Genomic DNA, 57,671 nt, shown 5'->3' with positions numbered 1-57,671 from the left:
AGGGGACCTGGCTGCCGACATCCGCGGGGGTCAGCACGGTCGCTTCGTCGTCAGCCACGTCGCGGAACAACCCCTGGCGCGAGCGGTACACGAGGCCGAGCACGGTCGCGACCGCAACGAGGGCGACCAGGACGAGTGCGGCGCCGAAGGGGTTCATGGGGTCGACGTTACGCGGCGCGTCAGCGACGAATCTTCGTGTGACGAGAGATTACGGACGGTACCCCCCGTTAGGGTGGTACTCGTGCCTCACAATCCCCGGGCGCGTCCCTCCCGCGCCCTCCGCCATCCCGCCGCACTCGGCGCGGTCATCAGCGTCGCAGCGCTCCTCGCCGGCTGCACAGCGGCGCCCGGTCCGGCGTCTCCGACGGTTTCGTGCGCGGTCACAGGGACGACCGACCGGGTTCCGCGCACGGGTGTCCTGTTCGGGGTCAACCTGGACTGGGGCGCCGAGACCCTCGCCGAATTCAGCGGCAGCGGCCTCCGTCCCGCGGTCGCCGTCTCCTTCTCCAGCCTGCCGATGAGCGCGGACGACCGCGCCAACGTCGGGGCGGCCGCGAACCAGGTGCTCGCCAACGGCGGCGAACTCCTGCTCACCCTCGAACCCCGTGCGGGTCTTGCGGCCGTCACCCCTGCCGTGGCCGACGATCTCGGTGCCCTGCTCGGCGGGCTCAACACCCGCGGCGTGCCCGTCGTCGTGCGGTTCGCCCACGAGATGAACGGCTCCTGGTACGAGTGGGGCCAGCAGCCGACGGAATACATCGCGGCGTTCCGCAAGGTCGCGGACGCCGTGAAACGGGATGCCCCGGGTTCGGCGATGATGTGGGCGCCGAACTACGGCGGCGGCTATCCCTTCGCCGGGGGAGCGTACGCGGCGTAGCCGGGCACGCCCGATTTCACCGCTCTGGACACCGATGGCGACGGCACGCTCACCACGAGGGACGACCCCTACCTGCCGTACTACCCCGGAGACGATGTGGTGGACTGGGTCGGCATGTCCCTCTACCACTGGGGATCCGCCTACCCCTGGGGCGAGGACGAAGTGCCGGAGCCAGGCAAGTTCGCCGCCCAGCTCACCGGAACCTACGCCGGACTCGCCGGGGACGAAACCGCAACGCCCGACTTCTACGGCGTCTACGGCGACGGGCACGGCAAACCCGTCGCGATCCCGGAAACCGCGGCACTCGTGGTGTCCGGGGGAGATCCGGCCCAGGAACTGGCGATCAAGCAGGCCTGGTGGCGCCAGGTGTTCTCGGCCGACACGGCGACGAGATTCCCCAGACTGCACATGATCAACTGGTTCGAGTGGGAGAAATACGAGACCGAGATCGGGGCGCGTGTCGACTGGACCCTCGCCCGCAGTGCCGCGGTACGTTCCGCCTTTCTCAGCGATCTTCCGAGCTGGCTGATCTTCGGGCATCCGGACGAGTCCTGTGCCCAGAAGGCCGGTTAACGCCGCCGGGGCTGCCGCCGGACGTCGGCAAGGCGATAGCCTGTCCACGTGTCTATGTCTGAGAATCCGTTCGGCCAGGTCCTCGTCGCCCTGGTAACTCCCTTCACCGCCGACGGCGAGGTCGACTGGGCGGGTGTGGCGAAGCACATCGACGACGTGATCACGGCGGGCGCCGACGGCATCGTCGTCACGGGCACCACGGGGGAGACCTCGACCCTCACCGACGCGGAGAAACTGCGCCTCGTCGAGGTCGGCAAGGACGTCGCCGGCGGCCGCGCGAAGATCATCATGGGCGGTGGCTCGAACGAGACCGCGCACGCCATGCAGCTCGCCCGGCAGAGCGAGAAGGCCGGCGCCGACGGCAACATGATCGTCACCCCGTACTACAACAAGCCCACCCAGGCGGGCATCCTCACTCACTTCCGGATGATCGCCGACGCGACCGACCTGCCCGTGATCCTCTACGACATCCCCGGCCGCACCGGCGTCGCGATCGCGTACGAGACCCTCCTGCGTGCTGCGAAGCACCCCAACATCCTCGCCGTCAAGGACGCCAAGGGCGATCTCGCCCAGGTGAGCCGCGTGCTCAACCAGACCGACCTGCTGTACTTCTCCGGCGACGACCCCAACGTGCTTCCGCACCTCTCCATCGGCGCGACCGGACTGATCGGCGTGACAGCGAACATCGCGGCAACGCCATACCGGCAGATGGTCGACGCCGTCAACGCGGGCGACCTGAAGACCGCGACCGCCGCACACCAGCAGCTCGAGCCGCTCGTGCGCGCCGTGATGACCCACGTGCCCGGAACCGTCGCCGCCAAGTACATCCTGCACGGTCTCGGGCGCATCAAGAGCCCCCGCGTGCGGCTGCCCCTCGTCGGCCCCGAAGAATGGGAAGCTGCCGAGATCGAGGACGAAATCGACCTCGTCAAGAACATCCCCGGTGTGGACTTCTCCAACTTCCGCCCGGACCGCAATGCCGCCGCCGGCGGGGCCCTGCCCAAGATCGCCGGAACCACCCGCTAGCCAGCACACCGATCCACGAGGAGGGCTCATGCCCATCGACGTCTACGAACCGGCCACACTCGAACCGGGAACGCTCCGGATCATTCCGATCGGCGGCCTCGGCGAGATCGGCCGGAACATGACGTCGTTCGAGATCGACGGCAAGATCCTGATCGTCGACTGCGGTGTGCTCTTCCCCGAGGAGCACCAGCCCGGCGTCGACCTGATCCTGCCGGACTTCAGCCCGATCAGGGACCGGCTCGACGACATCCTCGGCGTGGTGCTGACGCACGGGCACGAGGACCACATCGGCGCCGTGCCGTACCTGCTCAAGCTGCGGGCGGACATCCCCCTGATCGGTTCGGGGCTCACCCTCGCGTTCATCGAGGCCAAGCTCAAGGAACACCGGATCGTGCCGTACACGCTCCAGGTCGCCGAGGGGCAGACCGAGCGGCTCGGCCCGTTCAATCTCGAGTTCGTCGCGGTCAACCACTCCATCCCGGATGCCCTCGCCGTCGCGATCAAGACCGCGGGCGGCACCGTGCTGCACACCGGCGACTTCAAGATGGACCAGCTCCCGCTCGACCACCGCCTGACCGACCTGCGCGAGTTCGCCAGGCTCGGCACCGAGGGCGTCGACCTGTTCCTCGTCGACTCCACCAACGCGGATGTCCCTGGCTTCACCGCCTCGGAGCGGTTGATCGGTCCCGTCCTCGACGACGTCATCGCCCGGGCTCCGCGCCGGGTTATCGTCGCGAGCTTCTCGAGCCACGTGCACCGGGTGCAGCAGGTGCTCGACGCCGCGCACGCCAACGGGCGCCGCGTCGCCCTGCTCGGCCGCTCCATGGTGCGCAACATGACCATCGCGGCGGACCTCGGCTACCTGACCGTGCCGGAGGGAGTGCTCGTCGACTTCAAGAAGGCCGGAAGCATCCCCGACGACAAGATCGTCTACATGTCGACCGGCTCCCAGGGCGAACCGATGGCCGTGCTCGCGCGGATGGTCAACCAGGACCACCAGGTCGAGGTCGGTCCAGGCGACACCGTCATCCTCGCGAGCTCACTCATCCCCGGCAACGAGAATGCGGTGTACCGCATCATCGACGGTCTGACCAAGCTCGGCGCCACCGTCGTGCACAAGGGCAACGCGAAGGTGCACGTCTCCGGCCACGCGGCCGCGGGGGAGCTCACCTACTGCTACAACATCCTCAAGCCGAAGAACGTGCTCCCGGTGCACGGCGAATACCGGCACCTCGTGGCCAACGCCAAGCTCGCCGCCGAGACCGGGGTACCGCCGGAGAACGTGATCCTCGCCGAAGACGGCACCGTGCTCGACCTCAGGGACGGCGTCGTGCGGAAGGTCGGACAGCTCGACCTCGGCTACGTCTACGTGGACGGCTCGACGGTCGGCGAGATCACCGAAGCCGACCTCAAGGACCGGCGCACCCTCGCAGAGGAGGGCTTCATCTCGATCATCATCGTCGTCGACGCCAAGACCGGCAATGTCATCGTCGGACCGGAGATCCACGCGAAGGGCTTCGCGGAGGACGACGCGGTCTTCGATGCGGTACTGCCCAAGATCCGGGCGGCGCTCGCCGAGGCCGCCGAGAACGGGGTGCGCGACCCGCACGCACTGCAGCAGATCGTGCGCCGCACGGTCGGTCGCTGGGTCAACGTCACGTTCCGCCGCCGCCCGATGATCGTGCCGCTCGTCATCGAGGCCTAGCCCCCGAACCCGTACCGGCAGCGGCCGCCGTGCGCCGTAGAGTCGGAGAATTCTCTGACACGCCGTGAGCCCGGCCACGGATGCCGGCGTGTCGCGAAAATCTCCGACTTTACGTTCGCGCGTGCCGGCGAAACGGATGCCGGGCGCGAGAACCCGGGGAAGCCGCGCCGCGATCACGACCGCGTGGGCTCACGCGGAATCGGCGGCTCGGCGGTACCGTGGAGTCCATGGCCACGAGCACTAAGTCGACCGGGCGCGCCCGCAACACGCCGGCACGCGGTACGCCCGCGCGCAAGCCGGCTGCCCGCACCACAGCCCAGAAGACGGTCAAGTTCGCCGCGGTCGAGACCGAACCCGGCCTCTTCGTGCGCTCCTGGCTCGCCCTCGCCCACGTCGCCGGCGCAACAGCGCGCGCTCTCGGCCCGGAAAAGCTCTCCAAAGAGGAACGCCGCGACGGCCTGCCGTTCTTCCTCGTTCTGCTCGCCGTGGCCGGCGCTGTCGTCGAATGGTTCCTGATCGACAACGCGATCGCACGCAACTTCGACGCCTGGACCTTCGGCGGGCTGTTCGGCCGGGTCGCGTTCGCCCTGCCGGTGATCCTGTTCGTCTTCGCGATCTGGTTGTTCCGCAAGCCCAGCTCCGTGCACGACAACGGGCGCATCGGCATCGGCCTGAGCCTGCTGCTCGTCTCCGTCTCCGGGCTCTGCCACGTCTACGGCGGCCAGCCGACGCCCACCCAGGGCATGAACGTGCTCGCCCTGTCCGGCGGCGTGATCGGCTGGATGATCGCAGCCCCGCTCATCGCCCTTACGACCGCGATCGGCGCCACCGTCGTCATCATCCTGCTGCTCACCCTGAGCCTGCTGATCATCACCAAGACCCCGCCGAACCGGATCGGCCAGCGTTCGCGCGAGCTCTACGCGTGGCTGTTCGGTGCAGAGCTCTCCACGGAGGACGAGCGCGCGGCGGCGAAGACCGCGAAACTCGAGCGCGCCGAGAAGACCGCGCAGGTCGAACTCGACGGTATCGACGGCGAGCCGGACGGCAACAGCGCCCTGCCCTGGTGGCGACGCAACAACAGTAAGCGCGAGGAAGACCCCGACTTCGGCGGCGCCCTCGTGTCGGATGCCGGTGCTCACGGTCCGAAGGCGGGCGACGGTGGATCAGGGGCCGGCGACGATCCGCTCAGCACCCTGCTCGGCGGCGACGGCCGCGGCGGCTTCGACAGCGCCATCGCCCCCGCGGACGGGTCCCCGGTACCGACACCGGCCACGCCGTTCTCGGTCGGGCTGTCCGGCGGCGGCGCCGGTGGCGACCACTACGGCACCGAGGTGCTCGAGGACCTCCTCCGTGCTGAGGACGCCATCAAACGCTTCACCGGTGAGATCGACGTGCCGCGCGGCTCCGACTTCGGCCTGCACGACGACGAAGCCACCGGCGACCCGGGCTCAGCGTCGGCCGCGGGGCTGACCGAGGTGCTTCCGGGACTCGAGGGCCTTGGCTCGGCGGGGGCGACCGGTGCGGTTCCCGGCGAGGACGGGCATCCGCTGCACCCGGACACCGGCGACCACCCTGCCGTGCCGTACGAACTGCCGTCGAACACGACCCTGACCGCCGGGCCTCCCGCGAAGGCGCGCTCTGCGGCCAACGACGTGATCGTCACCTCGATCACCGAGGTGCTCACCCAGTTCCAGGTCGACGCCCGGGTGACCGGGTTCTCCCGCGGCCCGACGGTGACCCAGTACGAGATCGAACTCGGCCCCGGCGTCAAGGTCGAGCGGGTCACCGCCCTCAGCAAGAACCTGTCGTATGCGGTCGCGTCCAACGAGGTGCGCATCCTCTCGCCGATCCCCGGCAAGAGCGCGATCGGCATCGAGATCCCGAACACCGACCGCGAGATCGTCACCCTCGGTGACGTGCTCCGCTCCGCGGCGGCCACGAACAGCACCCACCCGATGACCATCGGCGTCGGCAAGGACGTCGGCGGCGGCTTCGTCGTGGCCAACCTCGCCAAGATGCCCCACCTCCTCGTCGCCGGTTCGACCGGCTCCGGCAAGTCGAGCTTCGTCAACTCGATGATCACGAGCCTGCTGATGCGCGCCCAGCCGAGTGACGTGCGCATGGTGCTGATCGACCCGAAGCGGGTCGAGCTCGCCGCGTACGCCGGCGTTCCGCACCTGATCACCCCCATCATCACGAGCCCGAAGAAGGCCGCCGAAGCGCTGCAGTGGGTCGTCAAAGAGATGGACATGCGCTACGACGACCTGGCGAGCTTCGGCTTCCGCCACATCGACGACTTCAACAAGGCCGTCGTCGGCAACGAGATCGTGCTCCCGGCGGGGAGCGCCCGCACCCTCAAGCCGTACCCGTACCTGCTCGTCGTCGTCGACGAGCTCGCCGACCTGATGATGGTCGCCCCGCGCGACGTCGAAGATTCGATTGTGCGGATCACTCAGCTGGCCCGCGCCTCCGGCATCCACCTCGTGCTTGCCACCCAGCGTCCGAGCGTCGACGTCGTGACGGGCCTGATCAAGGCCAACGTGCCGTCCCGGCTCGCGTTCGCGGTGACGAGCGTCACCGACTCCCGGGTCATCCTCGACCAGCCGGGCGCAGACAAGCTCATCGGCCAGGGCGACGCTCTCTTCCTGCCGATGGGCGCGTCCAAGGCCATCCGGGTGCAGGGCGCCTGGGTCAGCGAGGCGGAGATCGAACGGGTCGTCAAGCACGTCACCCGGCAGGCCCGCCCCGACTACCGGCCCGACGTCTCGATGGAGGCGCCGCGCAAGGAGATCGACTCCGACATCGGCGACGACCTCGAGGTGCTCCTCGCCGCGGCCGAGCTCGTCGTCTCCACCCAGTTCGGTTCGACCTCGATGCTGCAGCGGAAGCTGCGCGTCGGTTTCGCCAAGGCCGGCCGCCTGATGGACCTGCTCGAATCCCGCGAGATCGTCGGCCCCTCCGAGGGGTCGAAGGCCCGCGACGTGCTCGTCTCGGTCGAACAGCTGCCGAGCGTGCTCGCCCTGCTCCGCGGCTCCGACGACGAGCACCACGCCGCAACGGCCGCCCGCCAGGCCAACGCCGCCCACGAAGCGGATGCCCGCCGCGATTCCGCGCCGGACCCCCGCTACGCAGGCGACCCCGTCGCGAAGATGAGCGAGGGCTACCCTGAGGAGGAAGCGTCGTCAGCGGACGAGGACGCCTGGAACCTCACCGGCAGGGACTGATCATGGCCACAGCATCCGAACCCGTCGCACACTCCAGCAACTGGAACCTGCCCAACCTGATCACGGTCGTGCGGATCCTGCTCGCCCCGCTGTTCATCTGGATGCTCCTCGCCGACGCCGGCCATAACGGCGCCCTGCGCTGGGCCGCCGCCGTGCTCTTCATCCTCGCGATCGCCACCGACGGGATCGACGGCGCGATCGCCCGCAAGTACAACCTCGTCACCGACCTCGGCAAGCTGCTCGACCCGATCGCCGACAAGGTGCTCACCGGGGGAGCGCTCGTCGCCCTCTCGATTCTCGGCGAACTGTGGTGGTGGGTCACGATCGTGATCCTGGTCCGTGAGCTCGGCATCACCGCGTTCCGCTTCGTCATGCTCCGCGATCGGGTCATCCCGGCCTCCCGCGGCGGCAAGCTCAAGACCATCATGCAGTCCGTCGCGATCTCGTTCTTCCTCGTGCCGCTCTGGCTCGTACTCGGCGACTGGATCCACTGGGTCAACTACGCGGCCATGGCCGTCGCCCTCGTGCTGACCGTGTCGACCGGCATCGACTACCTCGTCGCCGCCCGGCGCGTGTCGCGACAGTCCCGGAACGACAACTGATATCTGTGACGACTGCGCCCGATCCGACCGATGTACCCGATGTCCCCGCCGTGCCCGACGAGCCGGGTGTGACCGAAGCGGATGACCCCACGACGGCCCTGATCTCCGAGCTCACCCGCCGGGGGCTCACCATCGCCGTGGCCGAGTCCCTGACCGGGGGAGCCCTCGCGGCCGAACTCATCAGGATTCCCGGGGCATCCGTCGTCGTCGCCGGCGGCATCGTCGCCTACCAGACCGAGCTCAAGCACACCCTTCTCGGCGTGGATCCTGCCCTGCTGGCCGCCCAGGGCCCCGTCGACCCGGAGGTCGCTCGCCAGATGGCCGCGGGCGCCCGCAGACGGCTCACCCTCGGCGGTCTCGGCGCGGATATCGGCGTCGCGACGACCGGGGTCGCCGGCCCGGACTCCCAGGGCGGCCGGCAACCGGGCACGGTCTACCTCGGTCTGTCGATCGGAACGGAAACCTCGGCGGTACCCCTCCAGCTCACCGGTGACCGTGCCGCGATCCGGGCGAAAACGGTCCGGGCGGCCGTCGAAGCTGTGCGTGCGCTGATAGCCACGTTACCGACGGAATAGTTCGCGTAAACGCTGGGTTACACCGTACAGATTCACAAGCAAACCCCAGTCGTTCTGGGTAGTCTGCAGGAGTCAGATGGATGTAGTACTGTTGTCCATCCGCCACCGGCATGACCCAAGTAGCTGTACTTGATAAGTACGAGAAGGAGGTTCCGATGATTCTTGTACGACAGGAAATCGGCGATGTGCTCAGGGACTTCCGACTGCAGAAAGGGCGCACACTGCGTCAGGTTGCCAGCAAGGCCAGCGTGGCCCTAGGTTACCTGAGCGAAGTGGAGCGCGGCCAGAAGGAAGCGTCATCCGAGATTCTGGCGTCCGTCGCTGACGCGCTGGACACCCCGATCTCGGTCATCATGCGTGAGGTCGGAGACCGCCTCGCCGTCATCGAGGGAATCGATCGTTTTCCCGACACCGTTCCCGACGAACTCGTCGCGACGTACGACACCGGCATGATGGTTCGTTGACCCCGGGCTTCCCCATCCCCTCCTTCCCCTCCGACCAGGTGGCTTCGTGAGACTCAGTGAATTCCGTCAGGCGTTGAAAGACGAATTCGGTGAGTCATACGGCCACGTGCTGACACGCGACCTCGTGCTCACCTCGCTCGGGAACACCGCCGACCAGGCCCTGGCCGGCGGTGTCCCTGCGCGCGACGTGTGGCTTGCCCTCTGCGCCGAAACCGACGTGCCCAAGAGCCGCTGGTTCGGCGCAGGAGTGCCCGCACCGCGCCCCTAGGCCTCCCGGCCCAGACTTCGACGACTCGTCCGTTCCGGCGCGTCGGTGATCGAATACGTGTTCGACCTTTGGTAGGCTCCTCACCAGCAGGAGTCAGTGCAGAAGTGTCCACCGTCGTCGCGCTTCCCGATCAATGTCGGGGGTGCGGCGTACAGTCGCCTTTGTCAGTGACAGACAGCGAATGCCTTGTCCCAGAGCACGCATCGGGGTCCTCCCGGTGAGTGTGTCGCGACAGCCTATAGGCGCCGAAACGCACGACCGAAGGAGACCCACCATGGCATCAGCAGCAGACCGCGAGAAGGCGCTCGACACCGCGCTCGCCCAGATCGACCGCCAGTTCGGCAAGGGCTCGATCATGCGCCTCGGCAGTGACGACCGCGCCCCCGTCGAGACCATCTCCACCGGCTCCATCGCACTGGACGTGGCCCTCGGAATCGGCGGGCTCCCGCGCGGGCGCATCGTGGAGATCTACGGACCGGAGTCCTCCGGCAAGACCACGCTCACCTTGCACGCCATCGCCAACGCCCAGAAGGGCGGCGGCATCGCCGCGTTCATCGACGCCGAGCACGCCCTCGACCCCGACTACGCCAAGAAGCTCGGCGTTGACATCGACGCGCTCCTCGTCTCCCAGCCCGACACGGGGGAGCAGGCGCTCGAGATCGCCGACATGCTCGTGCGCAGCGGCTCGATCGACCTCATCGTCATCGACTCCGTCGCCGCCCTCGTGCCCCGCGCCGAGATCGAGGGTGAGATGGGCGACTCGCACGTCGGCCTCCAGGCCCGGCTGATGTCCCAGGCGCTGCGCAAGCTCACCGGCGGGCTCAGCCAAACCAACACCACGATGATCTTCATCAACCAGCTCCGCGAGAAGATCGGTGTCTTCTTCGGCAGCCCCGAAACCACCGCGGGCGGCAAGGCGCTCAAGTTCTACGCCTCGGTTCGCCTCGACATCCGCCGCATCGAGACCCTGAAGGACGGCACTGAGGCCGTCGGTAACCGCACGAGGGTCAAGGTGGTCAAGAACAAGATGGCGCCGCCCTTCAAGCAGGCGGAGTTCGACATCATCTACGGCATCGGAATCTCCCGCGAGGGCAGCCTCATCGACTTCGGTGTCGAACAGGGCATCGTGAAGAAGTCCGGCGCCTGGTACACCTACGACGGCGACCAGCTCGGGCAGGGCAAGGAGAACTCCCGTAACTTCCTGCTGAAGAACCCGGACATGGCCAACGAGATCGAGAGCAAGATCCTCTTCAAGCTCGGCATCTCGCCGGAAGGCGCAGCCGCCAAGAAGGCCGCCGCTGCCGCGGACGCCGCGACAGAGCTCGCCGCAAAGGAAGCCGCGACCGCAGCCCGTGCGGCGGCCGGGGAAGACGTGACCCAGCCGAAGACCACCCAGGCCAGGCTCGCCGCACGGAAGGGCGCGTAAGCATGGTGCACTTCGAACCCAAGGCAGAGCCGGACATCAAGCCGGCCGCCGCGGCGGGTACCAGGGCCACGACCAAGCGCAGGGGCGCACTCGCGACGGTGAGCTACCTGCCGGGCGCCCAGGCGCCCGATGGCTCCGCCGATGATGCCGGCACGGACGACGCCATCGACCTGCCCGAGGCCGGCTCCGACAACGAGCACGCCGAGCAGGTCCTCCTGCAGCGGCTGCGCGGCCGCTCGCTATCCATCTCCGAAGCCCGTGGCGTGCTCGTCGGACTCGACCTTCCGGAGAACGAGATCGAAGAGATCATCGAACGGTTCATCCGCCTCGACTATCTCGACGAAGCGAAGCTCGCCGAGCAGATCGTCTACAGCCAGCACGAGCGCAAGGGCCTCGGGCGCTCCGGCGTCCAGGCCGAGATGCGCCGCCGCGGCCTCGACAAGGAGCTCATCGCGGACACGCTCGACGCCATGCCCGACGACGAGACCGAACGGGCCATCGAGGTTGCGATCAAGCGCGTGCAGCAGCTCGGCCGACTCGACGATCGCACCATCGATCGCCGGCTCAACGCCTTCCTGATGCGCAAGGGCTACCCCTCGTCCGTCGTGCGCGAAGCGGTCCAGGCGGCGCTCGACTCGCGCAACGGCGGCCCCTCCTCCGGTGTTCGGTTCCAATAGGCCCGCAGCGGGTACATCCGGCGCGGTCGCGTAAACTGGAGTCACTATGACCTTGAGCACGCAGACCCTGATCGCCCCGTCGCCGGCGGCCCGCGACGCCGACGGCCGGGCGCGCACCTACGAGGTGCGCACCTTTGGCTGCCAGATGAACGTGCACGACTCCGAACGGTTGAGCGGTTCCCTCGAAGCCGCCGGGTACGTTCCCGCCGACGGGGCGGAGGCCGACATCGTCGTGCTGAACACGTGCGCGGTGCGGGAGAACGCGGACAACAAGCTCTACGGCAACCTCGGCCAGCTCGCGTCGATCAAACGGCGCCATGCCGGCATGCAGATCGCCGTCGGCGGCTGCCTCGCGCAGAAAGACAAGGACGTCATCCTCGGGAAGGCGCCCTGGGTCGACGTCGTCTTCGGAACCCACAACATGGGCGCCCTGCCGAGCCTGCTCGAACGCGCCCGGCACAACGGCGAGGCCCAGCTCGAGATCCTCGATGCCCTCGAGACCTTCCCCTCGACACTCCCGACCAAGCGCGACTCGAGCTACAGCGGGTGGGTCTCCATCTCGGTCGGCTGCAACAACACCTGCACCTTCTGCATCGTCCCCGCCCTGCGCGGCAAGGAAAAGGACCGCCGGCCCGGTGAGATCCTCGCCGAGATCCAGGCGCTCGTCGACGACGGCGCCATCGAGGTCACGCTGCTCGGCCAGAACGTCAACTCCTACGGCGTCGAATTCGGCGACCGGCTCGCCTTCGGCAAACTCCTCCGCGCCGCCGGGAAGATCGAGGGACTCGAACGCATCCGCTTCACGAGCCCGCACCCCGCCGCCTTCACGGACGACGTCATCGAGGCCATGGCCGACACTCCCGCCGTGATGCCGCAGCTGCACATGCCGCTGCAGTCCGGTTCCGACCGGGTACTCAAGGCCATGCGCCGGTCCTACCGCTCCGAGCGTTTCCTCGGCATCCTCGACCGGGTTCGGGCGCGGATGCCCGACGCCGCGATCAGCACCGACATCATCGTCGGCTTCCCCGGCGAGACCGAGGAAGACTTCCAGGACACCCTCCGGGTCGTCGAGCGTGCACGATTCGCGACGGCCTTCACCTTCCAGTACTCGATCCGCCCGGGCACACCGGCGGCCGAGATGGCCGACCAGGTGCCCAAGGAGATCGTCCAGGATCGTTACGAGCGCCTCGCTGCGCTGCAGGAGCGCATCTCGTGGGAAGAGAACCAGGCCGTGATCGGCCGGGAGCTCGAACTGCTCGTCGCCAACGGTGAGGGCCGCAAGGACTCGGACACCCACCGGATGAGCGGGCGCGCGCCAGACAGCCGCCTCGTGCACTTCGACGTTCCCGAGGGTTCAGAGCGTCCCCGCCCCGGGGACCTCGTCACGGTGACCGTGACCCAGGCCGCGCCGTTCCACCTGATCGCAGACTCCCGGGACGGAGCTCCCCTGCGCATCCGCCGGACCACGGCCGGGGACGCCTGGGACCGCGCAGAAGCGGATGCCTGTGGCGTGCCGAGCCACTCGGGTGCCGCAGCGGGCGGCGCCGTCTCGCTCGGGATGCCCACCCTCGGACTCCGTCCCACCGCACCGCACACCGCGTCGCACGGTGCCGCGCCGGACTCTGCCCCGAGCTCCACAGCCCACTCGGCCGCGCAGGGAGTTCCGGAGTCCGCGCATGTCGCGGCGCCCACCCTCGCGGCACCCACCGCCGCGGCACCCTCCGTCGCGGCTCAGGCTCCGGCTCCGGCGCCCGCCGTTCCGACCGCCGCTCGCCGGATCCCGGCGATCAATGCGAGCTCAACCGTGCCGATCTACGCCGCCGACGACGGTGAGCGCTAACCGGGTGCTTGTCGTCATCGTCGGACCGACCGGCACCGGCAAGAGCGAGCTGTCCCTCGACATCGCCGAGAGCCTCAGGGCGGAAGGGAGACCGGCCGAAATTGTCAATGCCGATGCCATGCAGCTCTATCGCGGAATGGACATCGGCACCGCCAAGCTCGGCGCGGACGAGCAGCGGGGGATCCCGCACCACCTGCTCGACGTGCTCGCCGTGACCGACGAGGCCGCGGTCGCCCGCTACCAGACCGAGGCCCGCATCGCGATCGAGGACATCACCGCCCGCGGCGCCGTTCCTATCCTCGTCGGCGGCTCCGGGCTGTACGTGTCCTCCGTGGTCTATGACTTCCAGTTCCCGGCTACGGACCCGGTGCTGCGCGCCCGGCTCGAGGCAGACCTGGTCGAGCAGGGCCCCGGCGGGCTCTATGCGCGCCTGAAGGCCGTCGACCCCGGCGCCGCCTCGCGGATCGGCCCGAGCAACGGCCGCCGCCTCGTACGCGCGCTCGAGGTCGTCGAACTCACCGGGGCGCCGCACCTCGCCGCCCTGCCGGGGGAGCCCGTGTACTGGCGCCCGGCCGTGACCGTCGGCCTGCGGGCGCCGCGCGAGGAACTCACCGCACGCCTCGACGCCCGCGTCGACCGGATGTGGGCAGGCGGCCTCCTGGACGAGGTCCGCGGCCTCATCCCGGCCGGCCTCGAAACCGGCGTCACCGCGAGCCGGGCCATCGGCTACGCGCAGGCGCTCGGCCAGCTCAGCGGCCGGCTCAGCCAGGCGGAGGCGATCGAGCAGACCCAGCAGCTCACCCGTCGCTACGCCCGCCGTCAGGTGAGCTGGTTCAAGCGCTCACCGGACACGCACTGGATCGACTACGACTCGCCCGACCGCCTCGCGTCCGCCCGCTCCCACCTCTGACCCCTAACGAATTCGACGGAGATTTTGGGATTTTTGCACCTGGGGCGGCTTTTGAAGCTCTTTCCGGGCAAGATCTCCGTCGAATCGGTTCGGGCAGCGGATGCCGGGTGCGGGTCCCCGAGGGCGGTCATCGTCGTTCGGGAGGCACTGCCCGGGTCGGGACGCACCGGTCTGCTCCCTACACTGGTCTGATGGGCATCGATCTCAACTTCACCAAAGGCCAGGGCACGGGCAACGACTTCGTGTTGTTCGCCGATCCCGACGGGCAGATCGAGCTGACCCCGGCGCAGATCCGCGCGATCTGCGACCGCCGCTTCGGCATCGGCGCCGACGGCATCATCCGCGCGGTGCGTTCGCGCAGCCTCTCGGCCGGAGCGGCCGCCCTCGCGGAGGACGACCAGGCCGAGTGGTTCATGGACTACTGGAATGCCGACGGAACGCTCTCCGAGATGTGCGGCAACGGCATCCGTGTCTACGCCAGGTTCCTCGCCGAACAGGGCCTTGCCGACCTGCCCGGCGGAGACACCCTCGTCGTCGGCACCCGTGCGGGCGTCCGTGACGTGCAACGGAACGCTGCCGGCTACCAGGTCGACCTGGGCCGCTGGCGGCTCGACGGCGGCGAACCACTCGTGCGCGCCCGCAACCTCGCCGTCGCCCGGCCCGGTCTCGGCATCAACGTCGGCAACCCGCACGTCGTGGTCGCCCTCGCAGACCTCGCCGAACTCGAGAGCGCCGACCTCGGCTATATACCGCAGCTCGACCCCGAACCCGCCGACGGCGCCAACGTCGAATTCGTCGTGCCCGGCGACCCCCTGATCGTCGACGGGGTCGGGCACATCCGGATGCGCGTCCACGAACGCGGCAGCGGCGAGACGCTCTCCTGCGGCACGGGAGCAGCAGCGGCCGCCCTCGCGACCCGGCACTGGGCGGGCGCGGGAGCCCCGAACCAGTGGCGCGTCGAGGTGACCGGCGGCACGCTCGGCGTGCGGATGTTCCCGGTCGAGGACGGCGAGCACGTCGCGCTCTCCGGGCCGGCCGAGCTCGTGTACGACGGCGTCTTCCGCCTGAACTGACCCCCGGCGCCTGCACCATCACCGAACGGTGCACCCGCCGTTGCTGCCTGCCGCGAGAGTACGAAAATGGCCCCTTCGCGGCCCGCGAAAGGGCCATTTCTCCGCTCTCGCGGAACCCTCGCAGGCGGGGCGGGGCGGGGGAGTGCGCTCGCTGTTAGAGGGCGGATGCTCCGTGGCGCTTGACGCGCAGGACCCGGAAGCCCTTGCTGATCGCGAAGCGGGACACCGCGAAGTCGGAGGGGAGTTCGCCGTCGAGCCAGCGCTGCAGGGAATCGGAGCCGAGGTTGCGCTGCACGACGAGCCAGGCATCCGAATCGGGTTCGAGGCGGGGCAGCCAGCCGCTCAGCAGATTGTGCAACTCACTCTTGCCGACCCGGATCGGCGGGTTCGACCAGATCGTACGGAACTGCACATGGGCGGGAACCTGATCGGGTGTGACGGCCGTGATGTTGGTCAGCCCGAGCTTCTCGGCATTGAGCCGCACGAGGTCGAGGGCGCGTTCGTTCACGTCGACAGCCCAGATCGTGGCGCGCGGCGAGGCGAGCGCGAGGTGGAAGCTGATCGGGCCCCAGCCGCAGCCGAGGTCGAGGAAATCGCCCCCCGGCGGCGGGGCCGGCGAGTTCTCCAGGAGCACCTTGGTGCCCGTGTCGATGTGGTCAGGGCTGAACACGGAATTGGCGGTCGTGACCTCCCGCGCCTGGCCTCCCAGGTGCACGGTCACCTGCTGCAGCCTGAGCTTGCTGTCGGGGGCAGGGGTGAAGTAATGGTCGGAGGGCATAGAGGGAACCTACCGCGCTTCGAGGAAGTAAGGTTAAAGGAATGATTGAACCAGTTGAAACCCCGGACGACGTTGTGGCACGGGTCCTTGCCAGTGCCGATTCCAAGGCCGCAGGCTACTCCCTGTTCCGCAGCGGGAGCGCCCAGGCCCTCGATGCCGAGCCCCGCTCCGACGAACACGATGACGGCCATGACGGCGCCCAGCTCGACCGCGAAGACCGCAACGCCCTCCGCCGGGTTCCGAGCCTCTCGACTGAGCTCGAGGACGTCACCGAGGTCGAATACCGGCAGCTGCGCCTCGAGAACGTCATCCTGATCGGCCTCTACACCCAGGGCACCGTCGCGGACGCCGAGAACTCCATGCGCGAACTCGCCGCCCTCGCCGAGACCGCGGGTGCGACCGTGCTCGACGGCCTCATGCAGCGCCGCGCCACCCCGGACACGAGCACCTACCTCGGCAAGGGCAAGGCGCAGGAACTCGCCGGCATCGTCAAGGCCCTCGGCGCCGACACCGTCATCGCCGACACCGAACTCGCGCCCAGCCAGCGCCGCGCCCTCGAAGACGTCGTCAAGGTCAAGGTCATCGACCGCACCGCCACGATCCTCGACATCTTCAGCCAGCACGCCAAGAGCCGGGAGGGCAAGGCCCAGGTCGAGCTCGCCCAGCTCGAATACCTGCTGCCCCGCCTCCGCGGCTGGGGCGACTCGATGTCCCGCCAGGCCGGTGGCCAGGTCGGCGGCACCGGTGCCGGAATGGGTTCCCGCGGCCCCGGCGAGACGAAGATCGAACTCGACCGTCGTCGCATCCACACCCGGATGTCCCGGCTGCGCAAGCAGATCCTGGCCATGAAACCTGCCCGCGAGGCCAAGCGCGCCAACCGCAAGCGCAACGCCGTGCCCTCCGTCGCGATCGTCGGCTATACCAACGCCGGCAAGTCGAGCCTGCTCAACCGGATCACCCGGGCCGGCGTGCTCGTCGAGAACTCCCTGTTCGCCACGCTCGACGCGACCGTGCGCAAGTCCACAACGAGCGACGGCCGGCTGTACACGCTCACCGACACCGTCGGCTTCGTCCGCAACCTCCCGCACCAACTCGTCGAGGCCTTCCGGTCGACCCTCGAGGAGGTCGCCGACGCCGACGTCATCGTTCACGTCGTCGACGCATCCCACCCCGACCCGGCGAGCCAGCTCGCGACGGTCCGTGAGGTCATCAGCGAGGTCGGCGCCCGGGAGATCCCCGAACTCGTCGTCTTCAACAAGAGCGACCTGGTCAGCGACGACGATCGCCTGGTGCTCCGCGGCCTCTGGCCGAAGGGCATCTTCGTCTCCGCGCGCACCGGCGAAGGCATCGACGAGGTGCTCGCCGCGGTCGCTGACCTGCTGCCGCGCCCCTCCATCGAGCTCGACCTGCTCATCCCCTACGAGCGCGGAGACCTGATCGCGATCCTGCACGCGCAGGGCACGATCCTGAGCACCGACTACGCCGAAACCGGCACGCGGGTGCGTGCCCTCGTCACGACCGAGATCCAGTCCCTGTTCGCACCGTTCCTCCTCGCACCCTCAGGCACCGCGCCCGCCGTCGCGAGCTGACCGAGGTAACGAACGGTCACACTCGTGCAATCCCGGGAGGGGATTGCTAGAGTTTTCTTCAATCGTTGCCGACGGATTCTTGTCCGCCGGCATGGAGCGACAGCCGAGCCCGGCACCCGCCCGCGAACACCCGCCAGGGCTCCCTGACGGTCCGCGGCCGCCCGGCCATTTCAGTGAACACACTGGATTCTGTCGAATGAGGAATGAATGTCCACTCCACCGGACTCCGCCCGCACGCGGCGCATCCCGTTCTCCTTCGAGCTGTACCCGCCCAAAACGGATGCCGCGGCATCCGCTCTCGCGACGACGATCGACCATCTCGCGGCGGCAGGGCCCGACTTCCTCTCGGTCACCTACGGAGCAAACGGATCCTCGCGTCGCTCCTCGCTCGATGTGCTCAGCCGCATCCTCCGCACGACGAACGTCGAAGCGATGGCGCACCTCACCTGCGTCGGCTCCACCCACGACGAAGCGAACCGGCTGATCCGCGAGTTCCTCGACGCGGGAGTGCGCAGCTTCCTCGCCCTCCGGGGCGACCCCCCTGCCGGCTCGAAGGAAGGCGAGGAGTTCCTCGGCGACTTCGGCAGCGCCGCCGAACTCGTACAGCTCATCCACCGGGTTCAGGCCGAGAAATCGCCGTACCGTGAGACGATCATCCCCGGTATCCCGGCGGCCCGCGCCGTGAAGCCCGGCCACGAGAAGGTGCGGATCGCCGTCGCGGCGTTCCCGAACGGCCATCCCCGGTCGCGCTCCTCGGCGCAGGACATCGACACCCTGCTCGCCAAGCAGGCCGCGGGCGCGAACCTCGGCATCACCCAGCTCTTCTTCCACGCCGACCACTTCCTGAGCTTCGTCCAGCGCGCCAGGGAGGCCGGTGTGCTCTTCCCGATCCTGCCCGGCATCATGCCCGTGACGAGCCCGGCCAGACTCCGGCGGATCATCGAGCTCTCCGGCGAACAGATGCCCGCAGACCTGTCCATCCGGCTCGAGATCGAACCGACCAAGGAGGGCCAGCGCGAGATCGGCATCCAGCACGCCGTCGACCTCGCCAGACAGGTGATCGCAGGTGGCGCCCCCGGGCTGCACCTGTACGCCTTCAACCAGCACGAGACCGTACTCGAGGTGCTCGACGGCTGCGGCCTGCTCGGCGCACCGACGCCGGTTCGGGCGCACACGGGACTGCCGGCGGCCGTGTAACCGCCGCCCAGCGGCCCCACCCCGGTCGCCGCCACAATTCTCACTCTCCGCCGAACGCCGGCTCGTGCCCCGGAGTTCCGTCGCGCCCGAAAGCGCGCCGGCCGACACCCCAGCCTTCTCTCAGACCACCGTCCACCATCCGCTTCACCGCCCCATCACCGCAAAGGAAACGTCATGACCCCCACCGCCCCGTTCCCCACCGGCACGATCCTCGGCTACCCGCGCATCGGCCCGCGCCGCGAGCTCAAGAAAGCCGTCGAATCTTTCTGGGCCGGCACGTCGACCGCCGCCGAGCTCGAGGCCACCGCTGCCGGACTCCGCCAGGCCACGCGCGACCGCCTCGCCGCCCTCGGTCTCGGCCGCACCGACTCCGCCATCCCCGAGTCCTTCTCCTACTACGACCAGATGCTCGACGCACTCTGCACGGTCGGCGCCGTGCCCGCCCGCTTCGCCGGGCTCGTCGACGCTGACGGACACATCGACCTCGCCGGATACTTCACCCTCGCTCGCGGCGAAGGGGACAGCCTTCCGCTCGAAATGACCAAGTGGTTCGACTCGAACTACCACTACCTCGTTCCCGAGATCGGCCCGGACACCGAGTTCTCCCTCTCGAGCGACCGGATCGTGCGCGAGTTCGAGGAAGCGCGCTCGGCCGACTTCCTGACCCGGCCCGTCATCGTCGGCCCGGTCACCTTCCTGCTGCTCAGCAAGCCGAGCGACGAAGCCCCCGCGGGTTTCCGGCCGCTCGACCGGCTCGACGACCTCATCCCCGTCTACGCGACCCTGCTGCAGCGCCTCGCCGACGCAGGCGCCGAATGGGTCCAGCTCGACGAACCGGGTCTCGTCAGCGAGAGCATCGACGTGCCCCGCGCCGATACCCTCAGCGCCGTGCAGTGGGCATACGGGACCCTCGGCCACCTCGCCCAGCGCCCGGCGATCTTCATCGCCGCACCCTATGGCAGCCTCGGCGACGCCCTGCCCGTGCTCGCCGCTGCGCCCATCGAGGCCATCGGCCTCGATCTCGTCCGCGGCGCACTGCCGGCGCCCGTCCCCGGCCTGGACGGGAAGACCCTCGTCGCCGGTGTCGTCGACGGGCACAACGTCTGGCGCGGCGACCTGGCGGATGCCTTCACGAGCGTCACCGGACTGGGCGCGCTGTCGACGCGGGTCGCCGTCTCAACCTCGACGAGCCTGCAGCACGTCCCGCACACGATCGCTGATGAGCCCGCACTCGGTGCCGAGCTCCTGAGCTGGCTCGCCTTCGCCGACGAGAAGGTCGGCCAGGTCGCGACCCTCGCCCGTGGGCTGGCGGAGGGCCGGGAGGTTATCGCCGCCGAACTGGACGCCGCGACCGCGGCACTGGCCGCCCGCAGCTCCGCTCCCGGCGTCCGTGATGGCGAAGTCCGGGCCCGCGCCGCGGAGCTCACCGACGCCGCATACCGGCGTGGCGCCTACGCTGACCGGCTTGTCGCCCAGGAGACCGCGCTTGCGCTGCCCTTCCTGCCGACGACGACCATCGGCTCCTTTCCGCAGACGGGGGAGATCCGTCGCGCCCGCGCCCGCTTCCTGAAGGGAGTGCTCACGGCCGACGAGTACCGCGACCTGATGCGCGCGGAGATCGCCCGGGTCGTCGCCCTGCAGGAGGAGCTCGGCCTCGATGTGCTCGTGCACGGGGAACCCGAGCGCAACGACATGGTGCAGTACTTCGCCGAGAACCTCGACGGCTTCGCGGTCACCGACAACGGCTGGGTTCAGTCCTATGGCAGCCGGTGCACGCGTCCGTCGATCCTCTGGGGCGATGTGTCCCGGCCGAAGCCGATCACCGTCGAGTGGTCGACCTACACGCAGGGGCTGACCGCGAAGCCGGTCAAGGGCATGCTGACCGGCCCGGTGACCATCCTCGCCTGGTCCTTCGTGCGCGACGACCAGCCCCTCGGTGAGACGGCACGTCAGGTCGCCCTCGCCCTCCGCGACGAGATCGCCGACCTCGAGGCCGCCGGAATCGGCATCGTCCAGGTCGACGAGCCCGCACTGCGCGAACTGCTCCCGCTCGAGAAGGCCGGGCACGCCGACTACCTCGACTGGTCTGTCGGCTCGTTCCGGCTCGCGACCGCCGGCGTGCGTGACGCCACCCAGATCCACACCCACCTCTGCTACTCAGAGTTCGGCGTCGTGCTGGAGGCGATCCGCGCCCTGGATGCCGACGTGACGAGCATCGAGGCCGCACGCTCCCGCATGGAAGTCGTCACGGACATCCAGGCCAACGGCTTCGACCACGGCATCGGCCCGGGCGTCTACGACATCCACTCGCCGCGGGTGCCGGGCGTTGCCGAGCTCACGGACTTGCTCGACCGGGCCGTCGCGGCCATCCCGGCCGGCCAGGTGTGGGTGAATCCGGACTGCGGGCTCAAGACCCGCGGCTACGCCGAGACGGTCGAGTCCCTGACCAACATGATCGAGGCGACCCGCATCGTGCGCGCCCGCCTCGCCGCAGGAGTCCCCGCTCGCGCCTGACCAGGTCCGGGCGCCGCTTCGCGCCAGACCCGCCACGCGACAGACCCGCCAGACGCGCCAGACGCGCCAGTTCAGCCGCTTCGCGCCAGCTCCCGTTCTCCGCGCTCCAATTCCGCCGTTTCGCGCCAGGCATGCCTGGCGCGAAACGGCGCAGTTGGCGCGCGCCAAATCGTGGTGCGCGCCGGAGTGCGATCGTGCGCCGGGTTGAGAGCGAGCGCGGTCGATCGAGCGAGCGCGGAGGATAGACCGAGCGCGGCAGCTAAAGGGAACGCAGGACGGCGACGATCTTGCCGAGGATCTCGGCGTGGTCGCCGAGGATCGGCTCGAAGTTGGTGTTCCTCGGCAGCAGCCAGGTGTGGCCGTCGCGCTGCCGGAAGACCTTGACCGTCGCTTCGCCGTCGAGCATCGCGGCGACGATCTCGCCGTTCTCCGCGGTCTTCTGCTGGCGGACGACGACCCAGTCGCCGTCCATGATCGCGGCGTCGATCATCGACTCACCGACGACCTTGAGCATGAACAGCTCGCCCTTGCCCACGAGCTGGCGCGGGAGCGGGAAGATCTCGTCGACCTGCTGGTCGGCCATGATCGGCACACCGGCGGCGATCCGACCGACGAGCGGCACCATGGCCGCGTCGCCGACCGGGGTTCCCTGCTGGAAGTTTTCCGCGGCTCCGGCGGCGGTGTCCTCCGGAGACTGCGGCAGCTCGATCAGCACCTCGAGCGCCCGGGGCCGGTTCGGGTCCCGGCGCAGGTAGCCGCTCAGCTGGAGCTGGTTGAGCTGGTGGGTGACGCTCGACAGCGAAGACAACCCGACGGCGTCACCGATCTCCCGCATGCTCGGCGGATAGCCCCGCTGGCCGACGGAGCGCTGGATGACGTCCATGATCGCGCGCTGCTTGTCGCTGAGGCTCTTCCTCCGACGTGTCCCACCGCGTTCGGGGGAACTGGCGGTCAACGGGGTCACGCTGTCCTGGGTCACGATGTCGCTCCTGTCGGTGGCGGTGGGCGGTGGCGGGCGGTCGTCCCGGCGGATGCCGTGAGGCGACCGTATCCGAATGTCAGTGGTCGCTGGTTGAGTTCACACCAGTCAATCGAAACTGTAACCAGTGCGGGGCGATGTGCAGACATTCATTCGAGTGTGTCGTGTACTTCACCCCAATAATAACCGGAGGAAGTCTTGATTGTTCGAACAATCGAATATATATTCGGAACATAGCTTCGTATCCGGCTCTCCCGGCCGAGAGCCGGATACGAATACACAGGAGGCAGACATGAGCACAACAATCGAGCTGGTCCCGGGGGCGCACACCCGGCTGCGCATCACGCGGCGCGGTCGTGCCGTGCTGACCGCGATCGCCGGCGTCCCCCTCGTCGTGGGCGCGCTGGCCATCGCCCTCAACGGCGGCCTCGCCGCCGCCGACGGCAGTACGTTGAGCGGCGCCAGCGGAAGTGCGACGACGTTCGACTACGTCACGATCCAGTCGGGCCAGTCGTTGTGGCAGCTTGCAAAGCGCATCGCGCCCGCCGCCGACCCGCGCGAAGTCATCGCCGAGATCGTCAACCTGAATCAGCTGCCCTCCGAGAGTGTGCAGCCGGGCCAGCGCCTGGCCCTCCCTGCCGAATACTGAACCTGCCGAATACTGATCCAGCCGGATCCTGAAGTAGTCGGATCCTGAACCAGCCGGATCCTGAACCACCGGCGATAACGCCCACCGGTGCTGAAGCCCATCAGTATTATGGGGGGAGTGACCAGTCTCAACGACCTGCCCCTCCGCGACAATCTTCGCGGGCTCACTCCCTATGGGGCACCGCAGCTGCACGTGCCGGTCGCTCTCAATGTGAATGAGAACACCCACGGGATCCCCGAGGACGTGGCCGTCGACATCGCAGCAGCCCTGGCCGCCGCGATCCGCGGGATCAACCGGTACCCGGACCGCGAGTTCACGGAACTGCGCGAGGCGATGGCCCGCTACCTCGGTCACGGTCTCACCCGCCAGAACATCTGGGCGGCCAACGGCTCCAACGAGGTCCTCCAGCAGGTGCTGCAGGCCTTCGGCGGGCCGGGACGCACCGTCCTCGGGTTCGCCCCCACCTATTCGATGTACCCATTGCTCGCCTCGGGCACCGGAACGCGCTGGGTCGCCGGTGACCGCGACGCCGACTTCGAACTCACCCCGGAACGCGCCGTCGACTGGGTCAACCGGGTCAACCCCGACCTCGTCTTCCTGTGCTCCCCGAACAACCCGACCGGGACCCCGCTCTCGCTCGACGTGATCGCGGCGGTCTACGACGCCTGCGACGGCATCGTGGTCGTCGACGAGGCCTACGCCGAATTCGCCCCGGTGGGGACGGCATCCGCCCTCACCCTGCTGCCCGGGCGTGAACGCCTGCTCGTCTCCCGCACGATGAGCAAGGCCTTCGCGTTCGCCGGAGCCCGGGTGGGCTACCTCGCGGCCGACCCGGCCGTGACGGATGCTCTGCGCCTCGTTCGCCTGCCGTACCACCTCTCCGCGCTCACCCAGGCCGCGGCCGTCGCCGCGTTCGCGCACACTCCGGAGATGCTGCGCATGGTCGACGACATCCGCGGCCAGCGCGACCGCCTCGTCACCGAGCTGAGCCGGCTGGGCTACCGACCCTTGCGCAGCTGGAGCAATTTTGTGCTCTTCGGCGGCGTCGCCGACCCGCGCGCCACGTTCGAGGCGCTGCTCGCCGAGGGCATCCTCGTGCGCGACGTCGGGATCCCCGGCCACCTGCGGGTGACGGCAGGCACCGAGAGCGAGACGAGCGCTTTCCTCGACGCCCTCGAAGCGCTGGGCCACGCGTAACCGCCGGGGCCAATAAACTAGCGGCATGAGCTCACAGTCACCGGCCGCACCGTCAACGACCGCACAGGCGCGCATCGCACACCTGCAGCGGGAGACGAGCGAGTCGAGCATCGACCTGACGATCAACCTCGACGGCACCGGCGTCTCCGACATCCACACCTCGGTGCCGTTCTACGACCACCTGCTCACCGCGTTCGCCAAGCACTCCCTGACCGACCTCACGGTGCGGGCGACCGGAGACATCGAGATCGACGTGCACCACACCGTCGAAGACATCGGCATCGTGCTCGGACTCGCCATCCGGCAGGCGCTCGGCGACAAGTCCGGCATCTCCCGCTACGGCGACGCGCTCGTGCCGCTGGACGACGCCCTGGCCCAGGCCGTCGTCGACATCTCCGGACGACCGTACCTCGTACACACCGGGGAGCCGGCCGGCTTCGAGTTCCACCTCATCGGCGGGCACTTCACCGGCTCGATGGTACGCCACGTCTTCGAGGCGATCGCCTTCAATGCCGCGCTCACCGTGCACATCACCGTGCTCGGCGGCCGAGACCCGCACCACATCGCCGAGGCCGAATTCAAGGCCTTCGCCCGGGCATTCCGCCAGGCCAAGGCCTACGACCCGCTCGTCTCCGGCATCCCCTCGACCAAGGGCGCGCTGTGACGAGCGTCGTCGTCTTCGACTACGGCACGGGCAACGTGCACTCGGCCGTGAAGGCGCTCGAGCTCGCCGGAGCCGACGTGACCCTGACCAGCGACCGCCGCACCGCCCTCGAGGCTTCCGGACTCGTCGTGCCCGGCGTCGGAGCGTTCAGCGCCGTGATGAGCGCGCTCACCGCCGTGCGCGGCGACGAGATCGTCGACCGCCGCATCGCCGGGGGACGACCGGTGCTCGGCATCTGCGTCGGCATGCAGGTGCTCTTCGAACACGGCGTCGAACGCGGCTCGGAGACGGAGGGACTCGGCGAATGGCCCGGCACCGTCGCCCAGCTGCCCGCGAAGATCCTCCCGCACATGGGCTGGAACACCGTCACCCCCGACCCGAACTCGCGCCTCTTCGCCGGCATCGAGGACGAGCGGTTCTACTTCGTGCACTCCTTCGCAGCCCAGGAATGGACGCTCGAGGTCACGCCGCCGTTCCCGCGGCCCCGGCTCACCTGGGCGGAACACGGTGGACCGTTCCTCGCCGCCGTCGAGAACGGACCGCTCTCCGCGACCCAGTTCCACCCGGAGAAGTCGGGTGAGGCCGGCATCCGCCTGCTGAAGAACTGGATCGGCACCCTGCGGGATTGACCATCCCTCGCGCACTCTGTTCGGCGGCCTTGCCGCACCCATCCCTGATCTGAGGACTACCGTGACTGAAACCACCCCCCGCCTCGTCCTGCTCCCGGCCGTCGACGTCGCAGACGGCAAGGCTGTGCGACTCACCCAGGGTGAGGCAGGCACCGAGACCAACTACGGCGACCCCGTCGACGCCGCCCTCGACTGGGCGAGGCAGGGCGCCGAGTGGATCCACCTCGTCGACCTCGACGCGGCCTTCGGGCGCGGCACCAACACCGAGGTGATCAGCCGGGTCATCCGCGAGGTCGTCGGAGTCAGGATCGAACTGTCCGGCGGAATCCGGGACGACGCCTCCCTGCAGGCGGCGCTCGGCGCGGGCGTCAGCCGGATCGACCTCGGAACGGCAGCACTGGAGAACCCGGACTGGGCCGCCCGCGTGATCGCAGAACACGGTGACGCCGTCGCCGTCGGCCTGGACGTGCGCGGCACGACCCTCGCCGCCCGCGGCTGGACGAAGGAGGGCGGCGACCTCTGGGAGGTGCTCGCCCGCCTCGAGGAGGCCGGCTGCTCCCGCTACGTCGTGACCGACGTCACCAAGGACGGCACCCTCCAGGGTCCGAACCTCGACCTGCTCCGGCAGGTGCTCGAGCACACCGATCGTCCCGTGGTCGCCTCCGGCGGCATCTCGAGCCTGGCCGACCTGGTCGCCCTGCGCGAGCTCGTCCCGCTCGGGCTCGAGGGTGCGATCGTGGGCAAGGCGCTCTACGCCGGCGCCTTCACCCTCGGTGAGGCACTGGATGTCGCCGGCCGTTAACCTCGGATCGACCGGACTCCCCGGGGGCCCAGAGGGCCAGGGCGGCCACGGCGGCCCCGCCGATTCCGCAGGACAGCCCTGGGCCGGCCGGGCCTTCGAGGCCAACGACCACGCCGGCGACGACGGATCGGCCCCGCTCGAGCTCCTCGCCGCCCTCGCCCGCTACCGCGACCGGGAGTCGGGGGAGGAGGCCGTCGTCGACGCGATCCGCTCCTCGCGGCTCTTGATCCCGCTCGTGACGGCGCTCGGGGACTCCGGCCACACCGAGGCCGGCCTCCTGGTCGACAAGACCCAGGAGCTCTCCGTCATCACGGTCGCCGGACCGGACGGCCGGAACGTGCTCCCGGTATTCACCTCGGCCGAAGCCATGGCCGCGTGGAACAGTGCGGCGCGGCCGGTGCCGGCCGACGGCATCCGGATCGCCCTCGCCGCGGCGCAGGAGAACACCGACCTCGTCGTACTGGACCCGACCGCGCCGACCGAATACGTCGTGCGGCGACCGGCCCTGTGGGCGATCGCCCAGGGCCAGCCCTGGACGCCGAGCTACGCGAGCCGTGCCGTCGCCGATGCCTTCGCTGAGTCGATCACGAGCGAGCTGAGCGTGCTCGGCGTCGCCCTCTCCGCGGGCGACCCGCTCGGCCGGCTCGCCGGGCCCGAGCTCGTGGTGCGCCTCGAACTCGTCGACGGCCTGACCCGCGTGGAACTCGACGCGACGCTCGCCCGACTCGCCGCGCGGTGGTCGGCGAGCGACACGATCGCAACGCAGGTCGATTCGCTGCGCGTGCAGCTCACCGCGTCGAGCTGACCGAGCCGTTTGCTGCGGCCGATTGTCAGGGGTGAGCGGGAAGATGGAGAGATGACCGAGGTCCTGCAGAGATTCTCGCCCGCCACCCGGGCCTGGTTCGGCCAGGCCTTCGCAGCGCCGACCGAGGCCCAACTCGGCGCCTGGGACGCCATCACCCGTGGCTCGCACGCGCTCGTCGTCGCCCCGACCGGCTCGGGCAAGACCCTCGCGGCCTTCCTGTGGGCCATCGACCGGCTGGCGACCCCGGCTCCGTCAGGGCAATCCGCGACAACGGATGCTGCCGGCACAGCGGCCGTCGCCGCCCCGCTGCCGCGCACCCGGGTGCTCTACATCTCCCCGCTCAAGGCACTCGGCGTCGACGTCGAACGGAACCTCCGCGCCCCCCTCGTCGGCATCACCCAGGCGGCGGCCCGGCTCGGCTTCCCTCCGGTCACGGTGACCGTCGGCGTCCGCTCGGGAGACACCCCGGCCGCCGACCGGCGCACCCTCGTCAAGACGCCCCCCGACATCCTGATCACGACGCCGGAGTCGCTCTTCCTGATGCTCACCTCTGCGGCCCGCGACTCCCTGCGCGGAGTCGACACCGTGATCATTGACGAGGTGCACGCCGTCGCGTCGAGCAAGCGCGGCGCCCACCTCGCCGTCTCCCTGGAACGCCTCGACGAGCTGCTCGCGCGGCCGGCGCAGCGGATCGGCCTCTCGGCGACCGTCCGCCCGGCCGCGGAGGTCGCCCGCTTCCTCGGCGGCTCTGCCCCGGTGCAGATCGTCAACCCCGCCGCGGGCAAACGCTTCGACCTCCGCGTCGTCGTCCCCGTCGACGACATGACCCAGCTCGGCCCCGTTCCCGAACGGGAGGGGGCGACCGCGGCCGCCGCACCGCAGGCCGGTTCGATCTGGCCGCACGTCGAAGAGGCCATCGTCGACGAGGTGCTCGCGCACTCCTCGTCCATCGTCTTCGCGAACTCGCGCCGCCTCGCCGAGCGACTGACCGCGCGCTTCAACGAGATCTACGCCGGTCGCCTGGCGGATGCCGCGGAGCAGGCCACCGGCGAACTCACGCCCGTCGGGGCAGGGGTCGCACCGGCATCCGGCGCCGAGGGCACGGCCGGGACAGTCTTCGAGGGCGCTGCCGGAACCGCTGCCGGTGCGGGCACAGCACGGGGTGCAGCGGTCCCTGCGCGGCCGCCCGCGGACGTGATGGGCGCGAGCGGCCAGAGCGAGGGAGCCGAGCCGCTCCTTGCCCGCGCGCACCACGGCTCGGTGAGCAAGGAACAGCGCTCGATGATCGAAGAAGATCTCAAGGCCGGGCGGCTGCGCTGCGTGGTCGCGACGTCGAGCCTGGAACTCGGCATCGACATGGGCGCGGTCGACCTCGTCGTGCAGGTCGAGTCTCCGCCCTCGGTCGCGAGCGGGCTGCAGCGGGTCGGCCGCGCCGGGCACCAGGTCGGCGAGATCTCCCGCGGCGTGATCTATCCCAAGCACCGTGCCGACCTCATCCACGCCGCCGTCGCGGCCGAGCGGATGGTCGCCGGGCTGATCGAGTCGATCGCGGTGCCGTCCAACCCCCTCGACATCCTCGCCCAGCAGACCGTCGCCGCCGTGGCGCTCGAACCGATCCAGGCCGAGGACTGGTTCGATATCGTGCGCCGCAGCGCCCCGTTCCAGGGCCTGCCCCGGTCCGCATACGAGGCCACCCTCGACCTCCTCGCCGGCCGGTATCCCTCCGACCAGTTCGCCGAACTCCGCCCCCGGATCGTCTGGGACCGCGACACCGGCCTCCTGACCGGGCGCCCCGGCGCGCAACGCCTCGCCGTCACGAGCGGCGGCACCATCCCCGATCGCGGGCTCTTCGGCGTCTTTATGGTCGGCGGTGACCAGGCCACGGGCCGCCGGGTCGGCGAACTCGACGAGGAGATGGTCTACGAATCCCGGGTCGGCGACGTCTTCGCCCTCGGCACCACGAGCTGGCGGATCCAGGAGATCACCCACGACCGGGTGCTCGTGCTCCCGGCGTTCGGCGAGCCGGGACGGCTGCCGTTCTGGAAGGGTGACGGCCTGGGCCGGCCGGCGGAACTCGGTGAGGCCGTCGGCGCCTTCGTCCGCGAGGTCTCCGCCCTGCCGGAGGCCGCCGCCCGGGCCCGCTGCGCGACCGGCGGGCTCGACGAGCGTGCCGCGAACAACCTGCTCACCTTCCTCGCCGACCAGCGGACGGCCACCGGGCAGCTGCCGACCGACCGTACCCTCGTCGTCGAACGGTTCCGCGACGAACTCGGCGACTGGCGGGTGATCCTGCATTCCGCATACGGCATGCAGGTGCACGCGCCGTGGGCGCTCGCGGTCGCCGCCCGGGTGCGGGAGCGGTATGGGCTTGACGGCGGGTGCGTCGCGAGCGACGACGGCATCGTCGCGCGCATCCCCGACACCGACTCCGAACCTCCCGGCGCCGAGCTCTTCGTCTTCGAGGCGGAAGAGATCGAGCAGCTCGTGACCGACGAAGTCGGCGGCTCCGCGCTCTTCGCCGCCCGGTTTCGGGAGTGCGCAGCGCGCGCCCTGCTGCTCCCCAAGTACAACCCGGGCACCCGGTCGCCGCTCTGGCAGCAGCGGCAGAAGGCCGCCCAGCTGCTCGAGGTTGCCCGCGAGTACCCGACCTTCCCGATCATCCTCGAGACCGTGCGCGAATGCCTGCAGGACGTCTACGACCTCCCGGCCCTGCTCGACCTCACCCGCAAGATCAACAGCCGCGCGATCCGCCTCGTCGAGACCCGGACCGACACCCCGAGTCCGTTCGCGAGCACCCTGCTCTTCGGCTACGTCGCCGCGTTCATGTACGAGGGCGACTCCCCGCTCGCCGAACGCCGGGCAACGGCGCTGTCCCTCGACTCGAGCCTCCTCGCCGAACTGCTCGGCCGGGTCGAACTGCGGGAGCTGCTCGACCCGGCCGTGATCGAGCAGACGGACGCCGAACTCCAGCGCCTGCCCGCCGACCGGCACGCGCGGGGAGTCGAGGGCATCGCCGACCTGCTGCGCCAGCTCGGCCCCCTCACGACGGAAGAGGTCGCCGCCCGGCTCGATACCGCGGGTGGCCCCGACGCCGAAGCCGGCCTCCTCGAGCTCGTCGCCGCGCGCCGCGTGCTGCGGGCCGGGTTCGCCGGCCGACAGTGGTGGGCCGTGATCGAAGACGCCAGCCGGCTCCGCGATGCGCTTGGCGTTCCGGTGCCCCTCGGGGTGCCCGCCGCGTTCACCGAAACCGTGCCCGACCCGCTCGGCGACCTCGTCAGCCGCTACGCGCGTACGCACGGCCCGTTCACCGTGGCGGATGTCGCCGATCGCTTCGGTCTCGGCGCTGCCGTCGCCCTCGGGGCGCTGCGCCGCCTCGCCGGCACCCGTCGGGTGATCGAGGGCGAGTACCGGCCGCACGGGACCGGCAGCGAATGGTGCGACGCCGAGGTCCTGCGTCGGCTCCGCCGGCGTTCCCTCGCCGCCCTGCGGCACGAGGTCGAGCCCGTCGACCAGATCACGATGGGCCGATTCCTGCCGGCCTGGCAACACGTCGGCGGGAGGCTCCGCGGCGTCGACGGCGTCGCATCCGTCATCGAACAGCTCGAGGGGGCGCGCATCCCCGCGTCGGCGTGGGAGTCGCTCGTGCTGCCCGCCCGGGTGAGCGACTACCGGCCGGCCATGCTCGACGAGCTCACCAACGCGGGCGAGGTGCTCTGGGCGGGAGCCGGCACCCTCGCCGGCAACGACGGCTGGATCAGCCTGTACCTCGCCGAGACCGCGGCGCTCACCCTTCCGCCGCCTGCCCCCGTGGAGACCACGGAATTGCAACGCGAGGTTCTCGCGACCCTCGGCAGCGGGGGCGGATTCTTCTTCCGCCAACTGGCCGACGCGGTCGGCAGCCAGGACGACGTGCTCCTCGCCGACGCCCTCTGGGACCTGGTCTGGGCCGGCCTCGTCGGCAACGACACCTTCGCCCCGGTGCGGGCGCTGCTCTCCGGCGGCCGCACGGCGCACAGCACCAAGCGGGCGGCGCCGCGGGCACGCCTGCACGGCGGGCGCGGCTTTGCCAGGTCAGCGATGCCTCTCCGTGGGGGCCCGCCGACGGTGTCCGGCCGCTGGTCGATCGTGCCCGTCGCCGACGATTCACCCACCCGCCGCGCCCACGCCCTCGGTGAGACCCTGCTCGAGCGCTACGGCGTCGTCACCCGCGGCGCCGTCGTGGGCGAGGGCGTCACCGGCGGCTTCGCACTCGTCTACCGCACCCTGAGCGGCTTCGAGGAATCCGGGCATTGCCGGCGCGGCTACTTCATCGACGGGCTCGGCGCCGCACAGTTCGCGACCGCCGGCACGATCGACCGGCTGCGGTCGTTCACGGAGTCCGACTCCGGCTCGGGCGGAACCGGGGGAGCGGGCTCCACCGCGACGGGGCAGGGCGCGCCGGTCGTCGTCACGCTCGCGGCGACCGACCCGGCCAACCCGTACGGGGCCGTGCTGCCCTGGCCTGCCCTCCCGACGGGAACCAGCCACCGTGCCGCCCGCAAGGCCGGCGCGATCGTCGTTCTCGTCGACGGCGCCCTCGTGCTCTACGTCGAACGCGGCGGCAAGACCGTGCTCGCTTTCGACGGAAGCCAGGTCGGAGGGGCCGACGATGTCGACGGCAGCACGGCGCCGGCGGGTAACCGCGCCGATGCCGCCGGTGCCGCTGGTGCTGCCATCGACGCCGACGGCGCCGCGGCCCGTGACGCACTGTTCGCAGCCGCGGCCGGCGCCCTCGCCGCCACCGTGACAAGCGGGCGGATCGCCAAACTGGGCGTCGAGACGGTCAACGGCGTCTTCGTGATCGGGACCCCGTTCGGCCGCGCGCTCCAGGTCGCGGGATTCGGCGTGACGCCGAAGGGCCTGAAGCTCCATGCCTGAGGACGACCGTGCCTGAGGGTGACACCGTCTGGCTGACCGCTCACAACCTGGACACGGCGCTGCGCGGTGCGGTGCTGACCGGCTGCGACATCCGCGTGCCGGCCTATGCGACCGTCGACCTCACCGGCGACACCGTGCACGAGGTCGCGAGTCGCGGCAAACACGTGCTGATCCGGGTGGGCGAGGCCAGCATCCACTCGCACCTGAAAATGGAGGGCGCCTGGCACCTGTACCGGCACGGTACCCCGTGGAAGCGGCCTGCGTTTCAGGCCAGGGCCGTGCTCGAGACCGCCGACTGGGTGGCGGTCGGGTTCGAACTCGGGGTACTCGAGGTGCTGCCCGCCGGGCAGGAGGCCGCGCGCCTCGACTACCTCGGCCCCGACCTGCTCGGCGCCGGCTGGGACCCGGCCGAGGCCGTGCGCCGCCTCGAGGGGCGGCCCGAGCGTCCGATCGCGGTCGCACTCGCCGACCAGTCGAACCTCGCGGGTCTCGGCAACGAGTACGTGAACGAACTCTGCTTCCTGCGCGGTGTGCTGCCCACTCGGCCGGTGGCAGACGTCACGGATGTTGACGGTCTCGTCGACCTCGCGCACCGGCTGATCGTCGCGAACCGCGGCAGAACCGACCGGATCACCACGGGTTCCGCCCGCCGCGGCGAGCAGTCCTGGGTCTACGGCCGCGCCGGCCGGCCGTGCCGCCGCTGCGGCACCCGCATCCGCCAGGGCACGCTCGGCCGCTCTGAGCTCGAGCAGCGGGTCACCTACTGGTGTCCCCGCTGCCAGACCTGACCTGCCAGCTGAGGTGTCGCATATCGATGTTCGCGGGTCGCGGGAACGTCGATATGCGACACCTCAGGGAAGGGTGATCGAGCTAGTTGACCGGGCCGGTGTACTTCTCGCCGGGGCCGGCGCCGATCGGGTCGGGGATCGCGGAGGCCTCGCGGAACGCGAGCTGCAGCGAACGCAGCCCGTCGCGCAGGCTTCGCGCGTGCATGTCGGCGATATCGGGGGCGGCCGCCGTCACGAGCCCGGCGAGGGCGTTGATGAGCTTCCGGGCCTCGTCGAGGTCGATCTGCGTGTCGGGGTCGTCGGCGAGCCCGCACTTGACCGCGGCGGCGCTCATCAGGTGCACACACGCCGTCGTGATGATCTCGACGGCGGCAACATCGGCGATATCGCGGGTTTCCTGGCTGGCATCCTGGCTTGTGCTACTTGTCACTGCATTCCTCTGTTAGACTCGTCCGGGCTCCGAGGTATTTATCTCGGTACGAAAGTGGATAATCTCCCACCCGCGCATACCGCTTCACAAAGGTTACCGGGTTGTTTGCACTCCGCCGTCGTGGCACTGGAAACAGTGGCGCGAAGGTAGACAGGGTGCCGTACGTAGTGTTTGAGCAATAACGCTCCACCATTTCGCACGCGATTTTCCTCTCTTCGTCGCCAGGCGGCATCCGTTGCCTGGCTGTAGTCACGATGCATGAGAGAAGGAGAGACGCATCAGCGATCCCCGTACAAATGACCGTATCCGCGTCCCTGAAGTCCGTCTTGTCGGCCCCGCCGGCGAGCAGATCGGGGTCGTGGCCATTGACGTCGCACTGCGCATGGCACAGGAGGCGGATCTGGACCTCGTCGAGGTTGCCCCTACCTCCAAGCCGCCGGTCGCAAAGATCATGGACTACGGCAAGTTCAAGTACGAGGCTGCGCAGAAGGCCAAGGAGGCCCGGCGCAACCAGGCGAACACCATTCTTAAGGAAGTTCGGTTCCGCCTCAAGATCGACACGCACGACTACGAGACCAAGCGCAAACGCGCCGAAGGCTTCCTCAAGGCCGGCGACAAGGTCAAGGCCATGATTCTTTTCCGTGGCCGTGAACAGTCCCGTCCCGACCAGGGCGTACGACTGCTCCAAAGATTTGCCGAGGATGTCGCGGAATTCGGTTCGGTCGAATCGAGCCCGACTATCGACGGTCGAAACATGGTCATGGTGATTGGCCCACTGAAGAACAAATCAGAGGCCAAGGCAGAGGCCAATGCACATAGAGCTGCTGATAAGGCAGCGAAACAGGAGGAAAAAAATGCCTAAGATGAAGACCCACTCCGGGACTAAGAAGCGCTTCAAGGTAACCGGCAGCGGCAAGATCATGAAGCAGCAGGCCGGTTTGCGCCACAACCTCGAGGTCAAGAGCACCCAGCGCAAGTCCCGCCTGAACCACGACCAGGTGTTGGCCAAGGCCGACGCCAAGGTCATCAAGAAGCTTCTCGGTCGCTAGACCCCGTACCCCTAAAGGAACAAGAAAATGGCAAGAGTAAAAAGAGCGGTCAATGCTCACAAGAGCCGCCGCGTCATCCTCGAGCGCGCCAAGGGTTACCGCGGCCAGCGCTCCCGTTTGGTCACGAAGGCCAAGGAGCAGCTCACTCACTCCTTCACATACAGCTACCGTGACCGTCGTGCACGCAAGGGTGACTTCCGTCGCCTGTGGATCCAGCGGATCAACGCTGCGTCCCGCCAGAACGGCCTGACCTACAACCGCCTCATCCAGGGCCTCGCCCTGGCCGGCATCGAGGTCGACCGTCGTATCCTCGCCGACCTCGCGGTCAACGAAGCGGCCACCTTCGCCGCCATCGTCGAGAGCGCCAAGGCAGCACTGCCCGCCGACACGTCGGCACCGAAGGTCAAGGCCTAGCCTTCACGCTTCAGCGCCGTTCGGTTCGCTAGCAGTTCGTTCCACCAGCACTCCGCATCACCCAAAACGGGAGCGGGCCCCAGGGCCCACTCCCGTTTTTGCGTGCCCGCGGCCGGTCAGGCGGGGGGGGACGAGAGGTCGTAGACCGTCGAGCCGCCGACCGTCGTCGCGGTGTATGTCGCGGCTACCCAGGTCGCGATGGCCGTCGCTGTGCTGTCTCCGCCGCCCATGCCGCCGCCGCCACCCTGGCTTCCCGAGATGTAGTAGCCCACGTCACCGGCCGCGACAGCCGCCTGGAACTCGGCGAGGGTCGGCGTCGGGTCGCTGCTCCAGCCGCCGATCGCCATCACGGCGACGCCGGTGGATAGTTCGAGCGTCGCAGCAGATTGCGATCCGTCGACCGCCGCCGCCCAGCGGGCCGTCGAGGCGGCGAGCAGGGCGGTGAGGTCGGACGCGGTCGCGGAATCCGAACCCGAGCCGGAGGGAGCGGAGCCGGAGCCGTCGGCGTTCGCCGCGGCATCCGTGCCCGTGTCGGTCGTGCCGGAGCCGGTCGCGTCCGTCGTGCCGGTACCGGTACCGGTGTCGGTCGTTCCGGTCGTGCCCGAGCCGTCTGGGCCGCCGGTGCCTCCCGTCGGGGGAGTACCGCCCGCGCCTTCCGGCGGGGTGCCGCCGTCTGGCCTCGTGCCACCGCCGCCGGTGGGGGCGCCGCCCATGAGGCCGCCAGCCGTGCCGCCACCCATGCCGCTCGAAGACGAGATCGAACCGACCGAGGGAATCGAGCCGTTGTGTGCGACGGAAGCGGTCGCGATCGCGTATGCCGCGCTCCCGCCGAGACCGCCGAGCATGCCGACCAGAACCGCGACGGTCGTGAGGCGACGCCAGCTCAGGGCGGCGCCGACGACGAAGCTTGCCACGCCGATCAGGGTCACCGCGAGCAGTGTCCAGCGCAGCCACGGCAGCCAGTCCGCGTTCTCGGAGAGGAGCACGAAGCCCCAGGCGCCCGCGGCCGCGATCATCGCGGCGAGTCCGAGCCGGCCGAACCAGTGCGAGCGCCCGTGCCAGAGCACGACGCCGCCGGTTCCGACGAGGCCCGCGATCGCCGGGGCGAGGGCGACCGTGTAGTACGGGTGGATGGTGCCGCTCATGTAGCTGAAGACGAGTCCCGTCACGAGCAGCCAGCCGCCCCAGACCACGAGAGCAGCGCGGGCGCCGTCGATGCGGTGCCGCTTCCGGGTCGCCCAGAGACCGAGGACCAGGGCGAGCAGCGCCGTGGGCAGCAGCCACGAGATCTCGAGGCCCATCTCGCTGCTGAACAGGCGGTCGAGCCCTGTCGCACCGCCGAAGCTCGAGCCGGCAGCGGCCGTCGTGCCGCCGCCGCCCGCGTTCCCGCCGCCGCCGGCGGTCGCGCCGAAGATCCGGCCGAGGCCGTTGTAGCCGAAGACGAGGTCGAGCACGGTGTTGTCCGTGGACCCGCCGATGTAGGGGCGAGCGGATGCCGGCCACAGCGCGACCGCGAGCACCCACCACCCCGCCGACACGACGAGGGCGCCCGCGGCGATACCGAGGTGCGCGAGGCGGCGCCAGACGGTCGTGTTCGCGAGCAACAGGTAGGCGAGACCGAAGGCCGGCAGTACGAGGAGGCCCTGGAGCATCTTTGTCAGGAACGCGAAGCCGAGGGCGACGCCGGCGAGGGCGAGCCAGCGCCAGCTCGCTGAGGGCAGTGCGCGGATCACGCAGTACGCGGCCGCCGTCATCAGCACCGTCAGGAGCGCATCCGGGTTGTCGAAGCGGAACATCAGCGCCGCTGCGGGAGTGAAGGCGAGCAGAGCGCCTGCCACGAGGCCGCCGACGGCGCCCAGCCGCGGGCCGAAGGCCACGAGGCTGCGCCGCACGGTCGCGAAGACGAGGGCGACGGCCGCGACACCCATCAGCGCCTGGGGCACGAGCACGCTCCAGCTCGAGAAGCCGAAGATCCGCGCCGAGAGCCCCATCACCCAGAGCGAGGCCGGCGGCTTGTCGACGGTGATGAAGTTCGAGGAGTCGAGAGACCCGAAGAACAGGGCGGTCCAGCTCTTGGACCCGGCCTGCACCGCGGCGGCGTAGAAGCTGTTCGCCCAGCCGCTCTCGCTCAGGTTCCAGAGGTAGAGCAGGCCGGTCATGATGAGGAGCGCCCAGAAGGACGGCCGGATCCAGGCGGCGTCCGCGCGTTCGCCGAGAATGGCCCGGGCGAGCAGTCCGCGGCGCGCCGTCGAGGGTGAGTCGGCGGTGGACGGGGTGGACGAAGTGGACGCACCGTGCGCGCTCGGCACGAATACGGGTGGGCGGGTCGCGTGACCCGGAACGATGTGGCCGGTCATGGCTCCTCCAAAGGTTGATCCTTTGAGCTTGCCGAGTGCGTCCTTGGGTCGGCTATGCCGGCGCTATGAGGTGGCTATGGCCGGCCGTCAGCGCGGCATCCGCGCCGTTCCAGCCCCGGCAAGTAGGCTGGCAGCATGTTAGATAATCCCCGTTCTCCGCGCGTGCGGGCCGTTGCGAAGCTGTCGAACCGGGCCGCGCGCTCCGAGACCGGGCTGTTCCTCCTTGAGGGCCCGCAGGCCGTCGCCGAAGCCCTGAACTTCCGTCCAGAGCTCGTCGTCGAACTGTACGCAACCCCGACGGCCCTCGAGCGCCACCCCGAGATCGCCGAAACCGCCGTCGATGCCGGCGTCGACGTCGAATTCGTGACAGAGCAGGTCCTCGAGACGATGGCGGACACCGTCACCCCGCAGGGCTTCGTCGCGGTCTGCCACCAGTTCCCCACCTCGGTCAAGGAGATCTTCGCCAAGGAGCCCAAGCTCATCGCCATCCTCGAAGAGGTGCGTGACCCGGGCAACGCGGGCACGATCATCCGGGCAGCGGATGCCGCCGGTGCCGACGCGGTGATCTTCACCGGTCGCAGCGTCGACCTCTACAACCCCAAGGTCGTGCGCTCGTCCACGGGCTCGATCTTCCACCTGCCCGTCGCCGTCGGCGTCACCCTCGACGACGTCCGCGAACGCGCCCGCTTCGCCGGCCTCCAGATCTTCGCCGCCGACATCAAGGGCACCGACCTGCTCGCCGCCCGCAACGACGGACTCCTCCTCGCGCCGACGGCCTGGCTGTTCGGCAACGAGGCCCGCGGGCTGACCGACGAGGACCTGGCCCTCGTCGACCGCTCGATCACCGTGCCGATCTACGGCCACGCCGAGTCGATGAACCTCGCGACCGCGGCATCCGTCTGCCTGTACGAAAGCGCCTTCGCGCAGTGCAGCATCTAGTTCGGCGAAGGCCGGTCCGGCCGTGCAAAGTGTGTGTTTCGTTCGGGCCAAACTGATCAGGATGGCAAGCACCTCGACTTTTGTGACCTAAGTTGGGGTGATGGAGCCAACAGATCCCACGCCGGCTACGTCGAACATCACGGTCCGTCGAGGTGAGCCCCTCGTGGTCGTAACCGATGTGAACAAGCACTTCGGCGAGCTGCACGTCCTCAAGAACATCAACGCCGTCGTCACCCGCGGCGAGGTCGTCGTCGTCATCGGCCCGAGCGGGTCGGGCAAGTCCACGCTCTGCCGGGCCATCAATCGCCTCGAGACGATCGACTCCGGCGTCATCACGATCGACGGGCAGGCCCTTCCAGAAGAAGGGAGGGGCCTGGCCCGGCTGCGGGCCGACGTCGGCATGGTCTTCCAGGCCTTCAACCTGTTCGCGCACATGACCGTGCTGCAGAACGTCACCCTCGGGCCGATCAAAGTGCGCGGGCTGTCCAAAGCCGACGCCGAGACCCGGGCAATGGCCCTCCTCGAACGGGTCGGCGTCGCCAACCAGGCGCACAAGATGCCCGCCCAGCTCTCCGGCGGCCAGCAGCAGCGCGTTGCCATCGCCCGGGCCCTCGCGATGGAGCCCAAGGTGATCCTGCTCGACGAGCCGACGAGCGCGCTCGACCCCGAGATGATCAACGAGGTTCTCGAGGTCATGATCGACCTCGCCAACGATGGAATGACCATGATCGTCGTCACCCACGAGATGGGCTTCGCCCGGCGGGCCGCCAACCGGGTCATCTTCATGGCCGAGGGCGAGATCGTCGAGGAGTCGACCCCCGACCGATTCTTCACCAACCCCCAGAGCACCCGCGCCAAGGATTTCCTCTCGAAGATCCTCGCGCACTGAGGATCCTCAGCCCGCAGAATGCGCCGGTCACGCGACCGGCGATCCCAGCACCCAGCACCCCAGGAGGACACCATGCGGCTCAACAGAGGTCTCGTGATTTCTGCCATCGCCCTCGCGAGTGTTCTCACACTCAGCGCCTGCACCGACTCCGGTGCGAACCCTCCGCCGGGCCCCGCCGTCGCCACCCCGACGTTCGCGCCGGGAACGACCATGGCGAAGCTCGCCGCGGCAGATAAGATCACGATCGGCACGAAGTTCGACCAGAAGCTCTTCGGACTCAAGAGCCCGGACGGTACGCCGGTCGGCTTCGACGTCGAAATCGGCAAGATCATCGCGGCCAAGCTGGGTATCGCAGCGAACAAGATCACTTGGGTCGAGACCGTGTCCGCCAACCGGGAACCGTTCATCCAGAACGGCCAGGTCGACATCGTCATCGCCACGTACACGATCAACGACAAGCGCAAGGAGGTCGTCTCGTTCGCCGGGCCGTACTACCAAGCCGGACAGGACCTGCTTGTGCTCGCCGGCAACCCGAGCACGATCACCGGGCCGGAAGACCTCGCCGGCAAGCCCGTGTGCACCGTGAGCGGCTCCACCTCGGAGAAGAACATCGCCGCGTATACGACCAACGTGATCGCGACCGACACCTTCTCCAACTGCCTTGGCCCGCTGCGCAGCGGTGAGGTCGTCGCGGTCACCACCGACAATGTCATCCTCGCGGGCCTGTCCGCACAGAACTCCGGCGAGTTCGAGGTCGTCGACAAGCCCTTCACCCAGGAGCCGTACGGCATCGGGCTGAAGAAGGACGACACCGAATTCCGGGCCTTCATCAACGATACCCTCGACGCCTCCTTCACCGATGGAACCTGGGTGGCCGCCTGGAAGGCCACCGCGGGCACGGTCCTCGACACCCCCACCCCGCCGAAAATCAACCGTTACTAGAACCCGCGCGACGCCGGGCGGATGCCGCGAGAGCATCCGGAAAGGGTGTTGCGGCATCCGCTCGTGTACGGACACGTGTTAAACCAACAGAAGGGGAGTCGAGACATGGACGCAGTCATCGATAATCTGCCGGTCTTCCTCGAAGGCTTCCGAAATACCCTCGGCCTGCTCGTCATCTCCGGGGTGGGTGCACTTATTCTCGGCATGATCGTTGCGGGCCTGCGCATCTCACCCGTCGCCTCCTTCCGGGGCTTCGCGACGGTCTACACCGAGATCATCCGCAACACGCCCCTGACCCTGATCCTCTTCTTCTGCGCCTTCCTGCTGCCGTACCTGCAGTTCTCGCCCGGTTACTTCACGCTCGCCGTGATCGGTCTCACCGTCTACACCTCGCCCTTCGTTGCCGAGGCGGTGCGCAGCGGGATCAACGGCGTGCACGTCGGTCAGGCCGAGGCCGCCCGCAGCATCGGGCTCGGCTTCGGACAGTCGCTCGCGTTCGTGATCCTGCCGCAGGCGCTCCGGATGGTCGTGCCGCCGCTGATCAACGTGTTCATCGCTCTGGCGAAGAACACCTCCGTCGCCGGTGCCTTCTTCGTCTTCGAACTCTTCGGCGCCGCCCGCCAGGTCACCAATGACCGCGGCGACCGGGTCCTCGCGATCCTGCTCGCTGTCGCCGTCTTCTACCTGCTGATCACCGTCACCCTCGGCGTCTTCGCCGGCCGGGTCGAGAAGAGAGTGGCGGTGCTCCGATGACCTCGGTCCTCTACGATGCGCCAGGCCCCAAGGCCCGGCGGATGTCCCGCATCATTTCCTACGTCGGCGTCGCCGTGATCGCGGTCGGTGTGATCGCCCTCGTGCTGGCCCTCGGAGCCCCGAAGACGAGTGTCAACGGCGCCGTGCAGCCGGGTCTCTGGGACCTGAGCCACTGGGACGTGTTCAACGACGTCCAGGTTTGGCGCGCGCTCGGTGCCGGAGCGCTTGCGACCCTCGAGATGGCCGGGGTCGCGGCCGTGTTCGCGCTCGTCATCGGCGTGTTGTTCTCCTTCGGCCGCGCCTCGGATGCGGCCTGGATCCGGGTGCCGACCACGGTCGTGCTCGAATTCTTCCGCGGCATGCCCGTGCTGCTGATGATGCTCTTCATCCTGCTCGTGTTCTCGACCGGGTCGTTCTGGGCCGGCGTGGCCGCTCTCGCCGTGTACAACGGCGCGATCATCGGCGAAGCCCTCCGCGCGGGCATCAAGGCACTCCCGCGCGGACAGCGTGAGGCGGGACTGGCGATCGGCCTGACGCCCACCGCGACACGACTCCGGATCGAATTCCCGCAGGCGTTCCGGCAGATGCTGCCGATCATCATCGCCCAGCTCGTCGTACTGCTCAAGGACACGTCGCTCGCCTTCGTGGTGGGATACTCCGAACTCCTGCGCAGCATGCGCGACCTGACCAACTTCTTCGGCAACCGATACTCCTTCTCCTTCTTCTTCGTCGTGCTCGTCATCTACCTCGCAATGAACCTGTCGCTGTCGTGGCTGGCCCGGCGCATCGCCCGGCGGAGCGGGCCTGAGCCCACGCACTAAACTTGGGACCTGTGTCTGAATCCACCGAAAACCCCGCACCGGCCGAGATCACCGAAGCGGCCGTGACCGCGGCGGTCACCGCCGCCCTGTCCGCCATATCCGCCGCCGCCGACTCGGCTGCCCTCAAGGCGGCCCGTAGCGAACACGCCGGTGAGGCGTCTCCGCTCTCCCGCCTGAACGCGCTGATGCGTTCGGTGTCGAAGGAGCAGAAGGCAGCGGCCGGCAAGCTCGTCGGCCAGGCCCGGGCCCGAGTCAACCAGGCCCTCTCCGCCCGCGAGGCGGAGATCGGCGCGGCAGAGGCCGCCGCGAAGCTCGCCGCCGAAACCGTGGATGTCACCGCCGCGGCCTCGACCTGGCACGCTGGGGCGCGGCATCCGCTCGCCCTGCTGCAGGAACGCGTCGCCGACGTGTTCGTCGCGATGGGCTGGGAAGTCGCGGAAGGCCCCGAGCTCGAGAGCGAGTGGTTCAATTTCGACGCGCTCAACTTCGACGAGGACCACCCGGCACGCGCGATGCAGGATACCTTCTTCATCGACCCGCCCGAGGCGCACCTCGTGCTGCGTACGCACACTTCGCCCGTGCAGATGCGCGCCCTGCTCTCCCGCGAACTGCCGGTTTACGTCGTCGCGCCCGGCCGGGTGTACCGCACCGACGAACTCGACGCGACGCACACGCCCGTGTTCCACCAGATCGAGGGCATCGCCATCGACAAGGGACTCACGATGGCGCACCTCCGCGGCACCCTGGATCACTTCGTGCAGGCCCTCTTCGGCCCCGAGGCGAAGGTGCGGCTGCGGCCGAACTACTTCCCGTTCACCGAACCGAGCGCCGAGCTCGACGTCTGGCACCCGACTTTCAAGGGCGGTGCGCGCTGGATCGAGTGGGGCGGCTGCGGCATGGTCAACGCCAACGTGCTCCGCTCGGCGGGGATCGACCCCGAGGTCTACTCGGGCTTCGCGTTCGGCGTCGGCGTCGAACGAGCACTGATGTTCCGCAACGATGTGAAGGATATGCACGACATGGTCGAAGGCGACGCACGGTTCAGCCAGCAGTACGGGATGACCGTCTGATGCGCGTTCCCCTGAGCTGGCTCGGCGAATTCGTCGACCTCGAACCCGGCACCACTCCCGAAGCCGTGCACGCCGCCCTCGTGAGCGTCGGCCTCGAAGAAGAAGAGATCCACCGCTTTGAACTGACCGGCCCGATCGTGGTCGGCGAGGTTCTCGAATTCGTCGGCGAGCCCCAGACCAACGGCAAGACCATCAACTGGTGCCAGGTGCGCGTCGCCCCCGGCGACGAGACCGCTGCGGACGGCGGCCCCGCCGTGCACGGCATCGTCTGCGGGGCGCACAACTTCGTCGTCGGCGACAAGGTCGTCGTGACCCTGCCCGGCGCCGTGCTGCCCGGCCCGTTCGCGATCGCGCCCCGGAAGACCTACGGCCACGTCTCCGACGGCATGATCGCCTCAGCCCGTGAGCTCGGCCTCGGCGACGAGCACGACGGCATCCTGCTGTTGAAGAACCTCGGCCTCGACGACGCCCCCATCGGCACAGACGCGATCGCCCTCCTCGGCCTCGACGACACCGCCGTCGAGGTCAACGTGACCCCCGACCGCGGCTACGCGTTCTCGATCCGCGGCATCGCCCGCGAATACTCGCACGCGACCGGGGCGGCCTTCCGCGACCCGGCCCTCGCGACTGCGCCCGCCGTCTCGACGGTCGAGTTCCCCGTCACGCTCGCCGACGCGGCCCCGATTCGCGGCCGCTCGGGTGCGAGCGTCTTCGTGACCCGCGCCGTGCGCGGCGTCGACCCGTCCCGGCCCACCCCGGCCTGGATGATCACCCGGCTTGCCCTCGCCGGCATGCGGTCGATCTCGCTCATCGTCGACGTGACCAACTACGTCATGCTCGAACTCGGCCAGCCGCTGCACGGCTACGACCTGGACGCGCTCACCGGCGGCATCCTGGTGCGCCGGGCGGAACCGGGGGAGAAGCTCACGACCCTCGACGGCGTCGTGCGCGCCCTGCACCCGGAAGACCTCCTGATCACCGACGAGTCCGGTGCGATAGGCCTCGCCGGGGTGATGGGCGGCCGCAGCACCGAGATCGGCGCCACCACCACGAACGTGCTCATCGAGGCCGCGAACTTCGACCCGGTGTCGATCGCCCGCAGCGCCCGCCGTCACAAGCTCCCGAGCGAAGCCTCGCGTCGATTCGAACGCGGGGTGGACCCGCAGGTCGCCGCCGTCGCGGCAGCTCGCGTCGTGCAGCTGCTGGTCGACCTCGCCGGTGGAACCGCCGACGCTCTCGGCTCCGCGGTCGATTCCTCGGTTGCGCCGGTCGCGATCGAGCTTCCGCGCGACTTCATCACCGGCCTGATCGGACGCACCTACTCGGACGAGGAGGAGCGTTCCGCCCTCGCCGAGATCGGCGGCGTGCTCGTCGACACCCCGACCGGACTCTCGGTGACCCCGCCGACCTGGCGGCCTGACCTCACCGACAAGTGGACCCTCGCCGAGGAGGTCGCCCGGATCGTCGGCTACGACAGCATCCCCTCGGTGCTCCCGGTCGCCCCGCCCGGCCGTGGCCTCACCCTCGTGCAGCGCCTGCGCCGCACGGTCGCGCAGACCCTCGCGGCGACCGGCCACACCGAGGTGCTCGCCTACCCGTTCGTGTCCGAGTCCGACAATCGCCTGTTCGCGCCGCTCGCCGCCGTGGCAGCGAATGCCGCCGGTGCCGCCGCCGGCGTCCCCGCCGTCGCCGAGGTCCCCCAGATCCGCGTCGCGAACCCGCTCGACGGCGAGGCGCCCTTCCTGCGCACCTCGATCCTCCCTGGGCTCCTGCGGATCGCGCATCGCAACCGCTCTCGCGGGATCACCGACCTGGCCGTCTTCGAACAGGGCCTCGTCTTCCGGCCGGTGGCGGGCATCCGCTATGGCAGCCTCGTCGTGCCGGCGGGTGCCGTGCGCCCGAGCGCGGAACTCGAGGCCGAGCTCAACGCGTGCATCCCGCCGCAGCCGTACTCCGTCGCCGTCGTGCTGACCGGCAACACCGTGCGCCATCAGCCGGGTCGGCCGCCGGTCAACGCCGGCTGGCAGGACGCCCTGACCGCCGTGCAGCAGGTCGCGCTTGCGACCGGCGTGTCGATCCTGGTACGCCAGGGCGCGCACCCGGCGATGCACCCCGGCCGCACTGCCGAGCTGTTCGTCGTCACCGCAGGCGGGGAGCTGAGCGTCGGCTTCGCGGGCGAACTGCTGCCCGCCGTCGCGATCGACTTCGACCTGCCCGCCGTGGTCGCCGTCGCCGAGATCACCCTCTCGGACGTCTTCGCCCAGGCCGGCGCCGAGCTGCACGCCGCACCGATCAGGACGATGCCGGCCGCGACGCAGGACCTCTCGCTCGTCGTCAGCGCCGCGGTGCCCGCCGCCGAGGTGCTCGCGGCCGTTGCTGAAGGGGCCGGCGCGCTGCTCGACCACATCGAGCTTGTCGACGACTACCGCGGCACCGGCATCGAGCCCGGCCGCAAGTCACTGACGTTCGCGCTGCGGTTCCGGGCCGCCGACCGCACCCTGACCGCCGCGGAAGCGAGCGACGCGAAGCTCGCCGGTGTCGCCGTCGCGACCGCCCGCTTCGACGCGACGCTCCGCGAGTAGCCGTCAGGGCCCGGACCGCCGCCGCCCCAATCCCGCCGGACCCTCCGCGAACGACCCTTCCCAGCGCGCGCCATTTCCGCCGTTTCGCGCCAGGCATGCCTGGCGCGTAGCGGCGGAAATGGCGCGCGATTGGGCGGAGGTGGCGCGTAGCGGCGGAGATGGCGCGCAACTTTCTTGCGTGAGCAGCTGATGTGCGCTCGGGTGTCCGGGTGCGGATTCCGGCGGGAACCGGGCCGATGTCGCCCGGATTCCCGGGGGCGCTGGGCAGCGCGATAGGTTTGTCACATGGCTTTTTCGGTAGCAATTGCAGGCGCGAGTGGTTACGCGGGCGGAGAATTGCTGCGAATGCTCGCAGGACACCCCGAATTCGAGGTGCGCACGGTGACCGCGCACAGTAATGCGGGCCAGCGACTGATCGACGTGCAACCGCACCTCCGCAGCCTCGCACACCTCACCCTCACGGACACGAGCCCCGCGAGCCTCTCCGGGCACGACGTGGTCTTCCTCGCCTTGCCGCACGGGGCATCCGGCGCCCTGAGTGCTGAGCTTTCGCCCGACACGCTCGTGATCGACTGCGGCGCAGACCACCGCCTCGAGGACGCAGCCGACTGGGCGGCCTTCTACGGCGGCGACTACTTCGGTTCCTGGGCCTACGGCGTCCCCGAACTTGCGATCCCCGGAGGCGGCAAGCAGCGCTCGCGGCTGGTCGGCGCCCGCCGGATCGCGGCCCCCGGCTGCAACGCGAGCACCGTGGCCCTCGCCCTCGCCCCCGGCATCCACGCGGGCGTGATCGAACCCGAGGACCTCGTCGCCGTGCTCGCCGTCGGCCCGTCCGGAGCGGGCAAGAGCCTCAAGGTTCCCAACCTGGCCGCAGAGGTCCTCGGCTCGGCCAACCCCTACGCCGTCGGCGGCACCCACCGGCACATCCCCGAGATCCAGCAGAGCCTGCGCTGGGCCGGCGCCGCACACCCCACCATCTCGTTCACGCCCGTGATCGTGCCGATGTCCCGCGGCATCCTCGCCACGGCGACCGCCCGCCTCGTGCCCGGCACATCCGTGGCCGCCGTCCGCGCCGCCTGGGAGAACGCGTACGCCGACGAGCCCTTCGTGCACCTGCTTCCCGCAGGGCACTTCCCCCGCACGAGCGACGTGCTCGGCGCCAACACCGCGCTTATCGGCCTCGCCGTCGACGAGGCCGCCGGCCGCGTCGTCACGGTGACCGCCGTCGACAACCTCGCCAAGGGCACCGCCGGTGCCGCGATCCAATCCGCAAACCTGGCCCTCGGGCTGCCCGAAACCCTGGGCCTCAGCATGAATGGAGTCGCCCCGTGAGCGTCACAACCCCCGCCGGATTCTCGGCAGCCGGCGTCACCGCCGGCCTCAAGAAGTCCGGCGGACTCGACCTCGCCGTGGTGCAGAACCTCGGCCCGCTCTCGAGCGCCGCGACCGTGTTCACGAGCAACCGCTGCAAGGCGAACCCGGTGATCTGGAGCCAGCAGGTCATGCGCGGCGGCCGGGTGAGCGCGATCGTGCTCAACTCGGGCGGGGCGAACTGCTACACCGGCAGCATCGGGTTCCAGACCACCCACGCGACCGCGGAAGCCGTCGGCGAACGCCTGGGCGTGTCCGCCGGGGAGGTGCTCGTCTGCTCGACCGGCCTGATCGGCGAACAGCTCGACCTCGACAAGATCACCGCGGGTATCTGGGACGCCACCCTCGCCCTTCAGAAGGACGACTCGACCTCCGCCGAGGCCGGCCTCTCCGCGGCCCGGGCCATCATGACGACGGACACCACCCCGAAGCAGTCCGCCGTGACCGCGCCGGCCGGCTGGTCGATCGGTGGGATGGCCAAGGGCGCAGGCATGCTCGCTCCCGGCCTCGCGACGATGCTCGTCGTGATCACGACCGACGCCGTCCTCGACTCCGCCCAGCTCGACACCGCCCTCCGGGTCGCCACCCGGCTCACCTTCGACCGCCTCGATTCCGACGGCTGCATGTCGACGAATGACACGGTGAGCCTGCTCGGCTCCGGCGCGAGCGGCATCAAGCCGGACGAGGCCGAATTCGCCGCGGCACTCACCGCGATCTGCCAGGACCTCACCCTGCAGCTCCAGGCCGACGCGGAGGGCAGCGCCCACGACGTGGCCATCACCGTCCGCAACGCCGCGACCGAAGCCGACGCCGTCACCGTCGCCCGCGCGGTGTCCCGCAGCAATCTGTTCAAGACCGCCATCTTCGGCAACGACCCGAACTGGGGCCGCGTGCTCGCCGCCGTCGGCACGACGGATGCCGCCTTCGACCCGTACAACATCGACGTCACGATCAACGGGGTGCAGGTGTGCACCGCGGGGGAGCCGGACCAGCCCCGAGAACTCGTCGACCTCACCCCGCGGTCGGTGACCGTGCTGATCACCCTGCACGCGGGAGACGCGGAAGCGACGATCTGGACCAACGACCTCACGCACGCCTACGTCGAAGAGAACAGCGCGTACTCAAGTTGACCCGTCACACGCACGGCAAGGCCTCGCACCGGCATCCGCTCGCGGACACCGGCGCCGGAACGCACGCCAGTGACGCCGAGGTCGACACGACAGAGACCGAGACCAACACCCGCGCCGAGGCCGCGGTCAAGGCCGAGACCCTGATCGAGTCCCTGCCCTGGCTCAAGCACTTCCACGACAAGATCATCGTCGTCAAGTTCGGCGGCAACGCCATGGTCAGCGAGGCGCTGCAGCGCAGCTTCGCCGAAGACATGGTCTACCTCCGCTACGCCGGCCTCCGCCCCGTCGTCGTGCACGGCGGCGGCCCGCAGATCTCGGCGATGCTCGACCGCCTCGGCATCCAGAGCGAATTCCGCGGCGGCTACCGGGTGACGACCCCCGAGGCCATGGACGTCGTCCGGATGGTGCTCACCGGCCAGATCAACCGCGAGCTCGTCAGCCACATCAACGAGCACGGCCCCCTCGCGGCCGGCCTCTCCGGCGAGGATGCCGGACTCTTCCAGGGCCGCCGCCGCGGCACCATGATCGACGGCGTCGAGGTCGACCTCGGCCTCGTCGGCGACGTGATCGGCGTCGACCCCGAGGCCGTGCACGCGCAACTCAACGCGGGCCGCATCCCGGTGGTCTCCTCGATCGCCCCGGACACGGATGTCCCTGGCCAGTCCCTGAACATCAACGCCGACGCCGCCGCCGCGTCCCTCGCCATCGCGCTCGGGGCCGAGAAGCTCGTCATCCTCACCGATGTCGCCGGGCTCTACAGCGACTGGCCGAACCGGGACTCCCTCGTCTCGATCATCGAGGTCCCCGAGCTCCGTGCCCTGCTTCCCGAACTGGAATCGGGCATGATCCCCAAGATGACCGCCTGCCTCGACGCCGTCGACGGCGGCGTCGCGAAGGCCGCCATCATCGACGGGCGCGTGCCGCACTCGATCCTGCTCGAGGTCTTCACCGGGAGCGGCATCGGCACCGAAGTCGTTCCCCGGACCACCCACTGACCCTCGCGACACCACCGACACAACGGATTTGAGAATGACAGGCAAAACGACCACCGACTCACCGGCAACCCACGCGGGCACGACAGACGCGGCCACCCTCGCTACACGCAGCGAGGGCTGGCGGGACCGATACACCGCGGCGATGATGCTCACCTTCGCGCCTCCGCGCGCGATGCTCGTCCGTGGCGCCGGCTGCTACGTCTGGGACGAGAACGGCACCGAATACCTCGACTTCCTCGCGGGCATCGCCGTCAACTCCATCGGGCACGCCCACCCCGAGATGGTCGCCGCCGTGTCCGCCCAGGTCGGCACCCTCGCGCACATCTCCAACTACTTCGCGTCGCCCTCACAGATCGAGCTCGCCGAACGACTCAAGCGCATCACCGGGGCCGGCCAGGCCGGCCGCGTCTACTTCTGCAACTCGGGCGCCGAGGCCAACGAGGCCGCGTTCAAACTCGCCCGTCTCAATATCGGCAGCGATCCCGCCCGGCCGCGCACCCGCATCCTCTCGTTGCACGAGTCCTTCCACGGCCGCACCATGGGTGCGCTCGCCCTGTCGGGGAAGCCCGCGATGCGGGCGCCGTTCCTGCCGGTTCCCGGCGGCGTCGAGCACATCCACGCGACCTTCGAGGCCCTCGAGGCCGCGATCGACGATACCGTCGCCGCCCTGTTCCTCGAGCCCGTGCAGGGGGAGGCCGGCGTCATCGACCTGCCCGATGGTTTCCTGCGCCGCGCCCGCGAACTCTGCACCCGGCACGGTGTGCTGCTCATCCTCGACGAGGTTCAGACCGGTGCCGGACGCACCGGAGACTGGTTCGCGTACCAGCACGACGGCATCCTGCCCGATGCGATCTCGATCGCCAAGGGCATCGGCGGCGGCGTGCCGATCGGCGCGCTCGTCACCTTCGGTGCGACGTCCGAGCTGTTCCAACGCGGCCAGCACGGCTCGACCTTCGGCGGGAACCCGCTTGCGACCACGACCGCCAACACCGTGCTCGGCATCATCGAGCGGGACGGCCTCGTCGCCAACGCCGCCCGCCGCGGCGAGCAGCTCCGCGACCTGATCCTCGGTTTCGACTCCCCGCACATCCTCGAGGTGCGCGGCCGCGGCCTTCTGCTCGGCATCGGACTTGCCGAGCCCGTCGCACTGAAGCTCGCCGATGCGGCCCTCGAGGCCGGCCTCATCATCAACGCCGCCAACGAGTCCACCATCCGGCTCGCGCCGCCCCTGATCGTCGGCGACACCGAGCTGGCCGAATTCGGGCGCCGATTCGGGCTCGCCCTGGCCAGCCTCTAGGCTGAAGAATCCCCAATTCCAGCGAAAGTGACCCCGTGACCCGCCATTTCCTGCGCGACGACGACATCTCCCCGGCCGAACAAGCCGAGATCCTCGACCTGGCCGTCGAGCTCAAGCGCGACCGATTCCAGGCGAAGCCGCTCGCGGGCCCCCAGACCGTCGCCGTGATCTTCGACAAGTCCTCGACCCGCACCCGGGTGTCCTTCGCCGTCGGCATCGCCGACCTCGGCGGCAGCCCACTGATCATCAGCACGGCCAACAGCCAGCTCGGGGGCAAGGAGACCGCAGGCGACACCGCCCGCGTGCTCGAACGCCAGGTCGCCGCGATCGTCTGGCGCACCTACGGCCAGGCCGGCCTCGAGGAGATGGCCCTCGGCACCACCGTGCCCGTCGTCAACGCCCTCTCCGATGACTTCCACCCCTGCCAGCTCCTCGCCGACCTGCTCACCATTCGCGAACACCGCGGCGAGCTCGCCGGCCTCACCCTGACCTTCCTCGGCGACGGCGCCTGCAACATGGCGCACTCCTACCTTCTCGCCGGCGCGACGGCGGGCATGCACATCCGCATCGCCTCCCCGGCCGGTTACACCCCGCAGCCGAAGGTGCTGGCGGATGCCGAGGCCATCGCCGCGAAGACCGGCGGCTCGATCACGCTCTACACCGACCCCGCGGAAGCGGTCACCGGTGTCGACGTCGTCGTCACGGACACCTGGGTGTCGATGGGTTTCGAGAAGGAGAAGGCCGCACGCGTCGCTTCGCTCGGCGCCTACCGCGTCGACAGCGCACTGCTCGCCCTCGCCAAGCCCGACGCGCTCTTCATGCACTGCCTCCCCGCCGACCGCGGCTACGAGGTCACCGCGGACGTCATCGACGGCCCGCAGAGCATCATCTGGGATGAGGCCGAGAACCGCCTGCACGCGCAGAAGGCGCTGCTGGTGTGGCTGCTCGGCCACAACACCAACCCGTAAACTTGAGACTTAGTAGATATTCAAAGGGAGAACCATGGCTGAACGTGTTGTGCTCGCATACTCCGGTGGACTGGACACCTCAGTCGGCATTGGCTGGCTGAAGGATGCGACCGGCAAGGAGGTCGTAGCACTCGCCATCGACGTCGGACAGGACGGCGAAGACATGGAGGCGATCCGCCAGCGTGCGCTCGACTGCGGCGCCGTCGAGGCCATCGTCGTCGACGCGAAGGACGAATTCGCCAACGACTACATCGTCCCGGCCCTCAAGGCCAACGCGCTGTACCAGAAGCGCTACCCGCTCGTCTCCGCGCTCAGCCGCCCGCTGATCGCCAAGTACCTCGCCTCGACCGCGAAGGCGCTCGGCGCCGACAGCGTCGCGCACGGCTGCACCGGCAAGGGCAACGACCAGGTCCGGTTCGAAGCCGCCGTCGCCGCGCTCGCCCCCGACCTGATCTCCCTCGCCCCGGTCCGCGACTTCGCGCTGACCCGCGACAAGGCCATCATCTACGCCGCTGAGCACAACCTGCCGATCAAGCAGTCCGCGAAGAGCCCGTACTCGATCGACCAGAACGTCTACGGGCGCGCGGTCGAGACCGGCTTCCTCGAAGACCCGTGGAACGCCCCGATCGAAGACCTCTACACGTACACCCAGGACCCCACGGTCACGCGGGACGCGACCGAGGTCGTCATCCGCTTCGACCAGGGTGTTCCCGTTGCGATCGACGGCAAGCCGGTCACCCCGCTGCAGGCCATCGAGATCATGAACAAGCTCGCCGGCGACCAGGGCGTCGGCCGTATCGACATGGTCGAGGACCGCCTCGTCGGAATCAAGAGCCGCGAGGTCTACGAGGCCCCCGCCGGCATCGCCCTCATCGCCGCGCACGAAGAGCTCGAGAACATGACGATCGAGCGCGACCTCGCCCGCTACAAGCGCGGCGTCGAAGCCAAGTGGGCCGAACTCGTCTACGACGGGCTCTGGTTCTCCGGCCTCAAGCGTGCCCTCGACGTGTTCATCGACGAGACGCAGAAGTACGTGACCGGCGACATCCGCCTCAAGCTGCACGCCGGCACCGCGGTCGTGACAGGGCGTACGAGCCCGCAGAGCCTCTACGACTTCAACCTCGCCACCTACGACACCGGTGACACCTTCGACCAGAGCATGGCCAAGGGGTTCATCGAGCTGTGGTCGCTTCCGAGCAAGATCTCCGCACGCCGCGACCTGGCCGGCAAGTAGGGTCCGGAGCATGACAGGCGATTCTCCGGTCAACCGCGCCGGTGAAGCGGGCGCCCTCTGGGGTGGCCGCTTCGCCGGGGGACCGAGCCCCGAGCTCGCACGGTTGAGCAAGTCGACCCAGTTCGACTGGCCGCTCGCGCCCTACGACATCCGGGGTTCCCGGGCTCACGCCCGCGCCCTGGCCGCCGCGGGCTACCTGAGCGCCGAAGAACTCGCCGCCATGATCGCCGGGCTCGACCGGCTCGACGCCGCCATCGCTGATGGCAGCTTCCAGCCGGCCGAGAGCGACGAAGACGTTCATTCCGCGCTCGAACGCGGCCTGATCGACATCGTCGGCGCCCCGCTCGGCGGCAAGCTCCGCGCCGGCCGCAGCCGGAACGACCAGGTCGCCACCCTGATCCGGATGCTGCTCCGCGACAAGGCCGCGAGCATCTCGGCGCACCTCATCACCGTGATCGACGCCCTCGCCGCCCAGGCGGAGGCCAACGAGACCGCGATCATGCCCGGGCGCACCCACCTGCAGCATGCCCAGCCGGTGCTGCTCGCCCACCACCTCTTCGCGCACTGCTGGCCGCTCGTGCGCGACCTCGAACGCTTCACCGACTGGGGCAAGCGCGCCGACTACTCGCCGTACGGTTCCGGCGCCCTCGCCGGGAACACCCTCGGCCTCGACGCCCGGCTCGTCGCGACGGACCTCGGCTTCGGCCACGTCGTCGAGAACTCGATCGACGGCACCGCGAGCCGCGACCTCGTCGCCGAATTCGCGTACATCACCGCCCAGATCGGCATCGACATCTCCCGGCTCGCCGAGGAGATCATCCTCTGGAACACCCGCGAGTTCGGCTTCGTCACCCTTGACGACTCGTACTCGACCGGGTCCTCGATCATGCCGCAGAAGAAGAACCCCGACATCGCCGAGCTCGCCCGCGGCAAGTCCGGCCGCATGATCGGCAACCTCACCGGCCTGCTCACGACCCTCAAGGGCCTTCCGCTCGCGTACAACCGCGACCTGCAGGAAGACAAGGAACCGGTCTTCGACTCGATCGATACCCTCGAGGTGCTCCTGCCCGCCTTCGCCGGCATGATCGCGACGCTGACCTTCCACACCGAGCGGATGGCGGAACTCGCCCCCGCCGGCTACTCCCTGGCCACCGATGTCGCCGAATGGCTCGTCAAGCAGCGGGTGTCGTTCCGCGACGCTCACGAGATCACCGGGCTCCTCGTCAAGTACGCCGAACAGAACGAACTCGAACTGCATGAGGTCGACGACGCCGCGCTCCTCGCGATCTCGTCGCACCTGACCCCCGAGGTGCGCAGCGTGCTGAGCATCCACGGTTCGGTCGAGGGTCGCGACGGCCAGGGCGGCACCGCTCCGGTTCGCGTTGCCGAGCAACGGGCCGTGCTCGTCGCCCGGGTGCGCTCGCTCGCCTCGGCACTCCTGCCGTAACCGGACCCTCCGGTGGGCGTCGCTCGGGAGCCGAGCCGCGGCGGGCGCCGCCGGTGAGCTTCGATCGGGAGCTGTTCGCCCGGCCGTCGGTGGAACTCGCACCGCTGCTGCTCGGAGCCGTGCTGAGCCACGGCGGGGTGGCCATGCGGATCACCGAGGTCGAGGCGTACCTCGGCGACGGAACCGACCCGGGTTCGCACGCGTTCCGGGGTCGCACCCGGCGCAATGCGACCATGTACGGCCCGCCCGGGCACCTCTACGCGTATTTCAGCTACGGAATGCACGTCTGCGCCAACATCGTCTGTTCCCCGGAGGGCGAGGCGTCAGCGCTCCTGCTCCGCGGCGGCGAAGTCGTCGAGGGACTGGCCGAAGCCCGGTCGCGCCGCGCGACCTCGAAGGCCGACGTCGACCTGGCGAGGGGACCGGCGCGACTCACGATCGCCCTGGGGATCGGGCTCGGCGACGACGGCGCCGATCTCGCCGTTCCGCCGTTCGACCTGACCCTGCGCACTGGTCCCTCGCCGGCGATGCTCAACGGGCCGCGCACCGGCGTCAGCGGTCCCGGCGGGGGCGCGGAATTCCCGTGGCGGTTCTGGATCCCGGGCGACCCGACCGTGTCGCCCTACCGGCGGCATCCGAAGCTCGCGCCGCCCAGCCCCGATCCGACTCAGCCCTAGACCCCGCGCCCATCAGCGGTCACGCGTGCTCGCAGGGGCTAACTCAGGAAATCTTCCGGCCAGGCGGTCGACGGCCCGCGGAGCAGTGCGGCGGATGCTCTTGAGCCGTCAGATTCTCCTGAGTTGGCCCCCTCGGCCGGTCATGCCTACTCGCGGGGGCCAGTTCAGGAATTCTGCCTGTATTCACGGCTGGTCACGCGTGTCCCCGGGGGCTAACTCAGGAAATCTGCCCGCCGGGCGGTCAACGGCCCGCGGAGCAGTGCTGCCGATCGGCGCGAGCCGGCATATCTCCTGAGTTAGCCCCCTCAGCCGGTCGTGCCCCCTCGCGGGGCTAGCTCAGGAATTCTGCCCGCGCACACGGCCGGTCACGCCTCTGCGCGGGGCTAACTCAGGAAATCCGCCGGGCTGACCCGGCCGACTCGCGGAATAGTGCGGCCGATCCGCGCGAGCCGGCGGATTCTCCTGAGTTAGCCACGAAAACCCGGGGCGACCCCGACAGATGCCGGGCCTGACGGTGCGGGTGGGGCGCGAGTGACGGAAGCTGGAGCCTAGCTGGTCGCGATCTTCACGAGGGCGGCGCACGCGCACGCCCAGATCAGGCTCGCGAAGGTGCCGATGATGAAGCGCTCCCGGGTCTCCGCTTCGGTGAGTTCGGTGAACCGGCCGACGCCCTTGATGGCGACGACGACCGCGATCGCCTCGGGGAACCCGGCGAGGATCGCGCCTGCGACCGCAAGGCGTTCGAGAATGCCGATCATGAGACCACCGCGGAGCACCTCGTGCACGGCGCCGGTCGCGCCGGGGGCAGCGGGAGTCGCACCGTCGTCGACGAGGATTCCGCCGTGCTGGCCGGGCCGCGCGGAATCGTGGGTGGCGAAGTCGAGCGCGAGCAGGGCCATCGGACCACCACCGACGACAGCGAGGGCGAGCGCGATCAGGCCGAGGATGACGCCGAAGGTCTCGCTGCCGCCGGGTGCGGGGGCCGCTGCGATGAGGAGGGCTCCAGCGAGGGCGCCCGCCGAGATGATCGCGAAGCTCTGTTTGCGCAACCGGAACGCGAGCACGGCACAGACGAGTGAACCGATCGTCACGAGCAAGAGCAGCAGCCAGTACAGCGTGGCGAGGATCTGGAAGGACTGGATCATCATCCGGCGGTGTCCGTTTCTGTCGAAGTCTGCTCGAGGTCTTCCATGAGCCTAACGAGTGCGGGGTGCGCCGCCTCTTCGACCCTCCAGAGTGAGGACTTGATCCGCTGGCTCACCGCCGCGGGCGTGATCCCGAGCCGGCCGGCGATCTCGACCTGGCTGAGGCCGTCGCGCAGAAGGTCGACCGCCGCCCAGCCCTCCGGCGACCGGCGCTGGCGGAGCAGGAGCACCGTTGCGATGAGCGCTTCGACCTCGACGCCGGCCAGAATCGGCTCGCCCGCAGACGAGCCGGGCGTCGGCACACCGGGCGCGAGGCCCGCAGGTCCGCCGGGGTTCGACCGGCCGGCGGATGCGCCGGCAACCGTGGCCCCCGACCCGTCTGCGTCGAGGGCGAAGCGGGCATCCGCTTTCTTGGCCCGGGTCACGGCGGCTCGCGCGGCGATGAACGCTGCACCGGAGGCTTGCCGGGTGGCGGGGGGGAGCGGCACCCGGACCGGGCCGATGCCGAGGCCGACGCTCCAGTGTCCCGAGCGGTGCAGGGCGAACACGACGTCGAGCGCGGTCGCGGCGTCGGTGAGTAGCCCCTGGATCTCGTCGCCTGAGGTCTGGTCGGGCGGCAGGACGAAGGCGGGGCCGAAGTCGGCGGCGAGGCGGGCGATCATCTCGCCGGCCCGGTCCCGGTCGTGGCGACTGTCGATCTGGTCTGCGGTGATCACGAACATGAGCGCGCCTCCCGGCCGGTTGTGGTGCGGCGAGCGGGTTCGCGCGCCTAAAGTAAGCGTACACACTAAATATGGCAATATTCATGTCTCAGACTTAATTGTTTGCGATGAAGGTTCAGGCCTGTCCTCCCGGCCCGGCACTTCCGCGCTGGTAATCTGGGCTGCGTGTCAGATCCAGTGATCCTCAAGCAGCAGTCCAATGACGTCACCTTCGAGAATGTCTGGGAGGAGATCTCCTGGCGTGGCCTCGTGCAGGTGTCGACTGACGAGACCGAGCTGCGCGCGCTGCTCGCGGGGGAGCCGATCACCTTCTATTGCGGGTTCGACCCGACAGCGCCGAGCCTGCACCTCGGAAACCTCGTCCAACTCCTGCTGATGCGCCGCCTGCAGCTCGCCGGTCACCGGCCGCTCGGCCTCGTCGGCGGTTCCACCGGCCTGATCGGCGACCCGCGGCCCACCGCGGAGCGGGTGCTGAACACCAAGGACACCGTCGGCACCTGGGTCGGCTACCTGCAGGCGCAGGTCTCGCGCTTCCTGAGCGCGGAGGGCGACAATCCCGTAACCCTCGTGAACAACCTCGACTGGACCGGTCCGCTCAGCGCGATCGACTTCCTGCGTGACATCGGCAAGTACTTCCGGGTCGGCACAATGCTCAAGAAGGATGCCGTGAGCGCCCGGCTGAACTCCGACGCCGGCATCAGCTACACCGAGTTCAGCTACCAGGTGTTGCAAGGCCTGGACTTCCTCGAACTCTTCCGCGCCCATGGGTGCGTGCTGCAAACCGGGGGCAGTGACCAGTGGGGCAACCTCACGAGCGGCACAGACCTCATCCGAAAGGCAGAGGGCGCGAGCGTGCACGCCATCGGGACACCGCTCATCACAAACAGCGACGGCACGAAGTTCGGCAAGAGCGAGGGCAACGCCATCTGGCTCGACCCCACCCTGACGAGCCCGTACGCCTTTTACCAGTTCTGGCTCAACACCGACGACGCCGATGTGATCCTGCGCCTCAAGATCTTCACGTTCCTGACGCGGGCCGAGATCGAGGATCTCGAGCAATCGGTCGCGACCGAGCCGTTCAAGCGGCTCGCCCAGCGCACCCTCGCCGTATCGGTGACGAGTCTCGTGCACGGGCGGGCGGCGACGGATGCTGCCATCCACGCCGCGCAGGCCCTCTTCGGCCAGGGTGATCTCGCGGATCTCGACGAGGCGACCCTCGAGGCCGCCCTGCGTGAACTCCCCAATACGACGACCGCCCCCCGGGCGCCGATCATGCAGTTGCTCGTGGACACCGGACTCACGACGAGCCTGAGCGAGGCCCGGCGTGCGATCAACCAGGGCGGGGTGTACCTGAACAACGTCAAGGTCCTGAGCGACGACCAGACCATCGAGGGCGCTGTGCTGCCCGGTGGTGTGGCCGTGCTCCGCCGCGGCAAGAAGACCCTGGCCGGCGTCTTCGTCCAGTAGCCCCCCCCGCCCCGCCTGGTCCGGGCGCGTCCAGGCCTCCCGCTGCGACGGTTGTCGCGGCCGCGAGAGTACAATTTTGGCCCTTAAGACTCGGTTTTAAGGGCCAAAAATGTACTCTCGCGCGGTGTTGGCGCGGTGTTGGCGCGGGTGGGTGGATGTTGGGGCGCGGGCTTCAGGGGTGTGGTGACACGCCCGGGAGTGTGTGGGTTTTGACGGGGTGGGTG

At 69.3% G+C, this 57,671-nt stretch carries 50 protein-coding genes and 1 pseudogene (1 of these 51 running past the window's edge); 44 read left to right on the top strand and 7 right to left on the bottom strand.

The window, feature by feature from the left end; translation table 11 throughout:
• Positions 1 to 157 carry the 5' end (the start) of a thioredoxin family protein gene (locus QN350_RS04595; protein WP_322139414.1) on the bottom strand. Its footprint begins 332 nt before the window's first position, so 157 of the gene's 489 nt are visible here — the first part of the coding sequence; the start codon lies at positions 155 to 157; its stop codon lies beyond the left edge, outside the window.
• Positions 158 to 241: 84 nt separating this feature from the next.
• On the opposite strand from QN350_RS04595, the gene QN350_RS04590 reads away from it, so the two are divergent.
• From QN350_RS04590 to dapF, 14 genes and pseudogenes are all read left to right on the top strand, one after another.
• Complete coding sequence (locus QN350_RS04590) at positions 242 to 877, top strand: glycosyl hydrolase (RefSeq protein WP_322139415.1); 636 nt, start codon at positions 242 to 244, stop codon at positions 875 to 877.
• A gap of 96 nt (positions 878 to 973) precedes the next feature.
• Positions 974 to 1,450, top strand: a complete 477-nt coding sequence (locus QN350_RS04585) for a hypothetical protein (RefSeq protein WP_323507839.1) — start codon at positions 974 to 976, stop codon at positions 1,448 to 1,450.
• A 48-nt stretch (positions 1,451 to 1,498) separates the two neighbouring features.
• Complete coding sequence (gene dapA / locus QN350_RS04580) at positions 1,499 to 2,476, top strand: 4-hydroxy-tetrahydrodipicolinate synthase (RefSeq protein WP_281534411.1); 978 nt, start codon at positions 1,499 to 1,501, stop codon at positions 2,474 to 2,476.
• Positions 2,477 to 2,504: 28 nt separating this feature from the next.
• Positions 2,505 to 4,181: a ribonuclease J gene (locus QN350_RS04575; RefSeq protein ID WP_322139417.1), complete on the top strand. Its 1,677-nt coding sequence runs from the start codon at positions 2,505 to 2,507 to the stop codon at positions 4,179 to 4,181.
• A gap of 227 nt (positions 4,182 to 4,408) precedes the next feature.
• Positions 4,409 to 7,405, top strand: a complete 2,997-nt coding sequence (locus tag QN350_RS04570; RefSeq protein WP_322139418.1) for an FtsK/SpoIIIE family DNA translocase — start codon at positions 4,409 to 4,411, stop codon at positions 7,403 to 7,405.
• 2 nt (positions 7,406 to 7,407) lie between these two features.
• On the top strand, positions 7,408 to 8,007 hold the full coding sequence (gene pgsA / locus QN350_RS04565) for a CDP-diacylglycerol--glycerol-3-phosphate 3-phosphatidyltransferase (RefSeq protein ID WP_322139419.1): 600 nt from the start codon (positions 7,408 to 7,410) through the stop codon (positions 8,005 to 8,007).
• A 5-nt stretch (positions 8,008 to 8,012) separates the two neighbouring features.
• Positions 8,013 to 8,582 carry a CinA family protein gene (locus QN350_RS04560; protein ID WP_322139420.1) on the top strand — a complete coding sequence of 190 codons (570 nt, stop codon included), beginning with the start codon at positions 8,013 to 8,015 and terminating at the stop codon, positions 8,580 to 8,582.
• Positions 8,583 to 8,737: 155 nt separating this feature from the next.
• Complete coding sequence (locus QN350_RS04555; RefSeq protein ID WP_134446949.1) at positions 8,738 to 9,046, top strand: helix-turn-helix domain-containing protein; 309 nt, start codon at positions 8,738 to 8,740, stop codon at positions 9,044 to 9,046.
• 46 nt (positions 9,047 to 9,092) lie between these two features.
• Positions 9,093 to 9,314, top strand: coding sequence for a DUF3046 domain-containing protein (locus QN350_RS04550; protein ID WP_323515913.1), 222 nt, complete (start codon positions 9,093 to 9,095; stop codon positions 9,312 to 9,314).
• Between the two features lie 274 nt (positions 9,315 to 9,588).
• Positions 9,589 to 10,740: a recombinase RecA gene (gene recA / locus QN350_RS04545; RefSeq protein WP_322139421.1), complete on the top strand. Its 1,152-nt coding sequence runs from the start codon at positions 9,589 to 9,591 to the stop codon at positions 10,738 to 10,740.
• Between the two features lie 2 nt (positions 10,741 to 10,742).
• Positions 10,743 to 11,417 (top strand): regulatory protein RecX, encoded by a 675-nt coding sequence (locus QN350_RS04540; protein ID WP_323515911.1) that lies wholly within the window; start codon positions 10,743 to 10,745, stop codon positions 11,415 to 11,417.
• Between the two features lie 46 nt (positions 11,418 to 11,463).
• Positions 11,464 to 12,996, top strand: a pseudogene (miaB, locus tag QN350_RS04535) (tRNA (N6-isopentenyl adenosine(37)-C2)-methylthiotransferase MiaB); the annotation flags it as partial.
• 211 nt (positions 12,997 to 13,207) lie between these two features.
• Positions 13,208 to 14,167 carry a tRNA (adenosine(37)-N6)-dimethylallyltransferase MiaA gene (gene miaA / locus QN350_RS04530; RefSeq protein WP_323515909.1) on the top strand — a complete coding sequence of 320 codons (960 nt, stop codon included), beginning with the start codon at positions 13,208 to 13,210 and terminating at the stop codon, positions 14,165 to 14,167.
• Between the two features lie 191 nt (positions 14,168 to 14,358).
• On the top strand, positions 14,359 to 15,240 hold the full coding sequence (gene dapF / locus QN350_RS04525) for a diaminopimelate epimerase (protein WP_322139425.1): 882 nt from the start codon (positions 14,359 to 14,361) through the stop codon (positions 15,238 to 15,240).
• 154 nt (positions 15,241 to 15,394) lie between these two features.
• Here the strand turns inward: dapF and QN350_RS04520 are convergent, their stop codons facing one another.
• On the bottom strand, positions 15,395 to 16,018 hold the full coding sequence (locus QN350_RS04520; RefSeq protein WP_322139426.1) for a class I SAM-dependent methyltransferase: 624 nt from the start codon (positions 16,016 to 16,018) through the stop codon (positions 15,395 to 15,397).
• Between the two features lie 41 nt (positions 16,019 to 16,059).
• On the opposite strand from QN350_RS04520, the gene hflX reads away from it, so the two are divergent.
• From hflX to metE, 3 genes are all read left to right on the top strand, one after another.
• Entirely contained in the window at positions 16,060 to 17,607 is a 1,548-nt protein-coding gene (gene hflX, locus QN350_RS04515; RefSeq protein ID WP_322139427.1) for a GTPase HflX, read from the top strand.
• A 207-nt stretch (positions 17,608 to 17,814) separates the two neighbouring features.
• Positions 17,815 to 18,804, top strand: a complete 990-nt coding sequence (locus tag QN350_RS04510; protein ID WP_322139428.1) for a methylenetetrahydrofolate reductase — start codon at positions 17,815 to 17,817, stop codon at positions 18,802 to 18,804.
• 174 nt (positions 18,805 to 18,978) lie between these two features.
• A complete protein-coding gene (gene metE, locus QN350_RS04505) occupies positions 18,979 to 21,318 on the top strand; it encodes a 5-methyltetrahydropteroyltriglutamate--homocysteine S-methyltransferase (RefSeq protein ID WP_323502925.1) in 2,340 nt (779 codons plus the stop codon).
• Between the two features lie 259 nt (positions 21,319 to 21,577).
• Here the strand turns inward: metE and lexA are convergent, their stop codons facing one another.
• A complete protein-coding gene (gene lexA / locus QN350_RS04500) occupies positions 21,578 to 22,273 on the bottom strand; it encodes a transcriptional repressor LexA (protein WP_281536210.1) in 696 nt (231 codons plus the stop codon).
• A 316-nt stretch (positions 22,274 to 22,589) separates the two neighbouring features.
• Between lexA and QN350_RS04495 the strand changes: the two genes are divergently transcribed.
• From QN350_RS04495 to QN350_RS04460, 8 genes are all read left to right on the top strand, one after another.
• Entirely contained in the window at positions 22,590 to 22,946 is a 357-nt protein-coding gene (locus QN350_RS04495; protein WP_281534418.1) for a LysM peptidoglycan-binding domain-containing protein, read from the top strand.
• Positions 22,947 to 23,054: 108 nt separating this feature from the next.
• Positions 23,055 to 24,143 (top strand): histidinol-phosphate transaminase, encoded by a 1,089-nt coding sequence (locus QN350_RS04490; protein WP_416173067.1) that lies wholly within the window; start codon positions 23,055 to 23,057, stop codon positions 24,141 to 24,143.
• 25 nt (positions 24,144 to 24,168) lie between these two features.
• Positions 24,169 to 24,807 carry an imidazoleglycerol-phosphate dehydratase HisB gene (gene hisB / locus QN350_RS04485; RefSeq protein ID WP_322139431.1) on the top strand — a complete coding sequence of 213 codons (639 nt, stop codon included), beginning with the start codon at positions 24,169 to 24,171 and terminating at the stop codon, positions 24,805 to 24,807.
• Positions 24,804 to 25,436 carry an imidazole glycerol phosphate synthase subunit HisH gene (gene hisH / locus QN350_RS04480; RefSeq protein WP_322139432.1) on the top strand — a complete coding sequence of 211 codons (633 nt, stop codon included), beginning with the start codon at positions 24,804 to 24,806 and terminating at the stop codon, positions 25,434 to 25,436. Before hisB ends, hisH begins: the two co-directional genes overlap by 4 nt.
• A 61-nt stretch (positions 25,437 to 25,497) precedes the next feature.
• Positions 25,498 to 26,238: a bifunctional 1-(5-phosphoribosyl)-5-((5-phosphoribosylamino)methylideneamino)imidazole-4-carboxamide isomerase/phosphoribosylanthranilate isomerase PriA gene (gene priA, locus QN350_RS04475; RefSeq protein ID WP_323515907.1), complete on the top strand. Its 741-nt coding sequence runs from the start codon at positions 25,498 to 25,500 to the stop codon at positions 26,236 to 26,238.
• Positions 26,222 to 27,043 carry an SseB family protein gene (locus QN350_RS04470; protein ID WP_322139433.1) on the top strand — a complete coding sequence of 274 codons (822 nt, stop codon included), beginning with the start codon at positions 26,222 to 26,224 and terminating at the stop codon, positions 27,041 to 27,043. Before priA ends, QN350_RS04470 begins: the two co-directional genes overlap by 17 nt.
• A 51-nt stretch (positions 27,044 to 27,094) precedes the next feature.
• Complete coding sequence (locus QN350_RS04465; RefSeq protein WP_322139434.1) at positions 27,095 to 31,960, top strand: DEAD/DEAH box helicase; 4,866 nt, start codon at positions 27,095 to 27,097, stop codon at positions 31,958 to 31,960.
• Positions 31,961 to 31,968: 8 nt separating this feature from the next.
• Positions 31,969 to 32,748, top strand: a complete 780-nt coding sequence (locus QN350_RS04460; protein ID WP_281534424.1) for a DNA-formamidopyrimidine glycosylase family protein — start codon at positions 31,969 to 31,971, stop codon at positions 32,746 to 32,748.
• Positions 32,749 to 32,830: 82 nt separating this feature from the next.
• Here the strand turns inward: QN350_RS04460 and QN350_RS04455 are convergent, their stop codons facing one another.
• Positions 32,831 to 33,178: a DUF1844 domain-containing protein gene (locus QN350_RS04455; RefSeq protein WP_134446984.1), complete on the bottom strand. Its 348-nt coding sequence runs from the start codon at positions 33,176 to 33,178 to the stop codon at positions 32,831 to 32,833.
• Positions 33,179 to 33,455: 277 nt separating this feature from the next.
• Here QN350_RS04455 and infC point away from each other — a divergent pair, with 277 nt between their 5' ends.
• From infC to rplT, 3 genes are read left to right on the top strand one after another with little or no spacing between them, the layout of a single operon-like run.
• Positions 33,456 to 34,040, top strand: a complete 585-nt coding sequence (gene infC / locus QN350_RS04450) for a translation initiation factor IF-3 (RefSeq protein ID WP_134446986.1) — start codon at positions 33,456 to 33,458, stop codon at positions 34,038 to 34,040.
• Positions 34,033 to 34,227 (top strand): 50S ribosomal protein L35, encoded by a 195-nt coding sequence (gene rpmI / locus QN350_RS04445; RefSeq protein WP_134446988.1) that lies wholly within the window; start codon positions 34,033 to 34,035, stop codon positions 34,225 to 34,227. Before infC ends, rpmI begins: the two co-directional genes overlap by 8 nt.
• Before the next feature lie 27 nt (positions 34,228 to 34,254).
• Positions 34,255 to 34,641, top strand: coding sequence for a 50S ribosomal protein L20 (rplT, locus tag QN350_RS04440; protein ID WP_134446990.1), 387 nt, complete (start codon positions 34,255 to 34,257; stop codon positions 34,639 to 34,641).
• A 116-nt stretch (positions 34,642 to 34,757) separates the two neighbouring features.
• On the opposite strand, the gene QN350_RS04435 is transcribed toward rplT, so the two are convergent.
• Entirely contained in the window at positions 34,758 to 36,998 is a 2,241-nt protein-coding gene (locus QN350_RS04435) for a glycosyltransferase family 39 protein (protein WP_323515905.1), read from the bottom strand.
• A 135-nt stretch (positions 36,999 to 37,133) separates the two neighbouring features.
• Between QN350_RS04435 and QN350_RS04430 the strand changes: the two genes are divergently transcribed.
• The 15 genes from QN350_RS04430 (at position 37,134) to QN350_RS04360 (ending at position 54,113) form a co-directional block, all read left to right on the top strand.
• Complete coding sequence (locus QN350_RS04430; RefSeq protein WP_323515903.1) at positions 37,134 to 37,937, top strand: RNA methyltransferase; 804 nt, start codon at positions 37,134 to 37,136, stop codon at positions 37,935 to 37,937.
• A 100-nt stretch (positions 37,938 to 38,037) separates the two neighbouring features.
• A complete protein-coding gene (locus tag QN350_RS04425; protein ID WP_281534426.1) occupies positions 38,038 to 38,826 on the top strand; it encodes an amino acid ABC transporter ATP-binding protein in 789 nt (262 codons plus the stop codon).
• 72 nt (positions 38,827 to 38,898) lie between these two features.
• On the top strand, positions 38,899 to 39,768 hold the full coding sequence (locus QN350_RS04420; protein WP_322139436.1) for a glutamate ABC transporter substrate-binding protein: 870 nt from the start codon (positions 38,899 to 38,901) through the stop codon (positions 39,766 to 39,768).
• A gap of 105 nt (positions 39,769 to 39,873) precedes the next feature.
• Positions 39,874 to 40,521 (top strand): amino acid ABC transporter permease, encoded by a 648-nt coding sequence (locus QN350_RS04415; RefSeq protein ID WP_281534428.1) that lies wholly within the window; start codon positions 39,874 to 39,876, stop codon positions 40,519 to 40,521.
• A 41-nt stretch (positions 40,522 to 40,562) separates the two neighbouring features.
• Complete coding sequence (locus QN350_RS04410) at positions 40,563 to 41,342, top strand: amino acid ABC transporter permease (protein ID WP_322139437.1); 780 nt, start codon at positions 40,563 to 40,565, stop codon at positions 41,340 to 41,342.
• A gap of 11 nt (positions 41,343 to 41,353) precedes the next feature.
• Complete coding sequence (gene pheS, locus QN350_RS04405; protein WP_281534430.1) at positions 41,354 to 42,412, top strand: phenylalanine--tRNA ligase subunit alpha; 1,059 nt, start codon at positions 41,354 to 41,356, stop codon at positions 42,410 to 42,412.
• Entirely contained in the window at positions 42,412 to 44,994 is a 2,583-nt protein-coding gene (pheT, locus tag QN350_RS04400) for a phenylalanine--tRNA ligase subunit beta (RefSeq protein WP_322139438.1), read from the top strand. The genes pheS and pheT overlap by 1 nt, the downstream gene beginning before the upstream one ends.
• A 285-nt stretch (positions 44,995 to 45,279) precedes the next feature.
• The gene (gene argC, locus QN350_RS04395; protein WP_323503671.1) at positions 45,280 to 46,326 is read left to right on the top strand and encodes an N-acetyl-gamma-glutamyl-phosphate reductase; all 1,047 of its coding nucleotides are present in this window, start codon (positions 45,280 to 45,282) and stop codon (positions 46,324 to 46,326) included.
• Entirely contained in the window at positions 46,323 to 47,495 is a 1,173-nt protein-coding gene (gene argJ / locus QN350_RS04390) for a bifunctional glutamate N-acetyltransferase/amino-acid acetyltransferase ArgJ (RefSeq protein ID WP_322139440.1), read from the top strand. The genes argC and argJ overlap by 4 nt, the downstream gene beginning before the upstream one ends.
• Before the next feature lie 140 nt (positions 47,496 to 47,635).
• Complete coding sequence (argB, locus tag QN350_RS04385) at positions 47,636 to 48,490, top strand: acetylglutamate kinase (RefSeq protein ID WP_322140403.1); 855 nt, start codon at positions 47,636 to 47,638, stop codon at positions 48,488 to 48,490.
• 34 nt (positions 48,491 to 48,524) lie between these two features.
• Positions 48,525 to 49,787, top strand: a complete 1,263-nt coding sequence (locus QN350_RS04380) for an acetylornithine transaminase (RefSeq protein WP_322139441.1) — start codon at positions 48,525 to 48,527, stop codon at positions 49,785 to 49,787.
• A 35-nt stretch (positions 49,788 to 49,822) separates the two neighbouring features.
• Positions 49,823 to 50,755, top strand: a complete 933-nt coding sequence (gene argF, locus QN350_RS04375; protein WP_322139442.1) for an ornithine carbamoyltransferase — start codon at positions 49,823 to 49,825, stop codon at positions 50,753 to 50,755.
• Between the two features lie 34 nt (positions 50,756 to 50,789).
• The gene (locus QN350_RS04370; protein WP_134447017.1) at positions 50,790 to 51,989 is read left to right on the top strand and encodes an argininosuccinate synthase; all 1,200 of its coding nucleotides are present in this window, start codon (positions 50,790 to 50,792) and stop codon (positions 51,987 to 51,989) included.
• 10 nt (positions 51,990 to 51,999) lie between these two features.
• Positions 52,000 to 53,436 (top strand): argininosuccinate lyase, encoded by a 1,437-nt coding sequence (gene argH / locus QN350_RS04365; protein ID WP_322139443.1) that lies wholly within the window; start codon positions 52,000 to 52,002, stop codon positions 53,434 to 53,436.
• Between the two features lie 53 nt (positions 53,437 to 53,489).
• A complete protein-coding gene (locus tag QN350_RS04360) occupies positions 53,490 to 54,113 on the top strand; it encodes a DNA-3-methyladenine glycosylase (protein ID WP_322139444.1) in 624 nt (207 codons plus the stop codon).
• 548 nt (positions 54,114 to 54,661) lie between these two features.
• Here the strand turns inward: QN350_RS04360 and QN350_RS04355 are convergent.
• Entirely contained in the window at positions 54,662 to 55,261 is a 600-nt protein-coding gene (locus tag QN350_RS04355; protein WP_281534433.1) for a hypothetical protein, read from the bottom strand.
• Entirely contained in the window at positions 55,258 to 55,980 is a 723-nt protein-coding gene (locus tag QN350_RS04350; protein ID WP_322139445.1) for a DNA-binding protein, read from the bottom strand. Before QN350_RS04350 ends, QN350_RS04355 begins: the two co-directional genes overlap by 4 nt.
• 165 nt (positions 55,981 to 56,145) lie before the next feature.
• Between QN350_RS04350 and tyrS the strand changes: the two genes are divergently transcribed.
• A complete protein-coding gene (gene tyrS, locus QN350_RS04345; RefSeq protein ID WP_281534435.1) occupies positions 56,146 to 57,447 on the top strand; it encodes a tyrosine--tRNA ligase in 1,302 nt (433 codons plus the stop codon).
• Positions 57,448 to 57,671 lie beyond the last annotated feature (224 nt).

Source organism: Cryobacterium sp. 10I5 (assembly GCF_035019865.1).
GTDB lineage: Bacteria > Actinomycetota > Actinomycetes > Actinomycetales > Microbacteriaceae > Cryobacterium > Cryobacterium breve_A.
Note: the sequence above shows the minus strand (reverse complement) of the source record. Positions and strands in the feature narration are given on the sequence as shown.

What these genes read in the sequence shown, in the direction of transcription:
- argC (WP_323503671.1), top strand. Translation starts at nt 45,280, where the DNA reads ATGGCTTTTTCGGTAGCAATTGCAGGCGCGAGTGGTTACGCGGGCGGA.
- hflX (WP_322139427.1), top strand. Translation starts at nt 16,060, where the DNA reads ATGATTGAACCAGTTGAAACCCCGGACGACGTTGTGGCACGGGTCCTT.
- metE (WP_323502925.1), top strand. Translation starts at nt 18,979, where the DNA reads ATGACCCCCACCGCCCCGTTCCCCACCGGCACGATCCTCGGCTACCCG.
- QN350_RS04575 (WP_322139417.1), top strand. Translation starts at nt 2,505, where the DNA reads ATGCCCATCGACGTCTACGAACCGGCCACACTCGAACCGGGAACGCTC.
- QN350_RS04350 (WP_322139445.1), bottom strand. Translation starts at nt 55,980, where the DNA reads ATGTTCGTGATCACCGCAGACCAGATCGACAGTCGCCACGACCGGGAC.
- QN350_RS04415 (WP_281534428.1), top strand. Translation starts at nt 39,874, where the DNA reads ATGGACGCAGTCATCGATAATCTGCCGGTCTTCCTCGAAGGCTTCCGA.
- QN350_RS04410 (WP_322139437.1), top strand. Translation starts at nt 40,563, where the DNA reads ATGTCCCGCATCATTTCCTACGTCGGCGTCGCCGTGATCGCGGTCGGT.
- QN350_RS04435 (WP_323515905.1), bottom strand. Translation starts at nt 36,998, where the DNA reads ATGACCGGCCACATCGTTCCGGGTCACGCGACCCGCCCACCCGTATTC.
- QN350_RS04510 (WP_322139428.1), top strand. Translation starts at nt 17,815, where the DNA reads ATGTCCACTCCACCGGACTCCGCCCGCACGCGGCGCATCCCGTTCTCC.
- QN350_RS04495 (WP_281534418.1), top strand. Translation starts at nt 22,590, where the DNA reads ATGAGCACAACAATCGAGCTGGTCCCGGGGGCGCACACCCGGCTGCGC.
- miaA (WP_323515909.1), top strand. Translation starts at nt 13,208, where the DNA reads ATGCGAGCTCAACCGTGCCGATCTACGCCGCCGACGACGGTGAGCGCT.
- hisB (WP_322139431.1), top strand. Translation starts at nt 24,169, where the DNA reads ATGAGCTCACAGTCACCGGCCGCACCGTCAACGACCGCACAGGCGCGC.
- pgsA (WP_322139419.1), top strand. Translation starts at nt 7,408, where the DNA reads ATGGCCACAGCATCCGAACCCGTCGCACACTCCAGCAACTGGAACCTG.
- QN350_RS04380 (WP_322139441.1), top strand. Translation starts at nt 48,525, where the DNA reads ATGACAGGCAAAACGACCACCGACTCACCGGCAACCCACGCGGGCACG.
- QN350_RS04520 (WP_322139426.1), bottom strand. Translation starts at nt 16,018, where the DNA reads ATGCCCTCCGACCATTACTTCACCCCTGCCCCCGACAGCAAGCTCAGG.
- rpmI (WP_134446988.1), top strand. Translation starts at nt 34,033, where the DNA reads ATGCCTAAGATGAAGACCCACTCCGGGACTAAGAAGCGCTTCAAGGTA.
- QN350_RS04430 (WP_323515903.1), top strand. Translation starts at nt 37,134, where the DNA reads ATGTTAGATAATCCCCGTTCTCCGCGCGTGCGGGCCGTTGCGAAGCTG.
- argH (WP_322139443.1), top strand. Translation starts at nt 52,000, where the DNA reads ATGACAGGCGATTCTCCGGTCAACCGCGCCGGTGAAGCGGGCGCCCTC.
- QN350_RS04540 (WP_323515911.1), top strand. Translation starts at nt 10,743, where the DNA reads ATGGTGCACTTCGAACCCAAGGCAGAGCCGGACATCAAGCCGGCCGCC.
- QN350_RS04555 (WP_134446949.1), top strand. Translation starts at nt 8,738, where the DNA reads ATGATTCTTGTACGACAGGAAATCGGCGATGTGCTCAGGGACTTCCGA.
- QN350_RS04425 (WP_281534426.1), top strand. Translation starts at nt 38,038, where the DNA reads ATGGAGCCAACAGATCCCACGCCGGCTACGTCGAACATCACGGTCCGT.
- QN350_RS04570 (WP_322139418.1), top strand. Translation starts at nt 4,409, where the DNA reads ATGGCCACGAGCACTAAGTCGACCGGGCGCGCCCGCAACACGCCGGCA.
- QN350_RS04465 (WP_322139434.1), top strand. Translation starts at nt 27,095, where the DNA reads ATGACCGAGGTCCTGCAGAGATTCTCGCCCGCCACCCGGGCCTGGTTC.
- rplT (WP_134446990.1), top strand. Translation starts at nt 34,255, where the DNA reads ATGGCAAGAGTAAAAAGAGCGGTCAATGCTCACAAGAGCCGCCGCGTC.
- QN350_RS04420 (WP_322139436.1), top strand. Translation starts at nt 38,899, where the DNA reads ATGCGGCTCAACAGAGGTCTCGTGATTTCTGCCATCGCCCTCGCGAGT.
- recA (WP_322139421.1), top strand. Translation starts at nt 9,589, where the DNA reads ATGGCATCAGCAGCAGACCGCGAGAAGGCGCTCGACACCGCGCTCGCC.
- dapF (WP_322139425.1), top strand. Translation starts at nt 14,359, where the DNA reads ATGGGCATCGATCTCAACTTCACCAAAGGCCAGGGCACGGGCAACGAC.
- QN350_RS04355 (WP_281534433.1), bottom strand. Translation starts at nt 55,261, where the DNA reads ATGATGATCCAGTCCTTCCAGATCCTCGCCACGCTGTACTGGCTGCTG.
- QN350_RS04370 (WP_134447017.1), top strand. Translation starts at nt 50,790, where the DNA reads ATGGCTGAACGTGTTGTGCTCGCATACTCCGGTGGACTGGACACCTCA.
- QN350_RS04470 (WP_322139433.1), top strand. Translation starts at nt 26,222, where the DNA reads ATGTCGCCGGCCGTTAACCTCGGATCGACCGGACTCCCCGGGGGCCCA.
- pheT (WP_322139438.1), top strand. Translation starts at nt 42,412, where the DNA reads ATGCGCGTTCCCCTGAGCTGGCTCGGCGAATTCGTCGACCTCGAACCC.
- QN350_RS04490 (WP_416173067.1), top strand. Translation starts at nt 23,055, where the DNA reads ATGGGGGGAGTGACCAGTCTCAACGACCTGCCCCTCCGCGACAATCTT.